Consider the following 56336-nt stretch of genomic DNA (forward strand, 5'->3'; position numbering starts at 1 on the left):
GGCGGGAGGGGTTAGGGGTGGGCGCGAGCGTAGCGAGCTTCTGACTTAGCCGTTGAAAATTCACGCTGATGTCGCGCCAGCCCACCCCCTAGCCCCCTCCCGCCTGCGGGAGGGGGAATGTCTGCAATCCACCCAAATCACTCAGTCCGGCGAGTCTGGAATTATCCACCCCGCCTGGGCAGGACAAACTCTAGGCTTCCCGCCGCACTTGCTCACCGAACAGCAGCAGCGACTGGTCCGTCGGCAACGCGGCCCAGATCTGGCGCGCCGCGGTGTCTATGTCCATGACGCCGATGCCCTGTTCCATCTGCCTGCGCATCTGCGAAGCGATCGGATAATTGTCGTCGGCCATCGCCGCGACATGCCGGGTGAGGGGGGTGTCGACAAAGCCGGGCCGCACCGCCGTGACCCAGACGCTGCGTCTATCCCGCATCGCCAGTTCCCGGCGCGCCACCCGCACCCACATTTCCAGGGCGGCCTTGCCGGCGCAATAGACGCTTTGTCCGATGGTGGGAGAGCGGGCGGAGGAAGAGGACATCATGACCAGCCCCGCCTCTCCGGCAAAGCCGCTCTCTCCGACCGCGCGCAGGAACATCTCTCCCAGCCGAAGCGGCGCAGCGACATTCGCAGTGATGTCGCGGGCATAATCGTCCGGCGGCACCTCTCCGACAAAGCCCGTCATCCCCTTCATATGCGCGTTCTGGATGAATATCGCGCGGGCACCCCGAAAATTGGCAAGGTTATCGGCAAAATGCGCGCCGACATTGTCCCAACTCTCGGGATCGGCCAGGTCGAGGAAGATGCTCTCATGATGGGGATGCGGCCGCCGCGACAAATTGATGATGCGCGCATCGCCATAGGGAACGTTGCGCGCTAGGCCCAGGCCGATGCCCTCGGTCGCGCCCGAAATCCATATCAGGCTGCCGCGTTCCGCACCCGCATCTTCTTTATCTGCATTTTGCATGTATGATTTTCATCATGACGACTATCTGCTGTCAAATCGTGCCGCCGCACCATCGCATGGATGATGCTGCTCCCCGCCCTGCTTGCACCCCTGGGGAGTGCAGGCCATGGAAATCGGGTATCACCCTATAGTCAGCCGGAGCCGATCCGATGGAATTGCGCCTCGATCCCGATCTTCAAACCTTCCGGACGGAAGTGCGCGCCTTTATCGACAGCGTCTTGCCCGCCGACATGAAGGAGCGCCAGCGTCGGAAGGTCGCCAACAACGCCGCCGTGCCCGACTTGCTGGAATGGATGCGCATCCTCAACGCCCATGGCCGATCCGTGCCGCACTGGCCGGTGGAGTTTGGCGGCTGCGGCTGGACTCCGATGCAGCTCTTCATCTTCAATGAGGAATTGTACAGGGCCGACGCGCCCGAATTCGACTGGGGCGGCACGCATATGCTGGGGCCGGTGCTCTACACCTATGGTTCCGATTATCTGAAGGACAGGTTCCTGCCCATGATCCGCGAAGGCGCGACCATGTGGGCGCAGGGCTTTTCCGAACCGGGGTCAGGCTCCGATCTCGCCTCGCTGCGCACCAGCGCCGAACTGGTCGGCGACAAATATATCGTCAACGGGCAGAAGATCTGGACCAGCGGCGCCGCACATGCGGACTGGGGCTTTTTCCTGGTCCGCACCGACAAGACTGTAAAGCCGCAGCGCGGCATCAGTTTCCTGATCATCAAGATGGACACGCCGGGCATCACCGTGCGCCAGATTCCGCAGATCAATGGCGAGGCGCATCTGTGCGAGGTGTTCCTGGACAATGTCGAAGTGCGCGCCGACCAGTTGATCGGGGAGCCGGGCATGGGCTGGACCTATGCCAAGTTCCTGCTGGAGCATGAGCGTACCACGTCCAGTTTCATTTACTGGAGCAAGCGTGAGCTTGCCCGCGCGAAGGACATCGCGCTTGGCGAAATCGTGGGCGGCCGCCGCGTCGCGGACGATCCCGCCTTCCGGGCCCGTTTCGCGAAGGCGGAGGCGGATCTGCTCGCGCTGGAATGGTCCGTGCTGCGCGTGCTGGCGCATGAGGAGTTGGACACGCCGGAGGCTGCCGCCGCCTCCGTGCTGAAGATCAGGGGCTCGGAACTCCAACAGGAAATCACCATGTTGCAGGTCGACGCCATGGGCGCCAAGTCGCTGCGCTTCTTCGACGCCGCGCCCGTGCCGCCGCCAGCGCCCACGGACGTGTGGCCCGACTATGCGCCCGGCCGGACCACCGTGGCGCTGATCAACCGGGCGGCGACCATCTATGGCGGCTCGAAGCAAATCCAAAAGAATATTCTGGCCAGGCTCGCCTTCGGCCTTTGAGGGGAAGACAGGGACAATGGATTTCGCGAAGTCGGACATTCAGGCGATGCTTCTGGACAGCGCCGATCGGCTGCTGTCCGAAAATGCCGACGTCGAATATTGGCGGCATCAGCGATCGAGCGCGCTGGGCTTTGACGAGGCGCGCTGGGCGCAGTTCGCGGAACTGGGCTGGCTCGCCCTGCCGGTGCCGGAGGCAGCGGGCGGTCTGGACGGCACGATGGAGGATATTGCGCTGCTCAACATCGCGCTTGGCAAGGCGCTGGCGACCGAACCCTATGTCAGCACGGTCGTCCTGGCCGATCATGTGTTCAAGCAGGCGGCGGACGAAGCGCGCGCATTGGAATTGCTGGGGGAGATCGCGGGCGGCACGCTGCGCGTCGCGCTCGCGCATCAGGAAAATGGCGCTCATCCGCTCGATGTCGAAGTGACGGGCACAAAGGCTCGTCCTTCGGGCGACGGTTATATTCTGTCGGGTGCTAAAATCATGGCGCTCGATGCACCGGGCGCGGGGCAGTTGATCGTCTCGGCTCGCATCGAGGGAGAGGAGGGCATCGGCCTGTTCCTCGTGCCCGCCGATGCATCCGGCCTTTCCGCCCGGTCCTATGCGTTGATCGACGGCACCCGCGCGTCCGACATCGTCCTTGCCGATGTAAAGTTGCCGTCCGCGGCTCTGCTGATCGGCGGCAATCGCGGCTCGGCGGTACTGCGCGAGGCGATCGACCGCGCTTCGATCGCGCTGATGGCCCAGGCGGTGGGCGCGATGGAGGCAGCGAACAAAATCTGCTGCGCCTATGTTCAGGAGCGGAAGCAATTCGGTGCCGCGATCGGTTCCTTCCAGGCAATCCAGCATATCATGGCCGATAATTTCGTCGCGGCCCATCAGGCGCGATCCATGCTCTACCATGCCTTGGCCAATGCCGATCAGGATGAGGCGAGGCGGTCCGCCGCGCTCTCCGCTGCGCGGCTCGTCGTCGGGGAGGCCGGGCAGACCGTCTCGCGCAACGGCATTCAGGTGCATGGCGGCTATGGCCTGACCGATGAATATGCGATCGGCCATTATTTCCGGCGCCTGATGTGCATCGAAAAGCAATATGGCGACCTGATCCAGCATGGCGAGCGGTTCGGGAACAGCATCTTCGGCTAAAGCCTGTCCCGATCAGGGCCGAGGCACAAGCTGTTCCCGCGCAGGCAGGAACGGGTTTTCCCGAAGCAGGAAAATTCGCCTGGGCGGGAATTTCGGTCCTTGGCCGGGCAGGCGGATCGCGCCCGCCCCTTGCGGATCGTATCGGCCTATGGCTTTGTGGGGCGATGACGGGAAGGGCCAGGACTGGGGAAGGGCGGCGGGACCTTGAGGCATGCCGCGCCGCGCTGGAGGCGCATTATGCGGTGCATCGCACCATTCCATCCATGGCGGGCCTTGCCCGGCTGTGGGACTATGCCAGCAAATCCTCGGCATCCCGGCGCGTCGATCAACTGATCGAGGCGGGCGTGCTGCTCTGGTCGACCGACCGGCGGCTGGCGCCCGGCCCGGCCTTTCGCATCCTGCCCGACCCGCAGGCGCAGGTCAGCGATGCTCCGCACCTGAACGATACGGGTCCGAACGATAATGGCCGACACAATCCCGATCCGCTTCAGGCCGCGCTGGCGGCCTGGGCGACCGACTATGATCCCGTGCTGGTCCGCGCCTATTCCGTCACCACGCGCCTGCTGCGCCTAGCCCGCAGCATGGAGCGGCATATGACGCAGTCCGCCGCAAGGGAGGGGCTGACCTCGGGCGACGTGCTCCTGCTCGATGCGTTGTACCGCGTGGGGCCGCCCCATCGCATCGCGCCGACTGCACTCAAACATTATTTCCTCATGTCGCTGGCGGGCGTCGCCAAGCGGGTCGACCGGCTGGAGGCGCTCGGCTTCATTCGCCGCGTTCCCAATCCCGACGACCGGCGCGGCCTGTTCATCGAATTGACCCATGCAGGTCGAGCCGCGCTCACCAGGCTGGTGGCGGTCGACCGCACCGCTCCGCACATCCTTTGGCCAACGATGCTCAGCGATCGGCAATATCAGGCCATGATAGAATCCCTGACGGTCGCGGAAGCGGTCGTGGCCGCTGCCGATCAGAACGATCGTTCCGAATTCCCTCCTCCAGATATGTGATGTTCTGCGAGTTCATTGACTTTTCTGCGCCAATCCGATCCAGTTTCCATATCTTGGTAAACTAAATAGGAGCGGATGATGCGGAGCAGGTCGGAAAAGGTTGGAAATGTCGCTACCCTTTCGACCGGCATAGACGCTTCGGCTCTCATTCGTAGCTCGCAGATGATCGCCGGCCATTTCGATACGCCCGATCCCGCGCTGGTCGGACGGGTCGAGCGGTTCATAGCCTGGCTGAACGACCAGCCCCCTCTGCGCGCGGAGCAGAAGGCCGACGTCGAACTGCAACTGCGCAAGCTGTTATCGACGCGCCTGCGCCTGGCCGCCGACCGCAAGCGCATTCCCGCCATTGCCGAGGAGAAGATCGAGCGACCCATTTTCGTCATCGGCTTCGGCCGTACCGGCACCACGCTCATCCATTCGCTACTGGCCGAGGATATTGGCGCCCGCGCACCGCTCTGGTGGCATAGCCATTCGCCCAGTCCACCGCCGGGCGAGGTGCCAGCGACGCCGGAACGGATCGAACTGGCCGCCCGGGAACTGGACGAGATGCTGATGCGCTCGCCCGGTCTGCTGACCCTGCACCCCTATTGGGACAAGCGCGGACATTGCCCGATCGAATGCGAGGAAATCTTCACCCTCGACTTCCAGAACGCCTATCCTTCGCTGCTGTACAAGCTGCCTGCGCTGGCGATGATCCTCGACGCCAGCAATATTGCCGATGCCTACCGCTTCCACCGCCAGTTCCTCCAGCAGTTGCAGTGGCGGCAGCCCACCAGTCATTGGGTGGTCAAGGGCATCTATCACCAGTTCGCTCTGGACGCGCTGTTCGAAGCCTATCCCGATGCGCTGTGCATCTGGCCGCACCGGGACCCGGTTCAGGTTCATCCGTCGATCATGGCGATCACGGCCGTGCTCTATGGCGGCATCACCAACTGGCAGATGGATTTCCAGGCTCTTGGCCCCGCCTTTGTCGAAAGCATCGCCGCATCGCTGTCCGAAACGATGGAAAATCCGCTGGTGGACGATCCGCGCATCTTCCATGTCGATTTCCACGACCTGACGCGCGATCCGGTGGACGTCATCCGCCGCGCCTATGGCCATTGGCAACTGGATTGCACACGGGAATTCGAAGCGCGGATGCGGGCCTGGCTGGCCGATCCCGGCAACGCCTCCAACCGCTATGGCCGCTACGATTATGCGCTGGAGCCTTTCGGCCTCACCCGCGAAATGATCGAGACGGCGTTCGAGGGCTATTCGCGCCGGTTCAGGCTGGGGCGCTTCGCCTGACGTTCGGCCTGATGCCGAATGCCGACATGAGAGAGGGCTGATGACCAATCCAATCGCCAATGCGGATCAGTTCGCCGCCGAAGCGGAAGTTCGCGCCATGTGGGACGATGCGGCAACCAGGGCGGCGCGCGACCATTGCGCGCAGCTCTGGCGCGTGGGTCATGGCGGCGACGTGCCGCCGGAGGTCGAGCCGCTTTTCGACGCGGCGATGGATGCGTGGATCGGCAATTACCTGTTCAAGGCGGCGGCCCGCGATCCGGTCCGGCCTCGCTTCGTGCGTAATTTCATGCCGGGCCATGGCTGGAACGGCGCGGTCGTGCCCGATGCGCGGATGGGCGGCGACAATCCCGACAATTGTTATCGCCTCGCGGGCATCGCACATGGCGGCCGTTATCGGATCACTGGCCGGGTGATCGACGCTTGCCCGGCGCATGTGTCCTTCACGCTCGTCGAGAATTGGGGCACATCGATGACCGTCCAGGCAGTCGAACTGCCCGGCATCGATATGACGCAGGACGGTCGCTTCACGATCACCATAGACGATCAGCCCGCCAATGGGCGGCGCAACCACATGACGACCAATCCACGCGTCAAATTCCTGTTCGTGCGCGATTCGATGATGGATTGGGAAAGAGAGACGCCACTGGCACTGGAGATCGAACGGATCGACGCGGCCGGCGCCCAGCATTTCTCCTTCGAGCAGCGGCTGGACGAAGCGCTGCGGCGGGCGCGGGAAGAGGTGCCGCTCTATTTCTGGTTTTTCCGCCTGTCGGCGGCACGTCCGGCCAACAGCATGCCGCAACCCGTGCGCACGGCCAGCGTCGGCGGCCTCGTCACCCAGGCAAGCAGCATTGGAAGGCTTCGTCTGGAGGAGGATCAGGCGGCGATCATCCGCTTCGACCCCGCCGGCGCGGCCTATAGCAGCCTGCAACTGGCGATGTGGTGGTACCGGTCCATCGACGCGCATCTTTTGCAGAGCGGCCTCTCCGCGGCACAATCGGCGCGCGATGCCGACGGGCTGATCACCGCGGTCGTTTCGGCGCGCGATCCGGGCGTCGCCAATTGGGTGCAGACGGACGGATTGCGCGACCTGTTGCCGATGATCCGCTGGCAGGGTCTTCCGGAAACGCAGCAGGGCGCTGGGCCGGTTCACTGGCTCGACATCCTGCCCTTCGACCGGCTGGACGCGCATTTGCCCGCCGGCATCGTGCGGACGAACCGGCAGCAGCGCGAGGATCAACTCCGCGCACGGCGCGCCGCCTGGTCGCGCAGGATCAGCGTTTGAGTGAAAATATCCGGGCGGCCGGACAAAAGCATCCGACGAAGATCTGGAGATTTGCTTTGGTCGGAATGTTGATGCCCATGTAACCGTCAGGATAGAAAGCGAAAAGCCGGCGGTCGAACTGTGGCCTGGAATCAACCATCCGCTCAAATCTTCATCCTCTTCCGCCGGCGATCAGAAGATCGTGTATCTGATGATGCATAACATGCGCTAATCAAGGGTTTGGCATGGCCGGAAATGAGGCTAGCTGGCTTTCATCCGTTCGCCGGCTTCAGAGCAGAGCCTATTGGCCGGTTCCATCCAGTCCTTGAGAGGATGCAATGACCTATCGACGCTATCTTGCCGCGACCTGTGCGGCCCTGTTCATATCCGCGCCTGCCTTCGCGCAGGATAATGCGCAGCCGCAGGCCGAAGGCGTATCGAGCGGCGACATCGTGGTCACGGCGCGCCGTCGCGACGAAGCGCTCCAGGATGTGCCGATTTCCGTCTCCGCCATTTCGGGCGAACAGCTTTCCCGCTCGGGCGTGACCGACGTTCAGGGTCTGCAATATCGCACCCCTTCGCTGTCGATCACGAGCGCGCAGAGCCAGCGCAACACCGTCGCCTTCTCGCTGCGCGGCCAGCGCACGCAGGAAACGCAGCTTTTCACCGACCCGCCGGTCGGCACCTATTTCGCTGAAGTGGTGCAGCCGCGCCCCTATGGTTTCGGCAACAGCCTTTACGATCTGGAATCGGTTCAGGTTCTGAAGGGCGTCCAGGGCACGCTCTTCGGCCGCAACATGACCGGCGGCGCGGTGCTGGTCGAGCCTGCTCATCCGAAGCTGGGCGAATTCGCCGGCGAAGTGCGCGGCCAATATGGCAATTACGACATGCACGACCTGTTCGGCATGGTGAATGTGCCCGTCGGGGATTCCGTCGCCCTTCGCTTCGCGGGCAAGACCCGCGAACGCGACGGCTGGGCGCGCGACATCGGCAGCGGCCTGCGCCTCGACAACCAGAATTACGACACGTTCCGCGTGTCGGCGCTGGTCTCGCCGGGCAACGGCATCGAATCGCTGACTATATTCGACTGGTTCAAGTCGCGGGAAAACGGCACGGCGTCTTTCCTGACATCCATCAACTATCCTTCGGCTCTCAACAACTATGCCAGACTCGCGGATATTCCGGGTCAGTTCGCGGAGGCGCAGCAGCTGTTCCGCTCGCGCCGCTTCACGCTCAATTCCGGGTCGGGCAATGGCAGCAATCTCGACGTGTTCGGCCTGCCGCGGGAGAGCATCAAGAACTGGGGCATCACCAACAAGACGACCTGGGATCTGGCCGACGGCCTGACGCTGAAGAATATCTTCGGTTATCGCAAGGAGCGTCGGGATACCGTTCAGGATTATGACGGCATTCCCGCCTTCCTGATCGCCCCTTATCAGTTTGCGCGTTCACGCAACATTTCCGAAGAACTGCAACTTCAGGCCAAGATGTTCGAAAACCGGCTCGACCTCATCGTCGGCGGTTATTATTTCGAGGAAAAGGGCATTGACGGTTCGCTCGCCAATACGCTGCCTCAACTGAATATCCTGGGGGCCGGCCTCAATCCTGCGACGACAGACGCGACGCTGTTCGTCACCAGCAATCCGGGCGAAGGCTATTCGCGCACCGCGGCCGCATTCGTCGCCGGCACCTTCAAGGTCACGGATCAGCTCAGCCTGTCCGGCGGTCTTCGCTATAATTATGACAAGCGCAAGATCACCGTTTCGCCTTCGCAGCCCAACTATCCCAATGCTGACGGCACCTTCGGCCGCTGCTCGTTCGACACCGATACCTCGACTGCCGGCGTTCAGCGGGTTCCACTCAGCCAATGTTCTTTCACCAACAGCAAGTCGTTCAAGGAATGGACCTACGACGCGACGGTGCAATATGAGCCGAGCCCGGAAGTCACCACCTATGCGTCCTATCGCCATGGTTTCCGCGCGGGCGGCTTTTCGACCCGGGCCACCGACGCGATCACGCTTCGGCCGTTCCTGCCCGAATTCGTCGATGAATATGAAATCGGCCTGAAGACCAACCACCGGCTGGGCGCGGGCCGCCTGACCACCAGCACCGCCCTGTTCCGTCAGGACGGCAGCGACGTGCAGAAGCAGCGCGCGACCTTCATCGACGGCAATGTCTTCACCATTGTCGACAACACCGCCAAGCAGCGCAATGTCGGCGGCGAGTTCGAGGCGAATTTCAGCACCGACAGCTTCTCGCTGGCGGCCTTCTATTCCTATACGAAGGTCGACATCCGGGCAGGCCGGGTCGTGCTGAACGGCCTGACCGAGTTCGAGCAGCGCGGCGTGCCCAAGCATCAGCTCGGCGCCACGGCAACCATTTCGCCGCCGGTCAGCGAAGATCTGGGCCAGCTCAACTTCGTCCTGAACTATACCTGGCGCAGCAAGATCTATCTCGACGACTTCGAGATACAGGGCGTGCAGCCCGCCTATTCGCTGATCAACCTGCGCGCCGAACTCAACAATGTCGGCGGTTCGGGCGCTTCGGTGGCGGCCTTCGTCAACAACGCGCTGAACGAGACCTACCGCATCGGCGTGCTGGGCCTCATCGCGGAAGGGCTGGGCTTCCAGAACAGCGTCTATGGCGAACCGCGCACCTATGGCGTGGAAGTCGGCTTCAAATTCTGATCCGGCCCGGGCCGTGAAGCATCAAGGGGGCGCAGAGTTCTGCGTCCCCTTTTTCTTGCACGCCGCCGTCTGGCATTCTGTGCGGAAACGACGCTGGAGAGAATGATGAGTGAGGCTTATCCCGCCGATGCGCTACCCCTGCCGTTGACGCCGCAGCAGATCGACAGCGCGTGGCTGACCCGCGCCTTGCGCCAGCGGCTGCCTCATATATCCGTTGTTGAATCGCAGGTGATCGATGTCATTCTCGGCACATCGACCAAGATTCGCGTTCGCCTCGCCGTGGAAGGGGAGGGCGCCGGGCAGATTGGCGAAACCCTGATCGTCAAGGGCGGCTTTGAGGAGCATAGCCCGAAGATGGCGGCGATGTACGCCAATGAAACGCGCTTCTACGCCGACATCCAGCCGCTCATCCCCATGCCGTCGCCGCGCGCCTATTTCGCGGGCACCGACCCCCATTCGCACCAGTCCATCGTCATCATGGAGGATCTGAAGCGCCCCGGCGTCGATTTCTGCGACGCCTTGCGCCCGCACCGGTTCGACCAGATCGCCCGCCGCATGGAGACCATGGCCGCCTATCATGCCGCGACCTGGGCTTCACCCCATTTCCGGCCCGGCGGCCGCTGGGCCGACATCGCCAGCCGGTTCGACGGCTGGGGGCTGGACTATATGCGCCGTTATCTCCTGCCCGATGTCTGGGCGCATTATAGGGCCTTGCCGCGTGGCGCGGCCGTCTCCACCCGGCTGCACGACCGCGACTGGATGGAACGGGCGCTGATGACCATAGGGGAGATTCAGCGCGCCCAGCCCCGCTGCCTGATCCATGGCGACACGCATCTGGGCAATCTCTACATATTGGAGGACGGCACGCCCGGCTATTTCGACGCACAGGTGGCGCAGACCGCCTGGCACCATGAAGTCTCCTATCATATCGTCTGCGCCTCCGACCTGGCCGACCGCGCCGCATGGGAAGGCGATCTGCTGCGTATCTATCTCGACGCGCTGGCGCGGGAGGGTGGTCCCGTTCTGGATTGGGAAGCGGCCTGGCTCGACTACAGGCGGTCTATCCTGTGGGGCCTGTTCATCTTCCTCACCAATGAGGTGCGGTTTCAGACCGAGGCCGTCAACACCGCCTATGCGGCCCGCTTCGGGCAGGCGGCGCTGGACCACGATCTGCGTCTCCTATTGCCTTAGGGCAAATAGGAGACGCAGCGCGCGTTCATATCGCCAGTTCATTCATGAACTTGTCGATTCTGGCGTTCAGCTTGTCGGCCAAAGCCCGGTCCGAAAGCTCCACATAATAACCAAGCTGCTCCACCGTATCGAGGTGGATCACCGCCGCATCGCCATTGGGCATTTTGGCGCCCCAACTTTCGAACACGCAATCGACGCCATCGGGCCGCTGCGACAGGTCGTCGACCGCATAGCCGAGATGGAAAATGCCTTCACCGCGCGTTTCCAGCCATTCCCTGGCGTTCCCCTGGCCGACCACCGGCTCGATCATTTCCAGATAGACGTCGCCCCATTTGGTGAAGGCGTTCTTATTGGCGAAGCGCCCGCGCCAGTCGCGATAGCGCCCTTCATAATCGGTATCGAGCCGCCAGAAAGGCCCAAGGCCCAGCAGATTGCGATAATGCGCCATGCCTGCATCGATGTCGCGCACGACGACGCCGATCTGATAGAAGTCGCCCTTGAACTTCATGGTCATGCTCGCTTCCATTCTGTGATCAGCCCGCGGCTTGGGCCTTCGCCTGGTCGCGCAGCAGGAATTTCTGGATTTTCCCCAAGGGCGTGCGCGGAAAGTCATCCACCAGGAACAAATGGCGAGGCACCTTGTAATTCGCCATCTGCTCGCGGCTCCAGGCCGTCAGTTCGGCCAGCGTCAGCGCCGCGCCTTCCTTGAGGATGACGCAGGCGGCGCAGACCTCGCCCATGCGATCGTCGGGCCAGCCGATAATGCACACATCAGCGATGGCGGGATGTTTGCGCAGGATATTCTCGATCTCCGCCGGATAGGCGTTGAATCCGCCGACGATGACGACATCCTTGAGGCGGTCGAGAATGCGGAGCGTGCCGTCCTCGCCAATGCACCCGACATCGCCGCTATGAAGCCAGCCATCCGCGTCGATCGTCGCCGCGGTCTGCTCCGGCTCCTCGAAATAGCCCTGCATGACCACAGGCCCGCGAATCAGCAGTTCGCCGCTTTCTCCGGGAGGCAGCGGATTGCCGTCCCCATCGACGATGCGCAGTTCGACGCCGGGCAGCGGCTTGCCGACAGTCTTTGCAATGGTTTCAAAGCTGGCGTCGGGATAGTTGACTGTGGCCAGCGCCGTACATTCGGTCTGGCCGAAGCTGGTCAGGAACAGGTCGAACCCGAATATCTCCCGCCCGGCGCGGATCAGCTCCACCGGAACATTGGATGCGCCCGTATGCCCAACCCGCAGGGATGAGATGTCGAACGCACCGAAATGCGGATGCTCCATCAGCGAGAAGAAGATGGTCGGCGGTCCCATCAGCACACTGATCTTCTCACGCTCGATCAGCCCCAGCAGCGCTTCCGCGTCGAATGTCGCCAGCGGATGGACGGTGATTCCCGCGACCAGCGCGGAAATCCAGCCCGACCGGTAACCGAAGCTGTGGAAGAAGGGATTGACGATGGCCATGCGGTCGCCCGCCCGCAGGTCGTTGGATTCGTTCCAGATGGCCGGCACCCATAGCGCCTGCCCATGATTGTGCATCGCGCCCTTCGGCTGCCCGGTGGTGCCGCTGGTGAAAAGAATGTCCGCGATGGTCTGCGGCGTCACGGCCGCGATCCGCGCCGCCAGCTCTGCCTCGTCCGCCTGTTCGCGCTGGAAGGCGGCGAAGGCAGGCCCGTCCAGCGCCACGATATGGCTCAACCCCGGCAGGTCGCGCACTGGCCCGGTTTCGCCTGCGCCGCCGCCCGCCTGAACCAGCATGGCGGCATAGTCATTGCCCAGAAATCCCGTCACGGTGAACAGGATCTTGGCGCGCGTCTTCGCCAATATGTAGAGCGCTTCCCCACCCTTGAAGCGGGTGTTGACCGGCACCATGATCGCGCCGATGCTTTCCGCCGCCGCCGCCGCGATCATCCATTCCGGGCTGTTGGGCGCCCAGATCGCCACCCGGTCGCCATGGGCGACGCCATGGGCGATCAGGGCGCGGGCAAGACCGTCCACACGGTCCTTATATTGCGCGAAGCTGATCCGCGCTCCGTCCTCGCCTATGATGAAGGGCGTGCTGCCATAGCGTGCCGCGACATGCGCGATGACTTCCGGCAATGTGTGTTCCAGCGTCTTCGGCAGGTCGGAAAAATGCGGATTCGCCATGGTCGTCGCGCCGGTCACAACAGCCCCTTTTCCTCCGCCGTCTGCACGTCCGGGGACACGCCCGCTTCCCGCATGGCCTCGATGACCGCCGTGGTGGCGGAGGCGATGCAGGGGAAGCCGACATAGGGCGTAAGCTGCACCAGCAATCCCTCCAGCTCTTGCGCCGTCAGTCCGTTGGCGATGCCGATCTTGACGTGGTTCTTCAGTTCTAGCGACTGTCGCATGGCGATGAGCGCCGATATGACGGCCATGCTCTTTTCCCTGGGCGCAAGGCCCTGATGCTGCCACGCGTCGTGAAAGGCCCAGCTTGCCGCCATGCGCGGAATGGGCGAGCCGAAACGGTCAGCGGTGCAGGCTTCCCGAAAGGCGTTGCCGAACCCTTCGCCCATGATGCCGCTGATGAAGTCGACGCCCGATTTCTGTTTCTCGTCCAGCTCAGCCATCCGTTGCCTCCATGCGTTTTGATTGTCTGGCCTATGGGTGGCGGCGTGCCCGCGTCAATAACGCCGCCACCGCCATCGGAGGGTAACACACACTGATCGGCCATCTGATGGCATCGGCATCCCATCGCCTATGTGATGGCAGGGCCGGGCCGATATTCGCGACATGCAGCCATGCCTATATAGATTTCGACACTTACAGGTTTCGACACTGGACGCCCGGGTTTGATGGCGGCGCGATCCAGATCATATCGAATAACGTCATGGTTTTGGGGAAGGAACATCATGTCTGCACAAATCGAGGCGGCGGAAACTTCGCCCGTTTATTCCGGTCCGATCTTCGATGCCGATACGCATTTCTGGGAAACGGATGAGGCATGGACGAAATATCTGCCCCAAGACGCCGCCGAACGTTATGGCGTCACGTTCAAGACAGGACCGGACGGCGACTTCGCCATGTATGTGGGGCCGCGCAAGGTGGAGATCAGCGCCGACCATCTGTTCGAGGATGGCCGCGTTCCCGCGCCCGGCAAGCTGCATGAATGGCTGCGCGCCATGAAGGAGGGCAAGGCCGAGATCGACATGCATGTGCCCAAGACCCCGGCCATGGTCGAGCCGGGGGAACGGGTGAAACTGCTCGATGCCTGGGATGTGCGTTCGTCCATCCTCTTCGTCGGCAACATGATCACGGCCATCAGTTTCCTGGACGACCCGCGCTATGCCTATCCGGTATTGAACGCCTATAATGGCTGGATGTACGACCAGTGGAAGTATAATTACAACGACCGCATCTTCTCATGCCCCATCATGACGCTCGACAATGTCGAGGAAGCCTGCAAGGCGCTGAAGGATGTCGTCGCCAAGGGCGCGAAGCTCATCCTGATGCCGATGGGCCCCTATAACGGCAAGGCGCCCGCGCATCCGGATCACGATCCCTTCTGGGCGATCGCCAATGAAGCCGGCATCCGCGTCGTCTTCCATGTTTCCGAAGCCATCTACATGAAGGACCATATGGCGCTGTGGGGGGAGGGGATGCAGCAATCGCGCATCCGGCAGTCCGCCTTCGTGTGGATGCACGGCTATTCGGAGCGGCCGGTGATCGAGACGCTGTCGAGCTTCATCTTCTGGAACTTCTTCGAACGCTATCCCAATATAAGGCTGCTGTCGGCCGAAAATGGCGCCGAATGGGTTCCGTCCATGCTGGTGAAGATGGACAAGTGCCGGGGCATCGCGAAGAACGGCCATTGGCCCGCCGGCCAGTTGAAGGACCGGCCGAGCGCCATTTTCGCCCGGCATGTGTCGGTCGTCGCCTATCCGGAGGATGATCTGAAATCCATCATCGATCAGGTCGGCAATGCCGATTGGGTCCTGATGGGATCGGACTATCCCCATGCGGAGGGCGTCGCAGAACCGCGCCTGTTCGCGGAGGAAGCGTGCAGAGACCTGTCGGCATCGGATGTCCGCAAGGTCATGTACGAAAACGGCATGCGCTTCATGGGCCTGCCGGTCTGAACCTGATCCGACCCGTCGCCGCGCGTCAGCTTCCCGCTGAGGCGTGGCGGCCCGCCTCCACCGTGGCATTCAGAAGCCGTTCGAAATTCTGCTTCATCCGGTCCAGCGGAGCCGCCAGCATGAGCGCCCCCAGCAGATCGCCGTCAGGGCCCATGACCGGCACCGCCAGGGCCGCGGTGTCGCTCAACATCTCCCCGAAGCTGGCGCAATAGCCCTGTTCGCGTATCGCCGCGAGGCCGGCGCGGATGACATCGGGGTCGGTCCGCGTGCTGTCCGTCAACTTCCTGAGATGGGCGCGGTCCAGATATTCCTCCACCTGTTCGGGGCTGGCAAAGGCCATGAGGACACGCCCGGCAGCGCTGGCGTAGAGCGGCGCACGCAGCCCCGCCTGCATGGCATATCGCACCGGCTGCGGGCTGTTGCTCGCCTCGGTGTAGATGGCCTGCCCGATTTCCCAATCGGCAATGGCGAACCCCACCGACTCGCGGGTTTCGGAGGCGAGCTGCTTGACCAGGGCGCGGATGAGTTCCGGCGCAGACCAATGGCGCACGATCCGGCTGGCGAAATGATAGGCCGCCGGACCCAGTCGGTATCGCCCCTCCTGACAGGACAGATAATGCATGTCGCACAGACCCCGCAGCGTGTCGATGAATGTGCTCTTGGGCACCGTCATGACCGCGCTGAGTTCGGCTAGGCTCATGCCGTCCTGCTTGCCTGCCAGCAGGGCCAGCAGATCGAGCACGCGGGTGATCGCCTTCGGTCCGCGGGCGCGGGTTTCCTCTGATTTGGCCTGCTGCATCGTCCCCTGTTCACCTTTCCGGTCTCAACTCGCATTGCATAGCTGTTCGAAAATTCGAACGCAATTCGAAAAACCGTTGGACATTATATTCATGATGCGGTACGAAAATCCGTGCAGCAGATGCAATTTCATGCATCCGCGGGAGGAAGAGGAAAGCCAATGGCCACCAGCGCATCCCGGACCATCAAATCCGCGCATCGAGTGCTGGAGATCCTGGAATATTTCGACCAGGATCGCCGCGTCGCCACCGTCATGGAAATGTCGCGCACGCTGAACTATCCGCAATCCAGCACATCCGAACTGCTCCGCTGCCTGACGCGGCTGGGCTATCTCCACTATAATCGCGTTCGCCGGACCTACAGTCCGACCGCGCGGGTCGCCCTGCTCGGCGCCTGGGTGAAGCCTTCGCTGTTCCGTGGCGGGCCGGTGCTGTCCGCAATCGACGAGATCGCCAAGCTGACGGGCGAAACGGTGCTGCTGTCGACCAGTTCCAACTATGTGCTGCAGCATCTGCATGTCATCCACGGCAATAATGAGGATGCGCTCGATGCTCATGCGGGCGATCAGCTGTCCATCCTGCACAGCACGCAGGGGCGGCTGCTGCTTTCGAGCTACCGCAATGAAGGCATCCGTTCCGCGGTCCACCGCCTGAACGCGGAGGAAACAGACCTGTCCCGGCATGTCCGCCTGGCCGAGCTTCTGTCCGAATTCGCCGTGCTGCGTGAAAAGGGCTGGGCCATCGAACAGGATCGGGACGGGGTCGGCTGCGTCGCTGTATTACTGCCTTTCGGCCGGAATATGGATCGGCTGACCGTCAGCGTCATCGCCCGGCCGTCCGTGATTGCGGAGCGCGGACAGGAAATACTGGACCTGCTGATCAGCCGCAAAGCCCGGATTGCCGAACTGCATCAGGAGGAAGACGGGCTGGAGCGGGACAGCAGCAATGTCGTGAAAATGCCCGAGACGATCAAGATCGCCAGCTACCGGCGGCATTTCGCCTGAGCGCAGGGCCGGTATCGGCGTGAACCGCGCGGTGCTGCCCTGCGGAAAGGGGCGTGTCCGCCTTGCGGAGGCGCCGGCGCCGTCCGTGCCCCGGAATGATGAAGTGCTGGTGCGCATGGCCTATGCGCCTGTCAATCCGGCTGACCTTCTGGCGATTGAAGGCGGATATTCCTTTGATCTGCCGCATGACCAACCGCTGGGAGCCGAGGGCGCGGGGCTGGTGGAGGCAGTGGGCGAAGCCGTTGCCGACCTTCGTCCGGGCGATCTGGTGATGGTGCTTGGTCGGGGCAACTGGTGTGCGATGCGCCTTTTGCCCCGCCGCCTTCTGATAGCTCTGCCGGCCGGATTCGATCCCGTGCAGGCGGCGATGCTGCGGATCAATCCTCCGACCGCTTATCTCCTCCTGCGCAACGCGGGCGTGCTTCCGGGTGACGCGCTGGTCCAGCATGGCGCGGGATCGGTCGTGGCGCATTGGGTTCGCACCTTTGCCGCGCGCATGGACGTCAAGGTTGTCGATGTCGTGCGAAGGCCGCATCCCGCGACACCCGATGCGCTGTTGGATGGCGACGGTCTGGCGGAGCGCGCATTGGCGGCGTCGGGCGGGCGGCCTGTCCGCGCCGCACTCGATTGCGTGGCGGGCGCGGCGACCGGCCGGCTTGCAAGCTGCCTGGCGCCGGGCGGCCGGCTGTTGCTGTTCGGCCATCTCTCCGGCGAGCCGATCCAGGTTCGTTCGCAATTGCTGACCGGCGGCGGTCTCTCGATCTTGGGCTTCAGCCTTCGCCCTGCGGAGGAAGCCATGGGTGTTGAGGGCGTGCACGCCATGTTCGGGGAACTGGCCGCGCTCCATGCCGCCGATCCGCCGTCCCTGCCGGTGCGCGCCATCGTTCCGCTGTCCCGTGCGGAGGAGGGGATTGCGCTTGCCCGGACGGGCGGGGGCGGGCGCGTGCTGTTCGATCTGACGCAATGATATCGGGCATGTGAAGGCCTTGGTCGCGCCGTTGACTTGGGAGCCTAATGCCTGCTGGGGAAGGGGTTCTTATATGGGAACAGCGCGATGAAACTGGATTTTACGCCCGAGGAAACGGCCTTCCGCGATGAGGTGCGGACCTTCCTCAAGGATGCCCTCCCAGAGGATCTGCGGCGCAAGATGATCAACCGCGATCATATGACCAAGGAGGATACGGTCCGGTGGCAACGCATCCTCAACGCGCGGGGATGGGCCGTGACGCATTGGCCCGTCGAATATGGCGGGCAGGCCTGGACCCCGGCTCAGCGCTATATCTTTCAGGAGGAAATGGCGTTGGCCCATGCCCCAGAAGGATCGCCGTTCAACGTCAACATGATCGGTCCGGTGCTGTGCAAGTTCGGCACGCCGGCGCAGAAGGACGGGTTCCTCGCCGCCACCGCCAATATCGACATCTGGTGGTGCCAGGGCTTTTCCGAACCCGGCGCCGGTTCCGACCTTGCCAGCCTCAAGACGACGGCGGTTCGAGACGGCGATCATTATGTCCTCAACGGACAGAAGATCTGGACGACACAGGCCCAGCATGCGGACTGGATGTTCGGCCTGTTCCGCACCGACAGCAGCGGCAAGAAGCAGCAGGGCATCACCTTCCTGCTGCTGGACATGAAGACGCCGGGCATCACCGTCCGCCCGATCGAGACGATCGATGGCGAGCATGACGCCAATGAAGTCTTCTTCGACGATGTGCGCGTGCCGGTGGAGAATGTCATTGGCGAGGAAGGCCGGGGCTGGGACGTCGCCAAGCATCTGCTGGGCAGCGAACGCAGCGGCATCGCCCGCATCGGTCTTTCCAAGGAAAGGCTTTCGCAACTGCGCGCGCTGGAGAGCCGCCTTGCCGCGGACGGCACCCTGACCGACGAAGAACAGCGCCGCCTTGCGCACAAGCTTGCGGAGGTGGAGGTGGAATTGCGGGCGCTGGAACTGACCCAGTTGCGCGTCGTCGCCGCCGATGCCCATGGCGGCGGCGCCAACGCGGCGGCGTCCATCCTGAAGGTCAAGGGCACGGAAATGCAGCAGCGCATGACCGAACTGGTCGCTGAGCTGGCAGGCCCGGCTGGCCTCGCCATGCCCGACCATGACCATGCGCCTAACGATCCGGACGATGGTTGGGTCAACGCCGCCGCTCCTTTCTATTTCACGATGCGCAAGGTGTCGATCTTCGGTGGGTCCAATGAGGTCCAGAAGAACATCATCGCCAAGACCATGCTGGGACTTTGACGCGCCATGGATTTCGACCTGAACGACGAACAGAAGATGCTGCAGGAAACCGTCACGCGGTTCGTGGCGGAAACCTACGACTTCCAGAAGCGCGAACATGCGCTCAGGACGCCCGATGGCTGGAGCCGGGATGCCTATGCAGGTCTTGCGGAGATGGGCCTGCTCGCGCTACCGTTCGCGGAAGAAGATGGCGGCTTCGGCGGCGGCGGCGTGGAGATGATGATCGTCATGGAGGCGCTGGGGCGCGGCCTGATGGTCGAACCCTATTTCGCAACCGTGGTGCTGGCGGGCGGCGTGCTGCGCCATGGCGCGTCAGCGCAGCAGCGCGGGGACATCGTTCCGGGCATTGCGGCTGGCGAGCGCATCCTGACGCTGGCGCATGGCGAGAAGGGCCTGCCGCGCCATACGCTGGCGGCGCGCACGACCGCGTCTGCGTCGGGCGATGGATGGACGCTCGATGGCCGCAAGATCGCGGTCCTGCATGGGCAGAGCGCCGATACGTTCATCGTGAGCGCGATGACGGGAGAGGTCCTTTCGCTCTTCCTCGTGGATGCGGCGGCGGCTGGCGTGACGGTCGAGGGGAAGCGCGGCTATGATGGCGTGCCGGTCGCCACGCTCGCCCTGTCGGGCGTCAATGTCCCGAAAGACGCGCTCATCGGCGCGGCGGGGCAGGGGGAGGGCATATTGGCCCGCGTGTTCGAGGAAGCGACCGCTGCACTGGTGGCGGAATCGGTCGGCGCCATGGCGGAGACCTTCGATGTCACCGTCGACTATCTCAAGACCCGCCAGCAATTCGGCGTCGCTATCGGCAGTTTCCAGGCGCTCCAGCATCGCGCTGTCGAAATGCTGATGCAGCTTGAACTGTCGCGCAGCATGGCGATCCTTGCGGCGCTGTCGCTCGACAGCGATGCCGATCAACGAAGCCGCAACATCTCCGCAGCCAAGGCGCAGATCGGCAAGTCAGGCCGCATCATCGGGCAGGAAGCGGTGCAGATGCATGGCGCCATCGGCATCACCGCCGAATATAAGGTCGGCCACGCCTTCAAGCGCCTGACCGCCATCGACGCGCTGTTGGGCGACCGGGACTGGCATCTCGCCCGTCTCGTGGAAAAGCGCGGCGTCTATCCCGCCTCTGCCTGAGGGTCGTTGCTGATGTCGCTGACGGGGATCGGCGCGTTTCCGTCAGCATAGGGCGCATGTTCCAGGCGGTTAGGCCGCGTGGAGAGTTTCGGAATGGCGGGAAATTGGCCAATCCAAGACATTCCCCTCCCGCAGGCGGGAGGGGTTAGGGGTGGGTGCGAGCGCAGCGAGCTTCTGACTTAGCCGTTGCAAAACAGCGCAGATGCCGCGCCAGCCCACCCCCTAGCCCCCTCCCGCCTGCGGGAGGGGGAATGTCCGCAATCCACCCAAATTACTCAATTCAGCGAGTCCTGAATTTGTCCACGCCGCCTGGAACGTTGAACCGGGGTTAGGCCTCTGCACGAAACCTGTCCTTCGATACGCCCCTTCGACAAGCTCAATGGCTGCTCAGGACGAACGGAAGCGGTGCGCAAATCCTCATCCGGCTGCAGCGGAACGGACTCGCCCCCAAAAGGCCTGCGCGGCGGCATCCAGCATGTCGGCGCCATAGGTGATCAGGCCTTGCTCCACGCGGTAGAGCATGGCCCATTCATAATGGATGTCCTCGCCATTCGCCGCGCTTTTGCGGTAGGCGCGGGCGTGGACGAAGGCGCATTGCCGGTCGACGCAGGTGATGGCGATGATCTCGTCCCGCCTTTCCGCCAGAGCCTCCGCGCAGGACGCCGCGAAGGCGAGAAAGGCGTCGCGCCCGACCAGCGTCTCCTTCGTGCCGCTGGGCCCGAACAAGCTGTGCACGACATCGGGATGGAAATAGTCCGCCGGCGACGGCCGGCTTTCGCCTCCGACAGGAAAGATGTCGGGATGGTGCCGGCCTTCTTCCGTGAAGCCGAACATGCGCGTCAACAGCTTCACGGCATCGTTCATCGCCTTGCCCTTATCCCTCCGCCGCCTTGCGCAGCATGACGGCGCGGTCGCCATCCCGCACCACGACCAGCCGCATGCCGGGCTTCATATAGGTGACGAAACCATCGAAGCTCTCGCGCACGCCCGGATCGATGGGCCGCAAATAGCTGTCCTTGTCGATATTCAGCGTGATCTCCCCGACGCGATCCGCATCCACGGTGACGGTCGTGGGCGTGAAGGACTTGACGGTGGCCGCGATGGCGCTGGGGTTGGCGGCGGACTGCACCCGCGAGTCGAAGGAGACGCGCAGCCGGTCGCTATTATTGGGAAGGCCGCAATGCGGCGTGCACGGATGCACGACCAGCACGTCTCCCGGCATATAGTCGGTCGTCGCCCAGCTTTCCGCCGGGATCGCGTCGCGCGGGATCGGGAAGGGATTGGGCTTGCCGACATTGTGGAAATAGCCGCGCTTGTTCTGGCCCACCGCCAGCGCCAGCCCGCCCATGTCGCGGGTGCAGGGGGTCAGCGACACCCAGACCGGGCGATAATCCTGAATGCCGGGGCTGTAGAAGCCGTCCTGATGCACGGTGCCCAGCTTGCTGTGCGGCGGATAGGTCCGATATTGCACGATCGGGACGGAGCAGGCCGGTTCACCCAGCACCTTTTCCATCACTGCCTGATTGGCCGGGTCCTCGATCAGACGGGCAGCGATCCCGGCATAGAGATCGCTTTCCTCCATGCCGCCGACCGAAGGCTTGCCCGTCCACTTGCCAGTGGGATCGCCCGGCTCGACCAGCCCCATCTGAGCAGCGACCGCGAGCATTTCATCCCGCGCGCGCGACACCGTATCCCTATCGAACACGCCGCGCAGCAGGATATAGCCCTTCTCCTCGTAGAAGCGGTTGAGCGCTTCCGGGTCGTCCAGCAGATGGTTGCAGCTTTCCAGTTCGCCCGCCGCGACGACATCCTGCACATGCAGGTCTTCGGCTTCCGGGCGATTGATCACATCGACGGTCATCTCTTCCTTCCTCTCCACTCGGACCGGCCAACCTTTGGAGGCGCCGGGACGGGACCATATTATCATGGCCGGGATCGGTAGGGTGGGATGATTTTCGTCTACTTTCGGCTATTATTGCTCATTGTCCGGCGCCAGCAGCTTCAGCATCTGCATCAGCTTCTCGTCCTGCCGGGCGGCGATTTCCGCCACGCTTCGCCCGGCAGCGGCTTCCTCCATCTGCTCGACCAGCATCGCCTGCAAGGCCGGGTCGGCCAGCGGCGGATCGGCCATGCTTTCCCAGCGCCTGACGATGCCCGGCCCGAATTTGGGAAGGAATTCGGCCAGACCGCCCGCGCCGCCCGATGTGTGGAAGGTGGTGAACTGCCCTTGGATCGCCCATTTGAGCGCGAAGCTGTGTTTCATCGCCTTGTCGATGTCACCGACGCTGGCATAACCCTCCGCCACCAGCCGCACCGCCTCCCGGAACATGGAGGCGGTCAGCCGGTTGCCGATATGGCCGAATATCTCGCGCTTCAGCCGGATCGGCTGCTTGCCCATGGCGGCATAGAGCGCGAAGGCGATGTCGACCGCTTCTTCTGCGGTCCGTTCGCCGCCGCCCACTTCGACCAGCGGGATCAGGTGCACGGGATTGAACGGATGGCCCAACACGAAGCGATCGGCGGTCGCAAGGCCGGCCTGCAACTCGGTGACGGGCAGGCTCGACGTGCTGCTCGCGATCAGCACATCCGCGGGCGCCAGCCGGTCAAGATCAGCGAACAGCGCCTGCTTGATCTCGGTGCGTTCGGGGGTGCTTTCCTGCACGAAATCCGCGCCCGCAAGCGCGTCGGCCACCGTGTCGTGGACCGAAAGGCGCGCAGACCAGTCGTCGTCGGCCTGGGCCAACCCAAGTTCGACCATCTGGTCCCATGCGCCCGCAACATGGGCGCGGGTGCGTTCGCCCGCGCCGGGCATCGGATCGTAAAGGCGCACGGCCCGGCCGCTGCCCAGAAAGGCAGCGACCCAGCCATTGCCGATCACGCCGCCGCCGATCGCGGCGACGGTGCTTATGCTGTCCGCGTCGCGATAGGCGGCCATGGCGATCAATATCCCTTGAAGACCGGCTTTTCCTTGTTGGCGAAGGCGGTGGTCGCTTCCTTGTAATCCTGCGTCAGCATCGTCATCGCTTCATAGGCGATGGACAATTCGCCCGTCAGGTTCACCTGATCGCGGATGCACTTGTTGACCGCCGCCTTGGACCAGCGGACCGCCCACATCGGCTGTCCGGCGATCTCGCGCGCGATCTTCAGAGCTTCCTCCAGCACCTGCTCCTTGGGGAAGGCATAGTTGACCAGGCCGATCTCCTCGGCCTTCCTGCCGTTCAGCAGCTTGCCGCGCATCAGATATTCCTTGGCCTTCTGCGGACCGACCAGCAGCGGCCACATCACCGATCCGCCGTCGCCGGTCACCAGGCCGACGCGCACATGGGTGTCGCCCAGCTTGGCGTCCTCCGCGACGATGCTCATGTCGCAAAAGGCGAACAGCGACGTGCCAAGGCCGATGGCGTCGCCATTGACCGCCGCGATGATCGGCTGGGGCGTCATCAATATCTGATCCCAGATGCGCAGCGTGTTGATCGGCACGCGCAGGGCATATTTCAGGCCATATTCGGTCTGGGCGCGTTCGGCCATCAGCTTGATGTCCCCGCCAGCGGAAAAGGCCTTGCCCGCACCGGTCAGCACGATGACCTTGACGCGCTCGTCGCGCGCCAGCTTCAGCCAGATGTCCTCCAACTGCCAATGATTATGCGGCCCCACCGCATTCAGCTTGTCGGGATCGTTCATCGTGACGGTGGTGACGCCGTCCTCGGCGATTTCGACCTTGAAGAAGTCGAACTCGCTATAGTCGATGTCGCGCTGAAACTCGTTGTCGCTCATAATCGTCTCCGAAAAATCCCTGTAATATTCTCTGTCTCGTTCAGGCCTCGGCGCGGCTTTTCTGCCAGTCTGCGAAACTCTGATCCTTTTCCGCCAGCTCTACCAGAAGCGCGGCGGGTTGCAGCGACGGATCGCCAGGCGTCTCGGCGGCCATCTCGCGCAACTTGGCGACGATCGTCGCCAGGCCGGTTTCGTCCGCATAGAACATGGGCCCGCCCAGATGCCGGGGCCAGCCATATCCGTTGATCCACACGAGATCGACGTCGGACGCCCGCAACGCGATCCCTTCTTCCAGAATGCGCGCCCCTTCGTTGATGAGCGGGAACAGCAGCCGCTGCACCATTTCCTCCTCCGCTATGTCGCGGCGGGCGATGCCCAGCTTTTCCGATGTCGCGATGATGAGCGCCTCCGTCTCCGGACTGGGATGGGGCGTGCGGTCGCCCGGTTCGTAGCGATAATAGCCTGCGCCGGTCTTCTGCCCCAGCCGCCCGCTCTCGACGATGGCGTCGGCAATAGGGAAGGGGGTGCCGCGGCGCTTGCGGATCGAATAACCGATGTCCAGGCCGGACATGTCGTTCGTGGTCAGCGGCCCCATCGGGAAGCCCAGATTGGTGAGGGCGGCGTCGACCTGTTGCGGGAAGGCCCCCTGCTGCAACAGCCGTTCGGCCTGTGCGGAGCGCTTGGCGACCATGCGGTTGCCGATGAAGCCGTCGCAATTGCCCGACCAGACCGGCACCTTGCCGATCGTCTTGCCCACCGCCATCGCGGTCAGGATCGCCTCGGGGCTGCTGTGCCGGGCCACCACGACCTCCAGCAGCTTCATGACATTGGCGGGCGAGAAGAAATGCATGCCGACGAAATCCTGCGGACGCTCCAGCACCGACGCGATCTCATCCACGTCGAGCGCCGAGGTGTTGGAGGCAAGGATGGTGCCGGGCTTCACCCGCTTTTCCAGATCGGTGAAAATCTCCTTCTTGACGTCCATATCCTCGAACACCGCCTCGATCACGATGTCGGCGTCGGCTGCCGCCGCGCGGTCGGTGGCGCCCGCGATCAGCGCAAGCCGTTCATCCATCTGCGCCTGACCGATGGACCCGCGCTTGACCGAGGTGGCGTAATTGCCCTTCACCCGCTCCAGACCACGATGCAGCGCTTCCTGAGTCGTGTCGATCACGGTGACGGGCACCCCGGCCCCGGCAAAGCACATGGCGATGCCGCCGCCCATGGTGCCCGCGCCGATGATCGCGGCTTTCTGCACGGGCCGCGCCTTTGCGGTCTCTGGCAGGCCGGGGATGCGGGCGGCTTCCCGTTCGGCAAAGAAAAGGTGACGCAGAGCGCGCGACTGGCTGCCCGCCATCAGTTCCCGGTTGGCGGCGGCGTCGATCGCCAGCGCCTCGTCCAGGCTCATGGTGAAGGAGCGGCGGATCGAATCGATATTGGCCTGCGGCGCGGCCTGGCCCTTGCTGCGCGCCGTCAGCTTCTTCGCCAGCGTGTCGAAGGCCGACGGATCGGCGCGGGTCGCCGCCAGCTTCTCATCGCGGTCGCGCACCGGCACGGCGGGGATGTTTTCGTCGATCACCCGGCGGGCGAAGGCGGCGCCGATGACGGCGGGATCGCCTTCCTCCACGGCATCGACAATGCCCAGCTCCAATGCCTGCCTGGCGCCGACCGGCTTGCCGGACAGCACATGCTCCAGCGCTTTTTCCGGACCGATCAGGCGCGGCAGCCGCTGCGTGCCGCCGCCGCCGGCGAACAGGCCCAGGTTGATTTCGGGCAGGCCCATCCTGGCGGAAGGGATCGCAACGCGGAAGGCGCAGCCCAGCGCCGTCTCCAGCCCGCCGCCCAGCGCGGTGCCGTGGATCGCGGCGACCACCGGCCTGGCCGAGCTTTCCAGCGCGGCGATGACGTCCTGCAGGGTGGGCGACTGGCGCGGCTTGCCGAATTCGGTGATGTCGGCGCCCGCGAAGAAGGTCCGTCCCGCGCAATAAAGCACGATAGCCTTCACGCCCGGGTCGGCGTTCAGTTCTTCCAGCGCGCCGATCAGTCCCTGCCGGACGCCGATGCCCAGCGCGTTCACAGGCGGATTGTCGCTGACGATGAAACCTATATCGCCTTCGATGCGGGTGGAGATCTTGTCGTTGATCTGGGTCATGGCTGGATCGAGGGGCCCTGTCTTGAAAATGCGTCTGAAACCTGTCCCCACAAGCTATTTGCCGGTCATAACTGTCAAGCTGGGGCGGCGGGCGGCGGCGATGCATCGTGAATGTGAAGGATCGTAGCGGTAATCTTCGCATCGCGATCATCCCCGATTAGGTCGAGGATAGCAGTTTATCCGCGGCATATGAGCCGCCCTATGGGAAGCGATCGAATGCAGTTCGACCTGAATGAAGAGCAGACCATGTTCCGCGACGCGGTAGCCGCCTTCGCGCAGCGCCATCTGGCCGCCGGAGCGCTGGAGCGCGCGCACAGCGACGATTATCCGTGGGATGTGGCCAGGATGATGGCCGAACAGGGCCTGATCGGCATCACCGTGCCGGAGGACAAGGGCGGTCTGGGCGGAAGCCTGATGGACGCGGTCATCGCGATCGAGACGATCGCGTCGGTGTGCCCCCGGTCTGCGGATGTCGTGCAGGCGGGCAATTTCGGGGCGATCCGCACTTTCGCCCAGTTCGCCACCGACGCGCAGAAGGAACAATATCTGGCCCCCCTGCTACGCGGCGAGGGGCTGATTTCGGTCGCCATGACGGAGCCGAATGCCGGTTCCGCCGTGACGGAGCTGACCACCACGGCAGTGGAGGATGGCGATGGCTACCGCATCACCGGGCAGAAGATCTTCACGACCCACGGCACCCATGCCACCGTGTTCCTGGTCTATGTCCGCTATGGGCCGGGCACCGGCAATATCGGATCGGTGCTGATCGAGCGCGGCCAGGAAGGCTTCAGCTTCGGCAAGCCGATCCGTTTCCTGTCGGGCGAGGAATGGAACCCGCTGTTCTTCGACAATGTCTATGTGCCCAAGGACAAGGTGCTGCTGGGGCCGGGCGGCTTCAAGAAGCAGATGTCGGGCTTCAACGTCGAACGCATCGGCAACACGGCGCGCAGCCTTGCGCTCGGCCGCTACGCCTTCAACGCGGCGGTCGAGCATGCCAAGACGCGCAGGCAGTTCGGCAAGGCGCTGTGCGAATTTCAGGGGTTGCAGTGGAAGTTCGCGGAAATGAAGCTGAAACTCGATGCGGCCCAGTTGCTGCTGTATCGTGCGGCGACCAATGCCGACGCGGGCCTGCCTTCGCCGGAAGAGACCGCCATTGCCAAGGTCGCGTGCAACCGCGCCGGTTTCGAATGCGCCAATGAGGCGATCCAGATCATGGGCGGCGCGGGCTACAGCCAGGACAGCCTGGTCGAATATTGCCTGCGCCGCACGCGGGGGTGGATGATTGCAGGCGGCGCGATAGAAGTGCTGCTCAACCGTATTGCGGAAGGCGTATTCGACATGCGTTTCCCCCAGGGCCCCGCAAAAGGCTGAAAGGCTGAAGCGTCCCGCCAAGGAGAGGATCGGACAATGAACGAAATGATCAGCGTTTCCAGGCAGAAAGTCGCGGTGACGGCCGATCGCATCCCGGTCGACGCCTATATTTCGCGCGACTATGTGCGGCTGGAAAAGGAACGGCTCTGGCCCAAGATATGGCAGGTCGCCTGCCGCGCCGAAGAGATTCCCAATCCCGGCGATTTCTACACCTACGACATCGCGGATGAATCGATCGCGGTCGTCCGCCAGAAGGACGGGACCATCGCCGCCTATTTCAACGTCTGCCCCCACCGGGGCCGCCGCCTGACGGAAGGCTGCGGCCGGATGGGCAAGTTCCACTGCAAATATCATGGCTGGCAGTGGAGCCTGGACGGCAAACCGACAGAGATTGTCGACCGCCACGACTGGGGCGATGCCCTGCCGGACGAGGACGTCGCCCTGCAAGGGGTGAAAGTCGGGCAATGGGGCGGCTGGGTCTTCATCAACATGGACCCGGACAGCGAAAGCCTGGAGGATTTCCTGGGCGAGGCCAAGACGATCCTCGACCCGTTCGAGATCGAGCATATGCGCTATGCCTGGCGCAAGCGCATCGTCATGCCCTGCAACTGGAAGACCGCGCAGGAGGCCTTCATGGAGGGCTATCATGTGCAGACGACGCACCGCCAGCTGCTCGCCTACCAGGACGATTACACCTATTCCAAGGCCTATGGGAAACATGCGATGTTCGGCTATGCTCCGACCGCGCTGTTCGGCCTGCCCAGCCCGCGCGTCAGCGACCAGAGCGGCGACATCCGCAAGGGTTTCTACGAGTTCAACAAGGAAATCTGGGACACGCTCCAGGCGACCACCACGCAGGAAATGCTGGCGGCGGGCAAGCGCCTGATGGAATTGCCCGAGGGCATCGATCCCTTCGCGCTCTACGGCGCCTTCGCCCAGTTCCATGCGGAGGAATCGGCCAGGAGCGGCCGTCCCTTCCCGGCGATCAGCGGGGAGCAGTTGATGAAGGCGGGGACCGACTGGAACATCTTCCCCAACCTCGTCTTCCTGCAACAGGCGACCAATGTGCTCTTCTATCGCGCCCGCCCCTATGGCGACGACCCGGACAAGTGCATCTTCGAGGTCAATGTGCTGGAGCGTTACGCGCCGGGCGCCGAGCCCAAGGTCGAGGTGGAAGACGGCGGCGACGGCAGCGACGGCCAATGGCGCGCCCTCAATTGGGGCCTCATCCTGGAGCAGGACTTCCAGAATATGGAGGAAGTGCAGAAGGGCATGAAGTCGCAGGCCTTCAGGACCGCCCGGACCAATCCCGTGCAGGAGGTGGAGATCAGCAATTTCCACCGCGTCTATCATGACTATATGGGGAAGGCGGACTGAATGGACGAGACGAAGTTCGACGAGGTGGCCGACTTCGTCATCATCGGTTCGGGCGGCGGGTCGATGGCGGCGGGGCTGTACCTGAAGTCCATCGGCAAAACGCCGCTGATCCTGGAGAAGACCGACAGGCTGGGTGGTTCCACCGCCATGTCCGGGGGCGTGCTGTGGGTGCCCAACAATCACATCATCAGGGCCAAGGGCATCAAGGACAGCCATGAGATGGCCCGCACCTATATGGATGCGACCGTCGGCAACGATGGCGGGCCGGGCGCCACGCCGGAGCGCAAGGAGGCCTATCTGCGCAACGGGCCGGTCATGCTGAAATGGCTGGAAGATCAGGGCATGAAGTGGCTGCACACCGAAGGCTGGTCGGACTATTATGACGACCGGCCCGGCGGCGTGACGCGCAGCCGCTCCATCGGCGCGCCGATGCTGGATGCGCGGGAGATGGGGCCGCTGTTCGACAAGCTGCGGCTCGGGCCGATGGTGATGCCGCTGCCGACGGACAAGGCGGGCATTATCGGCCTCGCCACGCGGACCCCCCGCGGCATGTGGGAGGGGCTGAAGCTGCTATGGCGCATGCGTGTCGTCGCCAGGCGCGGAAAACCGATACTCAGCTTCGGCGGCGCATTGCAGGGGCGTCTGTTGATGCTGGCGGACAAGGCCGGCGTCGACATGCGCACGGAGCATGGCGTCACCGAGCTGATCGAGGAAGACGGCAGGATCGTCGGCGTCATCGCGGAGCATGGCGGCAGGACATTGCGCATCGGCGCCCGCGATGGCGTGCTGATCAATGCGGGCGGTTTTTCCCGCAATGCGGAGATGCGCAAGCAATATGGTCCTCAACCCAGTTCGGTGGAATGGACCAACGCCAATCCCGGCGACACCGGAGAGCTGATCCAGATTGCCGAAAGACATGGCGCCGCACTGGACCTGATGGACCAGGCCTGGTGGGTTCCCGGCACGGTCGTGCCCGAAGGCGGACCGGCGAACATGCATAATACGGATATTTCCAAGCCGCATTGCATCATCGTCAACCGCCATGGCCGCCGCATCCTGAACGAAAGCGGCTCCTATATGGAGAATGGCCAGCGGCTGTACCGCAATGACGTGCCTGCCTATGTCATCCTGGATAGCCGCCACCGCAAGCGCTACGCCTGGGGCTATTATCCGCCGGGCAAGACGCCGCAGTCCTGGCTGGACAGCGGCATGATGAAGAAGGCGGATTCGATCGAGGAACTGGCGCGCATCACCGGCATCGATCCCGCCGGGCTGAAGGCGGAGATCGAGAAGTTCAACGGTTATTGCGAGACCGGCAAGGATCTGGACTTCAACCGGGGCGGGCGCGGCTATGACAATTGCTTTGGCGATCCGACGGTCAAGCCGAACCCCAATCTGGGCAAGATCGACAAGCCGCCCTTCTACGTCATGGAGATCGTGCCGGGCGACGTCGGCACGTCGGGCGGTATCGTGACCGACGAGAATGCCCGTGTCCTGCGCGCTGACGGATCGGTGATCGAGGGTCTCTACGCCACCGGCAATTCCACGGCTTCGGTGATGGGCCGCTGCTACCCGGCGGCGGGCGCCAGCATCGGCGCGTCCTTCATTTTCGGATGGATCGCCGCCCACCATGCCGTAGGCGGCAATGGCTGATCGGGGTCAGGCCCCTCCCGAACAGGGCGGGGCCTGTCAGTCAGGCTTCATTTTCGCCGCGGTTTCGCCCGCCATTCGCTAGCGGTCATGCCGGCATGCTGGCGGAACATCGCCCGGAACAGGCGGCTGTCCGAATAGCCGACCAGTTGCGCGATGCGGTCTACCGATCGCGTGGATTTTTCGAGCATGCGCACCGCCGCCTGAAAGCGAAGCTGCCCGACATAGGCCTTGGGCGACAGGCCCAGCGCCTTGTGAAAGCGGCGGTTGAGCGTCGCGGGGCTGGTCGACAGATGCCTCGCCAGTTCGGCCATGTTGATCGGCCCGGTGAAACGCTGCTCGATCCACAATTGCGCGCGGGCGACCAAAGGGTCGGGTGCCAGCAGTTCCTTCTCCTCATAGTCCTGCCCCACGATCGAGGAGAGCCATCGGGCGACGTCGGGGGAGATCATCCGCTCCAGCACCCGGATGATCAGTTGCAGGTCGTTGCCCATGCCGTTGCCGATCAGCAGATGGCCGTGATCCACCAACCCAAACCGCTCCTCGAACGGCTGGCGGGGGAAAAGCATGCGGGTCAGCGGCTGCATCGCCCGCGCCACCGGAACCGCAAGATCGGCGGTGAAACCGCCCGCCATCAACAGGGTGGAAGCCGCTCCGCTGGCGCCGATCACCGCGCCCATCGCCGATTGGCGGCGGAGCCAGTCGAGCAGCGGACCTGCCTCCGCCAGGCGGCGTTCCAATGGCTCGCGCCCCCCGGCGCGGAAGGCGGGCAGCCAGATGAAAGCCATCGGTTCATCCCGGTTCGCGGGGCCGTCGACCGGAAAGGATCGGCCGTCGCCCAGCACGACCGGCCCGCCGTCGGCGGAGAGGATATGCAGCTTCGTTTCCATGCGCATCTGGTCTTCGCCGGCGAAAACATGCTCCACCCGGTCGCGGGCGATCAGGAAGCTGTCCACGAGCGCGCCGATGCTGCTGAAATAGGCGCCAGGCAGCGCGACAAGGGCGAAATCAAAGGCCATGACTGAGAGAAAATAGCCGGTATATGCGCAAATACTCCCTGTCAATCTGCCTCGCCCTGCGCGAACAGCAGGGCTTGCACGCTGGACGGATCACGCGCTTGGGTCCATCTGCGCGACCGACGAGGAGAGAGCCCGCATGCCCGAACCGATCCGCCATTATGACCGCCTTGCCGGAAAGGTGGCGATCGTCACCGGCGCTGGAGCGGAAGGGGATGATGTCGGTATCGGTCGTTCCATCGCCCTGCTCATGGCAGCGGAAGGCGCACGACTTGTTTGCGCCGATCTGGACCCGGCGCGGGCGCAGACAACGGTGGAACGGATCAAAGCCGATGGTGGGTGCGCCGTTGCGGCTGGAGGCGATGTCGGTGACCCGGACGTCTGCGGAAAGCTGGTCGATGCGGCCGTTGCGGCATTCGGCAGGCTCGACATATTGGTCAACAATGTCGGCATTTCGGGACCGGCCACGCTCGAAACCATGACGCTGGACCAGTGGAACCGGACGCTGACCACCAATCTGACCAGCGTGATGCTGATGAGCCAGGCGGCCATTCCCCCTATGGTGCGCGGCGGCGGGGGATCGATCGTCAACATCTCCTCGCTGGCGGGCATAAGGGCGATGGGGGCGATCGCCTATGGCCCGTCCAAGGCGGCGATGGCGCAGCTTTCCCGCGAGATCGGCGTGCTGCATGGCCGCGACGGCATCCGGGTGAACACCGTGGCGCCCGGCCATGTCATGACGCCCCATGCAGCGCGTTACATGTCAGAGGATATGCGCGAGATGCGGCGGAAGGTCAGCCCCCTCGGCATTGAGGGCGACGCCTGGGACGTGGCGCAGGCGGTGCTGTTCCTCGCCAGCGACGAGGCCCGCTTCGTCAACGGCGTCGAACTGGCGGTCGATGGCGGCGTCGTGGGGATCGGACCGCTCGCAGGCCATGGCTTCATCGCGGAAAGCTGACGGGGTCGCGGGCAAATATCATGACTGCGATCAATCTCGTCCCGACGCTCGGGACGATTGAGTAAAAATATCCTTTCGACATGATCGTTCCCCAGAGCCGCAACAGCGGCCAGACCGGCGCCAGTGCCGGACGATCAGGAGAGGAAGGATGACCATGTTCCGGTCCGCATTGCTTGCCGCCACATCGCTCTTCGCCACCGCAGCCGCCGCGCAGGACGCCGCACCGCAGGACTCGGGCATGGCCCAGGCGTCCGACATCATCGTGACCGCCCGCCGGCGCGAGGAAGCGTTGCAGGACGTGCCGATTTCGATCACCGCCGTCAGCGGCGACTCTCTTGCGCGAAGCGGCGTCAGCGACGCGCTGGGGCTGCAAAGCCGCGTGCCCTCGCTCAGCCTCACCAACCAGGGCACCAGCCGGAACGAGCTGGGCTTCGCCATTCGCGGTCAGCGCACCCAGGAATCGCAACTGCTCACCGATCCGCCGGTCGGCACCTATTTCGCTGAAGTGGTCCAGGCCCGCAGCGTCGGCTTCGCCTACGCGCTCTACGACCTGCAATCGACCCAGGTGCTGAAGGGCGTGCAGGGCACGTTGTTCGGCCGCAACATGACCGGCGGCGCGGTGCTGATCGAACCCAACAAGCCGGTGGACAATTTTCATGCCGAATTGCGCGGCCAGATCGGCAATTACGACATGCGCGACATTTACGGCATGGTGAACCTGCCCCTTACGGAAGGTCTGGGCGTGCGTTTCGCGGGCAAGATCAGGAAGCGAGACGGCTTCACCAGGGATGTTCTGACCGGTCGCGACTATGACGATCAGGATTACCAGACTTTCAGAACCTCGATCCGCTTCGCGCCGACGCCTGAATTCGAATCCAATACGATCGTCGATTATATCAAGACGAACGAACATGGCACGGCGCTGGTCGGCACCGCCGCCAATCCCGCGGCGCCCGCCATCGCCGGATATGCGACGTTGCGCGGCTTCGGCATTCCGGTATCGGACGTCGTCGGCCAGTTCGCGGCACAACAGGCGCGGCCGCATTATCGCTTCGCATCGGGATCGGGAACGGGCGGCACGCTCGACGCCTATCAGACCCAGCCTTTTGAACGGCTGAAGAACCGGGGCGTCACGAACCGCACCACCTACAGCCTTGATACCATCACCTTCAAGAATGTCGTCGGCTATCGCAAGCTGGACTTCGACCAGGTCATGGACCTGGACGGCGTGCCCGCCTATCTCATCAATTCCAATCGCTATCGCAGCATCGAACAGTTCAGCGAGGAATTCCAGATCCAGGGCAAGGCGATCGAGAACCGGCTCGATTATGTATTGGGCGCCTATTATTTCGTCGAGAAGGGGAAGGACGGTTCCACGTCCAGCCAGTTCCCGGAACTGGCGATAGCCGGCTCGGGATTGCCGCTCAACACTCCGGCCGCGACTTTCCTCAATGCCTATGCGGGCAGCGGCAAGGCGAAGACTTTCGCGCTGTTCGCGGCGGGCACCTATGCCTTCACCGACCAGTTCAAGGTTTCGGCGGGCATCCGCTACACGACCGACAAGCGCAATGCGCGGATTTTCGCCTATTACCCCAATCTGGGCACATGCCTGTTCCGCGTGGACACCGGCACGACCTCCTTCGTTCCCGCGACGCTGGCCGACTGCCCGCAGACCAACAGCAAGAAATGGGACGCCTTCACCTGGGACGTCACGCTGCAATATGAACCCAACGCGAATCTGACGACCTATATCTCAACCCGGCGCGGCTTCCGTTCGGGCGGTTTCTCGCTGCGGGCGGCGTCGACCGAAGAATTGCAGCCCTTCGATCCGGAAACCGTGCAGGAATATGAGGTGGGGCTCAAGACGCGCCATCCGCTGGGCGGCGCCACGCTGACCAGCAGTCTCGCCATCTTCTATCAGGACTATAAGAACGTCCAGAAGCAGACATCGTCCATCGACAGCGCGGGCAATGTCAACACGATCATCGACAACACCGCCCGGCAGAAAAATTATGGCGGCGAGCTGGAACTGGGCCTCATCGCGGGTCCGCTCAACATCAGCGCCTTCTATTCCTATGTCGGCGTGGAGATCAGCCAAGGCCGCCAGCCGGGCGAATTCGCGCTGGTCGGGTCGCCCCATCATCAGATGGGCGCGAATGTCAGCTATGAGATCCCCCTGTCGGGCGATGCGGGCGCGATCAACCTCAACGCCAATGTCAGCTATCGCACCAAACAGCATCTCGACAAGAATGACGTGCTGGCGACCGAACCGGGATATGAACTGGTCAACCTGCGCGCGGGTTGGGACAATATCTTCGGTACGGGACTGGGCGCGGCGGCCTTCGTCAACAACCTGACCAAAAGCTATTATCGTGTGGGCGTGATCGGCATCTACAATGAGGCCGGCTACATCTCCTCCGTCTATGGCGAACCGCGCACCTATGGGATGGAATTGTCCTACAAATTCTGATCGAAGCGTCACCGGCGCCGGACCTTCGAGTCCGGCGCCGATGATTGAGGGCGGGCATGGCCAAGCCGCTTCGACATCCAATCCCGGTACATCAGCACATCGCCAATCACCGGACCGATACTTGCCGAATAATCTATCCTCCCGTCCCGAGTGCGTCTAACGGGGCGGGATGAACGGTGGCGGACAAGGGTATCACGACAATGCGCGCGGGGCGCTGTGGATGCTGGCCTCCGGCTTTGCCTACAGCATCGCCATGGCGCTGGTGAAGCTGCTGGGCGACGACTATTCGTCGGCAACGCAGAATTTCGTGCGGCAGGGCGTCGCCCTGATCGCATTGGCGCCCTTCATCCTGCGGCGGCCCCGCAGCGCTTTCATGCTGCGCCGGCCGATGCTGATGATCCTGCGCTGTGCGGCCACCAGCCTGTCGATCATCCTTGCCTTCAACAGCTTTCACTTGTTGGGACTGGCGGAAGCGAACGCCCTGTCCTTCACCCGCACCCTGTTCCTCGTGCCGCTTGCCGCCCTGCTGCTGGGCGAAAAGCTGGATCGGCAAAGGCTCTTCGCCACGCTGGCGGGCTTTGCCGGGGTGCTGATCATCATCGCGCCCGGCTCCGCCCATTCGCTGATCGGCTGGCCAGCGGCCCAGGGGCTGCTGGCCGCGCTGCTCGTCTCCTGGTCGGTGATCAGCGTGAAGCAGATGACGCGCGATCATAGCGACCTGTCGCTTCTCACCTGGTCGACATTGCTGGGTCTCATCTTCACCGCACCGCTGGCCTGGAGCAGCTGGCGCATGCCCACGGCCGGGGATGCGCTGCTGCTGGCCGCCATGGGCGTGCTCGGCGTCGTGTCCCAGGCCTGCTACATTCGCGGCATGACCTTGGGAGAAGCGAGCCTGATGGGGCCGCTCGACTATGTCCGCATCCTCTTCACCACGGCGCTGGGATATATGCTGTTCAGCGAATGGCCGCAGCCCGGCACCTATGTGGGATCGGCGCTGATCATCGGCACCGCCATCTACATCACCCTGCACGGGCGGCGGCGCGCTTGATCCTTGCTCAGCCTCTTTCCACGTCCGGGCCGAAATCGGGCGTCTCGGCGGCCGTCCAGGGCAGATGGCGGAAATAGCGCGCGCCTGCTTCCGCCTGATTGTGCACGGGCGTGAGCAGGCTTTCGTCCCCGATCTCCCCGATCCTTTGGGCGACCCGCTCGGCGCTGATCTCGGCGTCGAAAATCTCCCCTGTTTCCGCGAAGATCAGGCTCGACAGGCGACCGCCGCCCGTCAGCAGGATGCGGCCGGTCTCGGTGCAATCGCGGCTCAGGAACCAGGCCATTGCCGCCGCCACCTTCTCGGGCGGCAGGTTGTCGCGGAACCAGGCGACCGTGGAGGGATCGGGTATCTGCTCGATCAGCCGGGAATAGGATGTCGGCATCACGGCATTCACCGATATGCCCAGCGGCTTGCCCTCGATCGCGGCGTCCAGCGTCAGGCCCAGCATGCCCGCCTTGGCCGCGGCATAAGGGGCATTGCCGCCGACGCCAAGCGCGCCGTTGGAACTGACGTTGAGGATGCGGCCATGGCGCTGCGCCGCCATATGCGGCCAGGCGGCGCGCATCAGATGATGGCCCCCGATCAGGTTCGTTGCATAATGGCGCTCGATCGCCTCGTCATCATGGGCGGCGAAGGGTCCGGCAATGCCCGTGCCGGCATTGTTGACCAGAACATCGATCCGTCCAAAGGAGGTCAGTGCCGCCTGGACGATGGCGCGCGCATTCGCCGCCGTGCCGACCGCCAGACCATTGGCGATCGCCTGCCCACCCGCCGCCGTGATTTCCGCGACCACCGCTTCGGCTGGAGCGGAACTGCCATTCTGTTCGCCCAGAACGCCGCCGCCATAGTCGTTGACGACCACGGCGGCGCCGCGCCGCGCCAGTTCCAGCGCATAGGCGCGCCCCATGCCACCGCCTGCTCCCGTCACGATGGCCGTCTGGCCGGAAAAATCGATGGTCATGCTGTCATCGCCTTCACCAGTTCCGGCATGATCTCCGCGCCGGACGCAAAAGAGCTGGTCCATTCGGGCTGCGCGGTCAGGCCCCGCATCACGCTGTCGATGTCGCCTTCCGACAATTGGCGAACCGGCCCTTCCAATATCTGGACGCGGCGGACATGGCCTGCGCCCGCATGATAGATGCCGCCCGAGGTCGAACATCTGTCGCTGCATAGCCAGCCAACGACCGGCGCGACATGATCGGGCGAGGCATAGTCGGCCCATTCCGCCGGAATGCTGCCCGAGGACATAGGCGTATAGGCGGCGGGAGCGACGACATTGACGCACAGGTCCGCGCCAGCCGGGACATCGATCGCCAGGGAACGCGCGATGCCCACCATCGCCGCCTTGGAGGCCGCATAATCGGCCGATCCGACCTGTCCCCACAGTCCGGCGCTGGAGCCGGTCAGCACGATCCGCCCATAGCCCGCTTTCACCATGGCGGGCCACACGGCCTTCAGCCCCACCAGCACGCCGCGCAGGTTGATGTCGAGCAACGCATCCATTTCCTCCGGCGTCACCGTGCCGAAATCGCGGAACGCCTGAACACCCGCATTGCTGACGAAAATGTCGGGCGCGCCGAAATGCCGCCCGGCGATCCGCACCATTTCGGCAGCGGCCTCCGGCATCTGCACAGGCCCGTCATGCGCGACCGCCCGACCGCCTGCCGCCACGATCTCCTCCACGACGGCCCGCGCCGAGGATGAGCCGTCCGGCGCCGGACGGTTGCTCACGACCACGGCGCAACCATGGGCGGCGAGCCAATGCGCATAGGCGCGGCCCAGCCCCTTGGCGGCGCCGGTGACGATGGCGGTGCGGCCCGAAAGGTCGAGCATCCCGCTCACAACATCATCTGCCCGCCGTCGACATTGATCGTCTGGCCCGTCACATAACGGCTGTCCTCGCTCGCCAGGAACAGCACGGCAGGGCCGATGTCCTCTGCGCAATCGCCCAGATAGCCGAGCGCGATCAGCTTCATGACCTTCTCCGCTTCTTCCGGGAAGTCCTTCACCCATTGTTCGGCAATGGGGCTGAGCGCGGCCGGGCAGATCACATTGACGCGGACCTTATATTTGCCCAGTTCCCGCGCGGCGGTGCGGGACAGGCCGCGAATGGCCTCCTTGGTCGCGGCATAGGCGGCGAATCCGACGCCGCCATGAATGCCCTCATAGGAACCGAAATTGATGATCGATCCGCCCTTTTCCTTCATATGCGGGACAGCCGCCTGCATATGCTGGAACGTTCCATAGAGACCGGATTCGATCGTCAGCGCGAACAGCGCGTCGTCCGTATCCTCGAACATGGTGCCGGGTTTGGACGTCTGGGCGTTGTTGACCAATATGTCGAGCCCGCCGAACAGTTGGACCGCCCTGGCGACGGCGGCCTCCGCATCGGCGCGCACGCCGGCGGTCCCCGCGATCCACGCCGCTTCGCCGCCCTCCGCCTTCAAGCCGGCGACCGCCGCTTCCAGCTTGTCGGGCGTGCGGCCGGTGATCAGCACCTTCGCGCCTTCCCGCAGGAAAACCTGCGCGATGCCCAGACCCACGCCCTGGCCGCCGCCGGTGACGATCGCGACCTTGCCGCTCAATCTGCCAGCCATATTCTCTCCTTTTGAATCTTTTAGGGTCAGGCGCCGATGAACTCGCGCAGCGCCCGGTGGAAATTCGACACGCTCCGTTCCTGCACGGGATTAGTGCGCGATCCGGTGAAGCCCGTGGAGCGCATGCCCCGCTGCACTTCGGTCATATTCTCGAAATCCTGCGTCAGGATCAGGCCCCAGGCGTCATGATCGCGCCAATCCTTGAATTCCTGCCGTTCCAGCGGCGGCTCCTGTCCTTCGGGATAGAGGACCAGCGAATAGACTTCGAAGATGCACCGTTCCGGATCATTGCGGTCGGGACGCGCGCGATAGGCCAGCATCGCATCGGGCGCGGGCAGGAAGACCATGTTCGGGAACAGGTGCCAGTCCGCCCCGGCCCGCCCGATCTCCTCGGGCGTCAGCGACGGGAAGGGGATGCCGCGCTCCTGCGCCGCCTCGAAGGCGATCTGGCCATATTTCATCAGCACGTCGAGCAGGGATGCGTCTTCGGGCAGTTCATCGACAAGCCGGTCCGCCAGTTCCGCCATGTGCGGCGGGATCGAGGCTTTCAGATCCTCCTCCAGCATCAGGACGAAGTCGCGGACGTTGCGGCGATAGTCGACCTGCGTGCTGGCAAGCCGGGGGGAGCGCTCGCCCAGCGAAATGCGCCCCGGCGCGAGCTGGTAGCTGCCATGGCGTCCCTCGGCAAAGGACAGGGCCTCGTCATCGTGGACCGGCAGCAATTGGGTATGGGTCGTCTGGACGTGATAGCCTTCGTTGAAGGCTTCCAGCGCGGTCTTCCAGTTGCAGTCGATGCCCGTGCGCTTGTACCAGCGATAGCGCATCTTCTCGAACGGATAATTGCGGAAAACATCCGGAATGGGCGACAGGAAGTCGAGCAGCGGTTCGGCATCCCCGTCCATGCAGATGAAGACGAATCCGCCCCAGCGATCGACCCGGACTTGCGGCAGGGCGATGTCCTCGTCCTTCAGGCTGCCGTCCCAATTATCGCGGTCGACCACATGGGCGATGGTGCCGTCCAGCTTCCAGGACCAGCCATGAAAACGACAGTACAGGCGGGCGGCATGACCGCACCCTTCCGTCAGGCGGCGGCCGCGATGCTGGCACGCATTATGATAGGCCGCGATCCGGTCCGCCGCGACACGCACGACGATGATGGATTCGTCCAGCACGTCATAGGTCACATAATCCCCGACGCGGGGAATCTCCTCCTCGCGGCAGGCCATCTGCCAGGTGCGGGGCCAGAGCCGCCGTTGTTCCAGCCGCGCGAAATCGCGGCTGACATAATCTTCCTTCGGGATGAAATCCTCTGGCCCTGCCTTTTTCCTGCGGGCGATCTTCGGCTGTAGCGCGGCGGCTGGCTGGTTCACGATTCCTGCCCTCTCCTGAGACCTTGCCATCAGCTTCCCGCGCCCACATGGCGCAAGTCAATGTCGCGGGTCCACGCGGCCCGGATCATCGCCAGTCTGATCCCTGCCCGCCCGATCGGATGGATTTACCGTCAACCGTTCGGCTGCGAGAAGCGGATCATGGCAGGCTCACATCTGCGGCGACGCGCCGTCATGGGCGGCGATGGAGGCCATGATCTCCTCCGTGGTGGGATTGCGGCGCAGCGTCAGCCCGCCCGTCACATGGAAGGTCTGGCCTGTCATGAAACATTCGTCGCTAGCCATGAACAGCGCCGCATTGGCGATGTCTTCCACCGTGGTGATCCGGCCCAGCGGATATTCCTTCGCATAGGCCTCCACCATGCCGGGCACGTTGAACCCGCCCAGCATCGGCGTGATGGTGAGGCCCGGCGCCAGGATGTTCGCGCGGATGCCATGCCTGCCATATTCATAGGCGACAAAGCGCGTCATCTGGTTGAGCGCGGCCTTGGCGCCCATATAGCTGCAATGATCGTCGGACATGATGTCGGCCACGGCGGAAGAGATGTTGACGATCGCGCCGCTCCTTCCGTCCGGCCGTTCCCGCTTCATCGCGCCGACCATCACCTGCATGAAGAACAGCCCGCCCTTGAAGATGACGGAGAGGATCGAATCGATCTGCTCCTCCGTCTCCTCCTCGAAGGGCGCGAGGAAGCCGATGGCCGCCGCATTGACGGCGATGTCGATCGCGCCATGCCGCGCCAGCACCGCGTCCGCCAGCGACTGGATCTGGTCGCGGCTGCGGATGTCGCACGGAATGGCGGTGGCTCCGGTCGCGGCGGCGAACGCGTCCAGCCCTTTCTGGCCGCGACCGGACACGACGACATGCGCGCCTTCCTCCAGGAAGCGATGGGCGATCGCTTGTCCCATATTGCCTTCCCGCGTTGCGCCCATGATCACAGCGACCTTGCCTGACAGACGGCCCATGATGCTCTCCTTATCCATTCTGTTCCGACGACCGCGCGATCAGCGATTCAAAGTCGCGATGGGGCGGGAATTTGCGGCGGAAGACCGCATTGGCGCGCAGCGCTACCTCGCCGTCCGCGCTGAAGCGGCATTGCGCGAAGCCAAGGTTGGGCGTCCAGCGCAGAACCTCCGCCCGTCCTTCCACCCATTGGCCTTCCGCCGCCGCGCCCAGGAAGTCGATGCTCATCGAAATGGTGGGCCCGCTCAGTCCTGTCACGAAGCCGACATTCACGCCCATGACCACATCGGCCATCGTGGCCCAGGTGCCGCCATGACAATGGCCGCGCGGGTTGCAGTGCTGCTGTCCGACATGAAAGCCCAGCGTCACATGGCCGTCCGCTTCCCGGCGGATGTAAACCGGGTCGAAGCCGCCCATCACATCATCCATCCGGTCGAGCCGGTGAAAGCCCGCCGGCACGTCCGCCATCCTCGCCTTTGCATTTTGCATAAGCGGCAGGACTGCCCCCTCCACCCGGACGGGGCAAGACGGAGAGGGTGCAAGGATCACATGGCCGATAGGCGGCGGGGCCAGCCTCGCCAGCGCGGCACGGGGCGCGCTATGCTGGCGCGATAGGGATTTGGAGAGCGGAACATGGGCATGAAATGGCTGAAATCGACGGACTGCATCAGCTTCGCGGTGCGCGACAATGTGGCCCGCATCACCCTGAACCGCCCCGAAAAGCGCAACGCCCTGTCGGGCCAGATGCTGAAGGAATTGCATCAGGCGCTGCTGGAAGCGGACGACCGGCGGGACGCCAATGTCATCCTGCTTTCGGGCGAGGGCAGGGATTTCTGCGCTGGCTACGACCTGACGGACAGCTATGGCGGCGCGGCCGACGCGGCGACGGACTATGATCCCGCCGCCTATCGCAGCCGCGCGGGGACCATCGACGACGACATCTGGAATCTGGAGCGGCAGCAGGAGCTGACCTCCATCATGCTGGACCTGCACAAGCCGATCGTGGCGAAGGTGCACGGCAATTGTCTGGCGGGCGGCACCGACCTCGCTTTCTCCTGCGACATCGTGCTTGCCGCCGACGACGCGAAGATCGGCTTCCCCGCCGCCCGCGCCAACGGCACGCCGCCGACGAACCTGTGGTTCTATCATTGCGGTCCGCAGTGGACCAAGCGCATGCTGTTCACCGGCGACACGATCAGCGGCATCGACGCGGCGCGCATCGGCATGGTGCTGGACGCCTATCCGGCCGAGGAACTGGATTTCGAGGCGGATGAGATGGTGCGCCGCATCGGCAGCGTCGACGCGGAAATACTCGCCACGCACAAGCGCGTCGTCAATGCGCAGATGGAGCTGGCGGGGGCGAAACAATCCCTGCGCTATGCCGCCGAACTCGACGCCCGCGCCCATCTCAGCACCGGCCCGCGCCGCAGCCGGTTCCGCAAGGACATGGCGGAAAAGGGATTGAAGGAAGCGCTTGCCAATCGCGACGCGCCGTTCGGCAAGGGGCGGATAGAGCTTCGCGCCCGCCGTCCCCGGCCGGAATAGGGACGCCGCCTCATCCTTCACAATTGCGATATGGCAGGGGCGGGGCTTTCCTGCCCGCCAAAACATGGCAGATGCTGGACGGCGTATAGCGAAAATCCGGCCTTTCGAAAGGACGTCTGAAATGAGCAACAGGGCAACCCCCGATGCGGCGACCCAGTTAGAGATCTACCGCCGCATGGCGCTGATCAAGGCGAATGACGAACGGTCGCGCAAGGTCATCATGAACGGGCGGCTGGTCATGCCCTATTACAGCCCGCGCGGTCAGGAGGTGATCCCCAGCGCCATTTCGGTCAATCTGACGGATGAGGATTATATCTGCACCATCTATCGCGGCAGCCACGACCAGCTAGCCAAGGGCCTGCCGCTCAGAGATCTGTGGGCGGAGGTCGCCGGCCGCACCACCGGCACCTGCAAGGGGAAGGGCGGGCCGATGCACGTCACCTATCCCGCCAAGGGCATCATGGTGACGACCGGCATCGTCGGGTCGACCATGCCCATCGCCAACGGCCTTGCCTGGGGATCGCAGCTGCGCGGCGATGGGCGCGTGACGGTCGCCTCCTTCGGGGACGGTGCCGCCAATATCGGCGCCTTCCATGAATCGCTCAATCTGGCCGCCGTCTGGAAGCTGCCGGTGATCTTCGTATGCCAGAACAATGAATGGGGCGAGCACACCGCCTATGACAAGACCAGCAACGTCAAGGTCGCGGATCGCGCCGCCGCTTATGGCATGCCGGGCGTGCGGGTGGACGGCAACGATCCCTTCGAAATGTACGCCGTGGCGCAGGAGGCGATCGCCCGCGCCCGCGCCGGAGAGGGGCCGACGTTGATCGAGGCGATGACCTATCGCTTCTTCGGCCACGTCTTCGGCGATGCCGACGCCTATATGGACAAGGCGCGCAAGGCCGATGCGATGGCGAACGATCCCGTCCCGCGCTTCCGCGCGCAGCTCATCGAAACCGGCGTCGCGACGGAGGAGCAATTGGCCGAAATGGAAGCCGCCATAGAGAAGGAGATCGACGAAGCGGTCGAATTCGCGCTGGCAAGCGACTTCCCCGGCGTGGAGGAACTGAAGCGCGACGTGTTCGCGGAGGAGATGGCCTGATGAACGCCGAGACCCCGATGACCCCCGCAAATATTGTGAAGGCCGCCAAGGCGAATATCCTCCAGGGCATCAACGCCGCCATCGCGGACGCCATGGAGGAGGATGAGAATGTCATCGCGCTGGGCGAAGACCTGGCCGATCCGGAGGAAGGCGGCGTCTGCGGCGTCACCAAGGGGCTGTCGTCGCGCTTTGGCGAGCATCGCGTGCGCTCCACGCCCATTTCCGAACAGGCGATCATCGGCGCGGCCATCGGCGCCAGTCTGGTGGGCTTCAAGCCCATTGCCGAGATCATGCTGATGAACTTCACGACCGTGGCGATGGACATGATCGTCAACCATGCGGCGAAGCTGCGCTTCATGTCGGGCGGGCAGACCCATGTGCCCATCGTCATCCGCACCATGACCGGGACGGGTTTCGCCAGCGGCGGGCAGCATTGCGACTATCTGGAAGCCTGGTTCGCGCATACGGCGGGGATCAAGGTGGTCGCGCCCTCCAGCCCGAAGGACGCCTATGGCCTGATGCGCAGCGCCATCGACGATCCCGATCCGGTGCTGTTCATCGAGAATCTGCCCACCTACTGGTCGCCCGCCGAAGCGCCGGAAAAGGGCCATCGCGTGCCCATCGGCAAGGCGAATGTGCTGAGCGAGGGCAGCGACGTCACCATCATCGCCTACGCCCGCATGATCCAGGAGGCGATGCCCGCCGTCGCCAAGCTGAAGGAAGCGGGCATCTCCGCCGAACTCATCGACCTGCGCACCATCGCGCCGTGGGACAGGGAAACGGTGGTGAAGTCGGTCGCCAGGACCGGCCGCGCCATCATCGTGCATGAGGCGGTGACGCCCTTCGGCGCCGGCGCGGAGATCGCGGCGGTGCTGAACGAGGAACTGTTCGGCAGGCTCAAGGCCCCGGTCCGGCGGCTGGGCGGCGCTTTCTGCCCGGTTCCCTTCTCCAAACCGCTGGAAACCGCCTTCGCCCCGCAAACCGCCGACATCGTCGCGGCGGCAGAGGCCCTCGTCAAATCCTAATATCGCTCAGGGAGTTCCCAATGGCTGTTGAAGTATTGCTGCCCAAGATCGGCTTTTCCATGAATGAAGGCACGCTGGCCGAATGGCTGGTGGAAGATGGCGGCCAGGCCGTCGAAGGCCAGCCGCTCTATGCGCTGGAATCGGAAAAATCGACGCAGGAAGTGGAAAGCCCCGCCAGCGGCACCCTCAGGATCATCGCCCAGATCGGGGAAACCTATGAGGTCGGCACCCTTCTGGCGACCATCGGCTAAGCCCGATGCGCTACATCCTGCATGTCACCTCGCGCGCGGTGGCCGGGCGCGAGGCCGAATATGACCGCTGGTATGATGAGGTCCACTCGGTAGAGATGTGCCGGTTGCCGGGCATCCTGTCCTGTACCCGCTACAGGGAACTGGACATGACCGGAACCGAAACCGGCCTGTTCGTTGCCGATTATGAGGTTGAGACGAACGATCCCGCAGCCCTGCTGAATAGCGTGTTCGCGGCGGCGCCGGCCATGCGGCTGACGGATTCCATCGACATGGAAAGCCCGCGCTTCACATTCCTCAAGCCAACGGGGCCTGAGCGCATATGAGCGATCTCCTGGCAGGTCTGGCCCCCTGGCCCACGGGCGACTTCTCAGTCTTTGGAGAGGTCGAGCAACGGCCCCTCAGCAAGATCCAGAAATTCGTCGCGGCCTTTCTGGGCCGCAACTGGGTCGCCATTCCGCACGTCACCCATCAGGACGATGCGGACATCACGCAATTGGAGGAACGGCGCAAGGCGCATAACGCGGCGGGCGGCACGAAGCTGACCGCCGTGCCGCTGCTGGTGAAGGCGCTGGCCGACGGCCTGGCCGCCTTTCCGCAATTCAACGCCTCGCTCGATCCGGCGAGCGGCATGCTGACGCTCAAGAAATATGTGCATGTCGGCGTGGCGGTGGACACGCCGGGCGGCCTGCTGGTGCCGGTCATCCGGGACTGCGACCGCAAATCCGCGACGCAGATCGCGGAGGAGGTTGCCGCCCTTTCGGACAAGGCGCGGACCAAGGGCCTGTCGATGGCGGAAATGTCCGGCGGCTGCATCACCCTGACATCATTGGGCCATATCGGCGGGACCGGCTTCACGCCAATCGTCAACGCGCCCGAAGTCGCCATTCTGGGCGTCACGCGCGCCCGGCCGGTGCCGGTCCCGGGGGATGACGGCGGGATTGCGTGGCGGCAGATGCTGCCTCTGTCGCTCAGCTATGATCATCGCGTGATCAATGGTGCGGATGCAGCGCGTTTTTCCCGCTTCATCGCCGACCGGCTGGCGGCGGCCGACCTCTTCACCTGAGAGCCGAAATGCGGTTCTGGGGACGTCTCGTCTTTCGGCGGATCATTTTCCCGCTCTCATGGCCGCGAGCGCGTCCGCCGTCTCCGTCCAGATCGCGCCCATGTCCGGATGCCGGCGCGCTTTCGCCCGATAGCCCGCCAGATTGGGGCAGTCCGCGAGAGGATCGTCGAGGCCGAAGATTTGGGCCACCACCTCGCACAGCAACAGGCTGGGCAGCAATATGCAGTCCGCCTTGCTGATGGCGCCGCCCGCTGCGAAAGGGGCGTCTGCCGTGAACCGGTCGGTGAGCGCCAGCCCGTTGCGCCAATTGGCGATCTCGGCCGCGACCGTCGCCTCGTCGCGGGTCACAGGGTCCATCTGCTTGAACAAACGCGACATGGCAGGCGTGGCATAGAGTTCGAAACTACGGATGATGTTGCGCATCCGCACCCGTTCGCCCGTATCGGCGGGCAATAGGGATGGAGCAGGGAAGCGCTCGTCCAGATAGTCGATGATGGTCTCCGATTCGGCAATCGCCAGCCCGTCGTCCGTCACCAGCACCGGCAATTTCCCGATCGGATTGATCGCCAGAAATTCGGGCGACCGCGTGCCGCCGCCCGGCGGAGGCTGCATGGCATAGTCCAGCGTCTTGACGCGCAGCGCCAGCCGCACGCGGGCGGCGAAGGGCGAAAGGGTGACGGCATAGAGGATCATGCCTCATCTCCATCGCGGTAGAGGCGCGCCAGCGTGCCTGCGAGCGGCGTCGGCACGAAACCGTCGCCAAAGGGCCAGTCCAGCATGCCCGCCGCCGCCATGGTGCCGCCGTCGACATGCAGCGTCATGCCCGACACGAAGGTGGACAGGTCCGAACCCAGGAACAGCACGGCATCGGCCAGCGCATCGACCGGCGGCTGCTCGCCCCTTGGGATGTACATTTCCAGGCCCTTGCCCTGGGCGTGAGCGGGCAGCCTGGCAAAACCCTCCGCGAAGGAGGGGGGCATGGCGGCCATATTGCCCCGGCTCAATGTCGTGTCCGGCGCGATGCAACTGACGCGGATCCTGTCCTTGCCCAGTTCCACCGCCATCGAACGGGTGAAGTTCGTCGTCGCCGCCTTGGCGCCCGCATAGACCGAAAAGCTGGCGGCGCCGCGATGCGCCTCTATGGTGGTGAAATTGACGATGCTGCCGCCATCGCCGGAACGCTTGATCAGCGGCACGGCGCGCTGCACCGACTGGACGACATAGCCATAGTTGCGATGGATGTCCCGGGCGATGTCGGCCCGGCTGGCTTCGGACAGCAATTGCCGCTTCGTTCCGCCTGCCACGTTCACCACTATGTCGAGACGTGGGCAAGCGCGTTCGACCTCGTCGTAAAAGGCGTCGAGCGCGGCTTCGTCGGTGGCATCGACGACCATGGCCGTGACCTGGCGGCCCATGGACCTGACCGCTTCCTCCGTCCCCGCCAGCGCAGCCGCATCGATGTCGCAGATCGCAAGGTCCACCCCCGCCTTGGCCAGCGCCAGCGATATGCCTGCCCCAATGCCGCCCCCGCCGCCGATGACGGCCGCCACTTTGCCGGCCAGATTGGCGCGTTCGTCCAGAAAACCGCTCATCCAGGACTCCTCTCCGGATCATGTTGTTGCAGGGTTGCATGCAATGCGGCAAGGACGCCGCGGCAGACATCAAAAGGCCGATGAGATGGGGAGGAAGCCTATGCCGCGCGGCATTCCGATGTAGGATGCACGGCTCGACCATCCGGAACTTCCACAGCCTTGCCGAACGCTTCCTTGCATTTCCCTATTCCGGTCCGCCTGCGGCTCTGGATCGTCGCTGACCGCGGCAGGAGCAGAAGATGGATCGACTGACCGCGATGGAGGCCTTCGTCGCCGTGGCTGAGGCCGGTTCCTTCACCCGCGCCGCGCTGCGCCTCAACATCTCGACGCCCATGGTCACCCTGCATGTCAGGCGGCTGGAGGAACATCTGGGCGTGCGGCTGTTCAACCGCTCGACGCGCCGCGTCGACCTGACCGCCGAAGGGGGTCATTATCTGACCTATGCACAGGCTGCGCTGGACGCCGTGGCCACGGCCGACATGGCGGTGCGGCCGGGGGCAGGCATAGCGGGGCGCGTGCGGCTGGATGCCCCGGCCTCCATGGGGCAGGCGTTCATCATGCCAGCACTGGCCGAATTCCAACGGGCCCATCCGCAGCTGATCCTCGACCTGACGCTAGGCGATCGAGGGACTTTCTTTCGCGTCGACGGCTTCGACCTGGTCATCCGCGCAGGCGAAGCGCCGCCCACGGGATGGAAGACCATGACGCTCGGCACGACAAGGCTGATCTGCCTGGCATCGCCTGACTATATCGCACAGCACGGCCAGCCGTCGGAAGCCGATGACCTGACGCAGCATCGCGCCATACTCTATGCCAGCGTGGAAATGCCGGGCGGCAATCCGCTTCAATTGCGGCACGGCGACCGCACCGTCCGCGTGCGGCCGCCGACGGCCTTCACCTTCAACGACGGCGCGGCGATATTGTCCGCAACCCTCGCCGGTCTGGGCGTCGGCCAGACGCTGGAAATGCTGGCCCGCGACCATATCCGCGCCGGTCGCCTGATCCCGCTGCTGCCGGAGGCGAACTGGCCCCGGCTGCCTGTCGTGCTGATGGGCGCGCCGGATCGTGTCGCCCTGCCGCATGTGCAGGCCGCGCTCGCCTTCCTGACCGATCGGATCGACTGGCGCCTCGACCCCAGCTGAGCTATCAGGCCGCCAGATCGGCCGGCCTGCACAGCGCGGGCGTGCCCTTGGTGCTGATCCGGTAGAGCAGCCGCCGCTTGCCGGGTTCGTCGGAATATTCGATCGGCGTGGCGCTGTGCAGCACCTGGAAATTGTCCCACAGGAAGATGTCGCCGGCCTCGACCTTGTAGCGCGTGACGAACCGGGGCTGGGTGCAATGGGCGCGCAACCGGTCGATCAGCGCGCGCCCCTCGTCAACGTCCAGCCCCTCCGCGCCGAAGGCCGAACCGGACAGATAGAGCGCCTTTCGTCCCGTCACCGGATGACGCATCACCAACGGATGCGAAACAATGCCGTGCTGTGCGGTATTTTCCGGAATGAAGGGAATCTTCTCGCCCGGCAGGGCCGGGGACCCGCCCAGGCAATGCAATCCGGTGAGCCCGTCGATCCTGGCCTTCATGTCCTCGTCCAGCGCATCATAGGCCATGACCGTGCTGGCGATCAGCGTTTCGCCGCCTTCATCGGGCGTTTCCACACCATAGAGCATGGTCACGCTGGCGGGCACCGCTTCATAGCTGCTGTCCTGATGCCAGAATTTGGCACCGTCGCGATAGCGCTCGGGCGTGGCGGCGGCATTGGTGATCCGGATCATCTCCGGAAAATCATCCTTCCTGTGCGACGGCAGGTGGAACATCAGCGGGTCGCCCCATTGATGGCCAAAGGCGACATAATCGGCATCCGACAGCCGCTGCCCGCGTATCGCGAGAATTTGATGTTCGTGCAGCGCCGCGATCAAGGCGCGCAAGGTCTCGTCGCTCTGGGGGACGGAAAGGTCGACGCCTTCGACGGTGGCGCCGAAGGGAGCGGGCATGGCGCTGATGATCATGGGGGAATCCTCTCAATTTCCTGGGAGGCATCATAAGCTCCGACAAAAATAAAGCAAATGCTTTAATATGAGGTCTGGCCATCCTTTGCGGGCCAGCTACAAGCATCGCCATGGCCTCCACTTCCCGCAGCGAAACCACCCGCCGGCAGCTTTGCCTCGCGGCAGAGACATTGGTGGCTCAATCGGGGATCGGCGTGGCGACGCTGCGCGCCGTCGCGATTGCCGCCGGGCAGAAGAACACCGCCGCCGTCAGCTATCATTTCGGCAGCGTGGAGGAACTGCTGCGCGCCGTCATCGACATGCGGCTTCGCGATACGGAGGCGGAGCGCGCACGGATGATCCGGGAAAGCGGCCCCTCGCTGGAGGATGTTGACGCCTTCACCGCCTGGCGCTGCATGATGCGGCCCTATTTCCTCCTCGATGATGAACAGACGCCGCACGCCCATATCCGGTTCATGATGCACATGAGCGCGGCGGGTCTGCTCAGCGATCCGTTCGATGCGCGCATCCCGCGGCCCGGCGCACCCAGCATCGCGGCCCTGCTGGAGCGGTTACACGCCGCGCTGGCCTGGCTGCCGCCGCAACTGGGCCGGGCCCGCATTGCGCTGGCGGGGGCGATGATGTGGAATGCGGTGGCGCTGTTCGACAAGCATGGCTTTGGCGAGGAGCAGCCCGCGCTTGAGATGGAGACACTGCTCACCGATGTCGAGAAACTGGCGCGGCTGGTGTTGAGCGCACCCGCCTGAAGGAGGGCAGGGCGCGCCGATTCCGCCCTGCTATACGGTTTCGGCGGTTCCCAGCACGACCGTCGCTTCGCTTGACAACACGCCGCCATTGCCATGCGCCACGGCAAGACGGGCATCCTGGACCTGCCGTTCGCCGCATTCGCCGCGAAGCTGACGCGTGGCTTCCACCAGCAGGAACAGGCCATACATGCCCGGATGCACGCAGGACAGGCCGCCGCCATTAGTGTTGAGCGCCAACCCGCCGCCCGGCGCGACATGGCCGCCTGAGACGAAGCGTCCGCCTTCCCCCTTGGGGCAGAAACCCAGATCCTCCAGGAACAGGATGGGCGTGATGGTGAACGCATCATAGAGCATCGCCACGTCCATGTCGGCGGGCTTGACCCCGGCCTGCGCAAAGGCCTGCGAACCGGAAATCGCCGCCCCCGTCACGGTGAGGTCGGGCATGGAGCTGATTTCGCGATGGGTGACGGCATGGGCCGCGCCCAGCACATGGACCGGCGCCCTGGCGCAATCCTTCGCCCGGTCGGCGCGCACCATCACCACGGCGGCCGCGCCGTCGTTGAACAGGCAGCAATCGCGCACGGTCAGCGGATCGGACACCATCCGCGCCTTCAGCACATCCTCGATGCTCAGCGGATCGCGCACCGCCGCTTCCGGATTCAATTGAGCCCATTGCCGCGCCGCCACCGCCACTTCGGCCAGTTGCTCGCGGGTAGTGCCGTAGAGATGCATGTGCCGGCTCGCCGCCAGCGCATAGGAGGAGAGGGGAGCGAGCGGCTTGTACGGCGCTTCCCACGGGCTCTGGCGCGTCATGCCGACGCCGGGCGGCGGGTTGCTCGCCGGGTTGGAGCCATAGGCGATCAGCGCGCAGTCGATCAGCCCCGCCTCCAGCGCGAGCGCCGCCTGCTGCACATAGACCTCGAAAGCCGAACCTCCGGTGCGGTTGCAGTCAGTGACCTTCGGCGTCAGGCCCAGATATTCGGCCAGTTCCATGCCGCCCAGCGCCTCATAGGGCGCGGAGGTGTAGAGCGCATCCACTTCCGACAGGGCAATGCCCGCATCGGCCAGCGCCAGCAGCGCGGCCTTCGCCGCCATGTCCACGGCGGACAGGCCGGGGCATTGGCCGATGCCATAGGTCGACGCGCCCACGATCGCGGCGCGCCCGCGCGGAAATCCATTGCCCATGCTCATGCGGGCACGAAGACGAGCAAAGGCTTGTCCCCCTCCTGGATGATGCTGGCCCTGACGGCCATGCCGATATGGATGTCATCGACCGGCACGCCATCGACGCGGCTCATGAGGCGCGGTCCTTCGGCCAGGTCGACCAGAACGACGCTGTAGCTGTCGGCCGGGTCCTTCTTGCGCACGATGGTGACGGCATGCACCGTTCCAGCCCCGGATGCGCTCACCCATTCCAGATCCTCCGCGCCCGTGCCCGGCTCCATGACGCGGGGGTAGAAAACATGGCCGCCGGTCGACCGGCTGCGCTGGATCATGAAACGACCCTCGGCCAGATGCGCGCGCCATTCCGCTTCGGGCTGGAGCATCCGCGTCACTCGCCCCGGAACAGCGGCTTGCGCTTTTCGCGGAAGGCGGCCAGGCCTTCCTCATGGTCTTCGGTGCGGCTCATCAGCGGCTGGATCGCGGCCTCCAGCTCCAGATATTGCTCGAACCCGTTGTTCCAGCTCAGATCGAACTGGCGCTTTGCCATGCCCATGGCGATGCTGGGGCCGGACGCGAAGCTTTCCGCCAGTTCCATCGCCCGGTCCATCAATGCATCCTGGGCGACCTTCTCATAAGCGATGCCCATGGCCACCGCTTCGTCGGCACGGATGATGCGGCCCGAATAGACCAGTTCCTTGGCCTTCTGCACGCCCAGCGACTGGCGCAGGTGCCAGACAAGGCCGCCATCGGGCGCCAATGCGATGTTGCGGAATATCGCGGCAAAGCGGGCCTGTTCGCCCGCCAGCACGATGTCGCAGGCCAGCGCGTAGGAAAAGCCCACACCCACGCATATGCCCGGCACGGCTGCAATGGTCGGCTTCTTGAGCGAATATATGGCCTTCGCGATGCGGTTGAGCGTGTACATCCGGTCCATCGATCCGGTGACGCCGCCCTTGCGCATGCCCGATACGTCCATGCCCGAACAGAAGTCGCCACCTGCTCCGGTCAGGATGACCGCGCGCACGTCCTGATCCATCGCGATGTCCTCGAACGCGCCATATAGCTGGCCGCGCATCTCCTGGGTGATCGCATTCTTGGTCTGCGGGCGGTCAAGCTTCACGATCGCGACCGGACCCTGCTTTTCGACGATGATGGTCATGGGGAGCGCTCCCTGTTTCTTGTCAAACCTGCTTTGTGGACCGGCATGGTCCGGGTCAAGAATGGCGCGCGGCTTCATCAAAGACGTGATGAGGCAAGCGCCTTTATGGAAAGCCGCGCCATCAGCCCCTATCTGCGCCCCAGCTTCTGACGGGAGATTTCGAAGCATGAAGGATGCGGCCATCGTCGCCACCGCGCGCACGCCGATCGGAAAGGCGCACCGGGGCGCTCTCAACAATATCCATGGCGCGACGCTGGCGGCGCACTCCATCCGCGCCGCCGTGGAACGTGCCGGAATCGATCCGGCGGAGATCGATGACGTCCTGCTGGGATCGGCGCGGTGCGAAGGCGCTGTGGGTTCCAACGTCGCGCGCCAGGCTGCGTTGCGCGCGGGCCTGCCGATCAGCGTGTGCGGCATGACGCTGGATCGAAAATGCTCCTCCGGCCTCCAGACCATCGCCATCGCCGCGCAGCGCATCCGCAGCGGGGAGGGGGGCGTCTATGTGGCCGGCGGCGTGGAAACCGTCAGCCTGGTCGACCCGCATCGCAACCTATTTCGCAGCAAGGACGAATGGCTGCTGGACCATAAGCCCGAAATCTACATGGCGATGAACCTGACCGGCGACATCGTGGCCCGCCGCTACGGCATCAGCCGCGAAGCGCAGGATGCATTCGCCGTGACGAGCCAGTCTCGCACCGCGAAAGCCCAGGACAAAGGCTGGTTCGACGAGGAGATCGTGCCGGTCGCCACGACGAAGAATGTCGTGGACAAGGCGCTGGCCGTCACGGGTCAGGAAAAGGTCACGCTGACGCAGGACGAATGCAACCGGCCCGGCACGGACATGGAGGGGCTCGCCAAGCTGAAGCCCTTGTTCGAAGGTGGTTCGGTGACGGCGGGCAATTGCAGCCAGTTGTCGGACGGCTCCAGCGCCTGCGTCATCATGGACGCGGACGAAGCGGCACGCCGCGGTCTGCCGATCCTGGGTCTCTACAAGGGCATGCAGGTGGCTGGATGCGAGCCGGACGAAATGGGCATCGGGCCGGTCTTCGCCGTGCCGAAGCTGCTCGACCGGGCCGGGCTTTCGGTATCCGACATCGACATTTGGGAACTGAACGAGGCTTATGCCAGCCAGGCGCTCTACTGCATCGACCGGCTGGGCATCGACCGGGCCAGGGTCAATGTCGACGGCGGCGCCATTTCGATCGGACACCCGTTCGGCATGACCGGATCGCGCATGACCGGCCATGCCCTGCTGGCCGGCAAGCGGCTGGGCGCGAAGAACGCCGTCGTCACCATGTGCATCGGCGGCGGCATGGGCGCCGCCGCGCTGTTCGAAATCATTTGACGGCCAAGCGGGCGATCGCGCCCGCTTGCCGCTTCCTTTGCGGCAGGGCGGGGACGTTCAACCGCCCTTCGTCACCGGAATCAACGCTCCACTGACGGCGCGTGCCGCCGGCGAGGCAAGGAACTGGATGACCTCGGCAATCGCGGCCGGTTGCACCCATTGGCTGAAGTCGGCATCCGGCATGTCGGCGCGATTGGTCGGCGTGTCGATAATGCTGGGCAGGATCGCGTTCACCGTGATGTCCTTGCCCGCCAGTTCGGCCGCCAGGCTCTCGGTCAATTTATGCACGGCCATTTTCGATGCGGCATAGCCGCCCATGCCCGCGGCGGCGACGACGGCGCCCCCCGCGCCGATGTTGACGATGCGGGCTTGCGCCGCCTTCTCCAGTTCCGGCAGGACCGCCTTCGTCATGTTGACGCATGTGGTCGCATTCATCGCGAACATGCGGTTCCATGTGGCGCTGCCTCCATCGGCCAGCGTCTCCCATATGAAGCCGCCCGCGACATTGACCAGCACGTCGATCGATCCCAGCGCTTCCACGATGTCCGCCACCAGCTTCTGCGTTGCGGAGAAGTCGGTCAGATCGACGCCGCCCATGTCGAAGCAGCCCGCCGGAGTCTCCGCCGGGGCAGGGGCGTAATCGACCCGCGCCACCCTGTCTCCTGCTGCCGCGAAGGCAGAAGCGACGGCGCCGCCCAATATCCCGAAAGCGCCGGTGACGACGACAGTTCGTGCGGTCATGCAATATCCTCTGGTCAGATGTTGAACCTGTCATATCCATATATTCGGCAAGTGGAGCGGGCAAATCAGCCCGCCGCGGCCTTGCGCACCAGCGGCCGGACATAGGAGATGTCGCTCTTGTCGCGCCGGTTGGGGCCTGTGCTGAAGATGCGCGCCTTCCATTCGTCGGGAATTTCGGCCGCCGTCAGCGTCGCCGTCATTTCATTGACGCAGACCCTGTCGGCAATGCGCCACTCGCCGTTGCGCCTTTCGAACCGGTCCACATAGCGGCCGAAGCTGAGCTGGGGCGGTGCGCCCTTATTCTCGCCCCAGAAAGTATAATAGGTTTCCCCATGCGCCGTGTCGCCGTCGATCTCGACCGTGTGGTTGCTGATCGCGTGATGATGCCTGGTCTGGAATTCGCCATGCCATCCGATCGCCCAGTCGACGAAATCGGCGGCATAGCCTTCCGCAACGCCGTGATCGTCGAAAGCGTCGGGCCAATAGGCCGACAGCATCAGTTCGCGGTCGTGCCGGTCGACGCCGCGCGTATAGCGCAGCAGGCAGTCGTGGATGGCGGTGCGGTCCTTCATCTCCTGAAGGAAGGCGATGAGGTCGGGCGTGAGTTCGGTCATGGCAATCCCTCTGCGCTGTCGGTGCATGGGCGAACGAAGCGGCGGTCCGCTTCGCCCGCCCTGATCCCTCAGGCCGGTTGCAGGCTCTTTTCGGGCGCGGTTTCCGGCGCTTCCTTGCCCCCGCGCACGAGGCGGCCGGGCAGGGCGCCCGTGGAGCGGCCGTTGCGATAGGTGACCACCCCGCTCACGATCGTCGCGTCATAGCCGTCCGCGCGCTGTTGCAGGCGGCGGCCGCCCGTTGGCAGATTGTAGACGACATGCGGGGCGTAGAGGTGCAGCCTCTCCATGTCGATGATGTTGAGGTCCGCCTTGTACCCCGGCCTGATCAGGCCGCGGTCGTGCAGACCGACGGCATGGGCCGGCTCATAGGTCAGCTTGCGCACGGCGTAGGGCAGGTCGACCTTCCTGTCGCCCTTGGCGTCGCGCACCCAATAGGTCAGGAAGTAGGTGGTATAGGCTGCGTCGCAGATCATGCTGTAATGCGCGCCGCCATCCCCCAGCGCCGGGAAGGTCCTGTCGTTCTTCACCAGGTTGCGGCCGGAGCTTTCGAACTTCTCGCCTTCCGAATTGCCGAGAGGACGATAAAGCACTTCCCGCCCGTCGCGCTGAAGCAGCGCGTCATAGATCAATTCCTTGGGATCGACGCCCATGGCGCGGGCGCGGGCGCCGATGCTTTCGTCGCTGCGGGGATTGTAGTTCGGCGGATTGCCGAGCACGAACATGGCGTCGAGATCGGAGATGACATAGATGAAGAAGGCCTGCGGATCGTCCGGCTCCTCCGCGATCAGCTTCTTGCGGAAGGCCGGCTCGCGCATCCGTTCCACCTTCTCCTCCAGCGGCAGATGGTCGATAGCGCGGAAGCTGGGGTTGAAGGAGAAGGGATGCATGGACAGTTCAAGGCCCAGCAGCGCGCCGGTCGGACGCGGGATGATCTGGCCGCGCACTTCCAGGCCTTTATGTTTGGAGGCCTCCAGCCGGGCGACCATTTCCTGCCAGTCGCCTTCGCCCTTGGGCGTCTGCATGAAGGTGAAGG

The 56336-nt window shown here is 64.1% G+C and carries 53 protein-coding genes (1 of these 53 running past the window's edge); 27 read left to right on the top strand and 26 right to left on the bottom strand.

The features are described 5' to 3' along the window. Window positions 1-190 precede the first annotated feature (190 nt). Window positions 191-964 carry an SDR family oxidoreductase gene (locus tag A8G00_RS02765; protein ID WP_102999913.1) on the bottom strand — a complete coding sequence of 258 codons (774 nt, stop codon included), beginning with the start codon at window positions 962-964 and terminating at the stop codon, window positions 191-193. A gap of 149 nt (window positions 965-1113) precedes the next feature. Here A8G00_RS02765 and A8G00_RS02770 point away from each other — a divergent pair, with 149 nt between their 5' ends. From A8G00_RS02770 to A8G00_RS02800, 7 genes are all read left to right on the top strand, one after another. Further along, entirely contained in the window at window positions 1114-2316 is a 1203-nt protein-coding gene (locus A8G00_RS02770) for an acyl-CoA dehydrogenase family protein (protein ID WP_102999914.1), read from the top strand. Window positions 2317-2332: 16 nt separating this feature from the next. Further along, complete coding sequence (locus tag A8G00_RS02775; protein ID WP_102999915.1) at window positions 2333-3460, top strand: acyl-CoA dehydrogenase family protein; 1128 nt, start codon at window positions 2333-2335, stop codon at window positions 3458-3460. 164 nt (window positions 3461-3624) lie between these two features. Further along, window positions 3625-4467 (top strand): MarR family winged helix-turn-helix transcriptional regulator, encoded by an 843-nt coding sequence (locus tag A8G00_RS02780; RefSeq protein WP_102999916.1) that lies wholly within the window; start codon window positions 3625-3627, stop codon window positions 4465-4467. A 162-nt stretch (window positions 4468-4629) separates the two neighbouring features. After that, entirely contained in the window at window positions 4630-5754 is a 1125-nt protein-coding gene (locus tag A8G00_RS02785) for a sulfotransferase (RefSeq protein WP_253257892.1), read from the top strand. Window positions 5755-5794: 40 nt separating this feature from the next. Beyond that, window positions 5795-7039, top strand: a complete 1245-nt coding sequence (locus A8G00_RS02790; RefSeq protein ID WP_102999917.1) for a hypothetical protein — start codon at window positions 5795-5797, stop codon at window positions 7037-7039. 317 nt (window positions 7040-7356) lie between these two features. Further along, complete coding sequence (locus A8G00_RS02795) at window positions 7357-9705, top strand: TonB-dependent receptor (RefSeq protein WP_025550532.1); 2349 nt, start codon at window positions 7357-7359, stop codon at window positions 9703-9705. Between the two features lie 105 nt (window positions 9706-9810). Next, window positions 9811-10896: a phosphotransferase gene (locus tag A8G00_RS02800; RefSeq protein ID WP_102999985.1), complete on the top strand. Its 1086-nt coding sequence runs from the start codon at window positions 9811-9813 to the stop codon at window positions 10894-10896. Window positions 10897-10921: 25 nt separating this feature from the next. Here A8G00_RS02800 and A8G00_RS02805 read toward each other — a convergent pair whose 3' ends face one another. From A8G00_RS02805 to A8G00_RS02815, 3 genes are read right to left on the bottom strand one after another with little or no spacing between them, the layout of a single operon-like run. Further along, window positions 10922-11410: a VOC family protein gene (locus tag A8G00_RS02805; RefSeq protein ID WP_244309803.1), complete on the bottom strand. Its 489-nt coding sequence runs from the start codon at window positions 11408-11410 to the stop codon at window positions 10922-10924. A gap of 19 nt (window positions 11411-11429) precedes the next feature. Further along, entirely contained in the window at window positions 11430-13067 is a 1638-nt protein-coding gene (locus A8G00_RS02810; protein ID WP_102999918.1) for an AMP-binding protein, read from the bottom strand. Further along, on the bottom strand, window positions 13064-13492 hold the full coding sequence (locus A8G00_RS02815; RefSeq protein ID WP_025550538.1) for a carboxymuconolactone decarboxylase family protein: 429 nt from the start codon (window positions 13490-13492) through the stop codon (window positions 13064-13066). The genes A8G00_RS02810 and A8G00_RS02815 overlap by 4 nt, the downstream gene beginning before the upstream one ends. 282 nt (window positions 13493-13774) lie before the next feature. Here A8G00_RS02815 and A8G00_RS02820 point away from each other — a divergent pair, with 282 nt between their 5' ends. Beyond that, the gene (locus A8G00_RS02820; protein WP_102999919.1) at window positions 13775-15001 is read left to right on the top strand and encodes an amidohydrolase family protein; all 1227 of its coding nucleotides are present in this window, start codon (window positions 13775-13777) and stop codon (window positions 14999-15001) included. 25 nt (window positions 15002-15026) lie between these two features. Here the strand turns inward: A8G00_RS02820 and A8G00_RS02825 are convergent, their stop codons facing one another. Continuing rightward, the gene (locus tag A8G00_RS02825) at window positions 15027-15800 is read right to left on the bottom strand and encodes an IclR family transcriptional regulator (RefSeq protein WP_102999920.1); all 774 of its coding nucleotides are present in this window, start codon (window positions 15798-15800) and stop codon (window positions 15027-15029) included. 159 nt (window positions 15801-15959) lie between these two features. Between A8G00_RS02825 and A8G00_RS02830 the strand changes: the two genes are divergently transcribed. From A8G00_RS02830 to A8G00_RS02845, 4 genes are all read left to right on the top strand, one after another. Further along, window positions 15960-16802 (top strand): IclR family transcriptional regulator, encoded by an 843-nt coding sequence (locus A8G00_RS02830; RefSeq protein ID WP_102999921.1) that lies wholly within the window; start codon window positions 15960-15962, stop codon window positions 16800-16802. Window positions 16803-16821: 19 nt separating this feature from the next. After that, a complete protein-coding gene (locus tag A8G00_RS02835; RefSeq protein ID WP_102999922.1) occupies window positions 16822-17769 on the top strand; it encodes an alcohol dehydrogenase catalytic domain-containing protein in 948 nt (315 codons plus the stop codon). 87 nt (window positions 17770-17856) lie between these two features. Further along, window positions 17857-19044: an acyl-CoA dehydrogenase family protein gene (locus A8G00_RS02840; protein WP_102999923.1), complete on the top strand. Its 1188-nt coding sequence runs from the start codon at window positions 17857-17859 to the stop codon at window positions 19042-19044. 6 nt (window positions 19045-19050) lie between these two features. Continuing rightward, entirely contained in the window at window positions 19051-20184 is a 1134-nt protein-coding gene (locus A8G00_RS02845) for an acyl-CoA dehydrogenase family protein (protein WP_102999924.1), read from the top strand. Between the two features lie 417 nt (window positions 20185-20601). Here the strand turns inward: A8G00_RS02845 and A8G00_RS02850 are convergent, their stop codons facing one another. The 5 genes from A8G00_RS02850 to A8G00_RS02870 all read right to left on the bottom strand — a co-directional run bounded on the left by A8G00_RS02850 (window position 20602) and on the right by A8G00_RS02870 (window position 26110). Next, window positions 20602-21048 carry a nuclear transport factor 2 family protein gene (locus A8G00_RS02850; RefSeq protein WP_167706840.1) on the bottom strand — a complete coding sequence of 149 codons (447 nt, stop codon included), beginning with the start codon at window positions 21046-21048 and terminating at the stop codon, window positions 20602-20604. A 10-nt stretch (window positions 21049-21058) separates the two neighbouring features. Continuing rightward, a complete protein-coding gene (locus A8G00_RS02855) occupies window positions 21059-22045 on the bottom strand; it encodes a phytanoyl-CoA dioxygenase family protein (protein WP_102999926.1) in 987 nt (328 codons plus the stop codon). A 111-nt stretch (window positions 22046-22156) separates the two neighbouring features. Continuing rightward, window positions 22157-23119, bottom strand: coding sequence for a 3-hydroxyacyl-CoA dehydrogenase NAD-binding domain-containing protein (locus A8G00_RS02860; protein ID WP_102999987.1), 963 nt, complete (start codon window positions 23117-23119; stop codon window positions 22157-22159). Between the two features lie 5 nt (window positions 23120-23124). Then, window positions 23125-23958, bottom strand: coding sequence for an enoyl-CoA hydratase/isomerase family protein (locus A8G00_RS02865; RefSeq protein WP_025551473.1), 834 nt, complete (start codon window positions 23956-23958; stop codon window positions 23125-23127). Between the two features lie 40 nt (window positions 23959-23998). Then, window positions 23999-26110: a 3-hydroxyacyl-CoA dehydrogenase NAD-binding domain-containing protein gene (locus A8G00_RS02870; RefSeq protein ID WP_102999927.1), complete on the bottom strand. Its 2112-nt coding sequence runs from the start codon at window positions 26108-26110 to the stop codon at window positions 23999-24001. A 216-nt stretch (window positions 26111-26326) separates the two neighbouring features. Here A8G00_RS02870 and A8G00_RS02875 point away from each other — a divergent pair, with 216 nt between their 5' ends. The 3 genes from A8G00_RS02875 to A8G00_RS02885 are packed head-to-tail and all read left to right on the top strand — an operon-like array spanning window position 26327 to window position 30511. Then, complete coding sequence (locus A8G00_RS02875) at window positions 26327-27481, top strand: acyl-CoA dehydrogenase family protein (protein ID WP_025551471.1); 1155 nt, start codon at window positions 26327-26329, stop codon at window positions 27479-27481. A gap of 36 nt (window positions 27482-27517) precedes the next feature. Then, a complete protein-coding gene (locus A8G00_RS02880; RefSeq protein WP_102999928.1) occupies window positions 27518-28858 on the top strand; it encodes an SRPBCC family protein in 1341 nt (446 codons plus the stop codon). Continuing rightward, the gene (locus tag A8G00_RS02885) at window positions 28859-30511 is read left to right on the top strand and encodes an FAD-binding protein (RefSeq protein WP_102999929.1); all 1653 of its coding nucleotides are present in this window, start codon (window positions 28859-28861) and stop codon (window positions 30509-30511) included. 47 nt (window positions 30512-30558) lie between these two features. Here A8G00_RS02885 and A8G00_RS02890 read toward each other — a convergent pair whose 3' ends face one another. Then, on the bottom strand, window positions 30559-31527 hold the full coding sequence (locus tag A8G00_RS02890; protein ID WP_102999930.1) for a GlxA family transcriptional regulator: 969 nt from the start codon (window positions 31525-31527) through the stop codon (window positions 30559-30561). 136 nt (window positions 31528-31663) lie between these two features. On the opposite strand from A8G00_RS02890, the gene A8G00_RS02895 reads away from it, so the two are divergent. From A8G00_RS02895 to A8G00_RS02905, 3 genes are all read left to right on the top strand, one after another. Further along, complete coding sequence (locus tag A8G00_RS02895; protein WP_102999931.1) at window positions 31664-32482, top strand: SDR family NAD(P)-dependent oxidoreductase; 819 nt, start codon at window positions 31664-31666, stop codon at window positions 32480-32482. Window positions 32483-32630: 148 nt separating this feature from the next. Then, a complete protein-coding gene (locus tag A8G00_RS02900; protein WP_102999932.1) occupies window positions 32631-34952 on the top strand; it encodes a TonB-dependent receptor in 2322 nt (773 codons plus the stop codon). 169 nt (window positions 34953-35121) lie between these two features. Continuing rightward, on the top strand, window positions 35122-36000 hold the full coding sequence (locus A8G00_RS02905; RefSeq protein WP_102999933.1) for a DMT family transporter: 879 nt from the start codon (window positions 35122-35124) through the stop codon (window positions 35998-36000). Window positions 36001-36007: 7 nt separating this feature from the next. Here the strand turns inward: A8G00_RS02905 and A8G00_RS02910 are convergent, their stop codons facing one another. The 6 genes from A8G00_RS02910 to A8G00_RS02935 form a co-directional block, all read right to left on the bottom strand. Continuing rightward, complete coding sequence (locus A8G00_RS02910) at window positions 36008-36961, bottom strand: SDR family NAD(P)-dependent oxidoreductase (RefSeq protein WP_102999934.1); 954 nt, start codon at window positions 36959-36961, stop codon at window positions 36008-36010. Next, window positions 36958-37833 (bottom strand): SDR family NAD(P)-dependent oxidoreductase, encoded by an 876-nt coding sequence (locus A8G00_RS02915; protein WP_244309882.1) that lies wholly within the window; start codon window positions 37831-37833, stop codon window positions 36958-36960. Before A8G00_RS02915 ends, A8G00_RS02910 begins: the two co-directional genes overlap by 4 nt. A gap of 5 nt (window positions 37834-37838) precedes the next feature. Further along, window positions 37839-38597 carry an SDR family NAD(P)-dependent oxidoreductase gene (locus A8G00_RS02920; RefSeq protein ID WP_025550250.1) on the bottom strand — a complete coding sequence of 253 codons (759 nt, stop codon included), beginning with the start codon at window positions 38595-38597 and terminating at the stop codon, window positions 37839-37841. Window positions 38598-38623: 26 nt separating this feature from the next. Further along, window positions 38624-39967 (bottom strand): aromatic ring-hydroxylating dioxygenase subunit alpha, encoded by a 1344-nt coding sequence (locus tag A8G00_RS02925; RefSeq protein WP_102999936.1) that lies wholly within the window; start codon window positions 39965-39967, stop codon window positions 38624-38626. Window positions 39968-40135: 168 nt separating this feature from the next. Further along, a complete protein-coding gene (locus tag A8G00_RS02930) occupies window positions 40136-40951 on the bottom strand; it encodes an SDR family NAD(P)-dependent oxidoreductase (RefSeq protein WP_102999937.1) in 816 nt (271 codons plus the stop codon). Between the two features lie 10 nt (window positions 40952-40961). After that, a complete protein-coding gene (locus tag A8G00_RS02935) occupies window positions 40962-41417 on the bottom strand; it encodes a PaaI family thioesterase (protein WP_167706838.1) in 456 nt (151 codons plus the stop codon). A 171-nt stretch (window positions 41418-41588) separates the two neighbouring features. On the opposite strand from A8G00_RS02935, the gene A8G00_RS02940 reads away from it, so the two are divergent. The 6 genes from A8G00_RS02940 to A8G00_RS02965 all read left to right on the top strand — a co-directional run bounded on the left by A8G00_RS02940 (window position 41589) and on the right by A8G00_RS02965 (window position 45935). Continuing rightward, window positions 41589-42494 (top strand): crotonase/enoyl-CoA hydratase family protein, encoded by a 906-nt coding sequence (locus A8G00_RS02940; RefSeq protein WP_253257893.1) that lies wholly within the window; start codon window positions 41589-41591, stop codon window positions 42492-42494. 121 nt (window positions 42495-42615) lie between these two features. Next, window positions 42616-43596 (top strand): thiamine pyrophosphate-dependent dehydrogenase E1 component subunit alpha, encoded by a 981-nt coding sequence (locus A8G00_RS02945; protein ID WP_102999940.1) that lies wholly within the window; start codon window positions 42616-42618, stop codon window positions 43594-43596. Beyond that, the gene (locus A8G00_RS02950; RefSeq protein ID WP_172451734.1) at window positions 43596-44621 is read left to right on the top strand and encodes an alpha-ketoacid dehydrogenase subunit beta; all 1026 of its coding nucleotides are present in this window, start codon (window positions 43596-43598) and stop codon (window positions 44619-44621) included. The genes A8G00_RS02945 and A8G00_RS02950 overlap by 1 nt, the downstream gene beginning before the upstream one ends. Before the next feature lie 20 nt (window positions 44622-44641). After that, window positions 44642-44872, top strand: coding sequence for a biotin/lipoyl-containing protein (locus A8G00_RS02955; RefSeq protein WP_025550263.1), 231 nt, complete (start codon window positions 44642-44644; stop codon window positions 44870-44872). A 5-nt stretch (window positions 44873-44877) separates the two neighbouring features. Beyond that, window positions 44878-45195 (top strand): DUF4286 family protein, encoded by a 318-nt coding sequence (locus A8G00_RS02960; protein WP_102999941.1) that lies wholly within the window; start codon window positions 44878-44880, stop codon window positions 45193-45195. Next, on the top strand, window positions 45192-45935 hold the full coding sequence (locus tag A8G00_RS02965; protein WP_102999942.1) for a 2-oxo acid dehydrogenase subunit E2: 744 nt from the start codon (window positions 45192-45194) through the stop codon (window positions 45933-45935). The genes A8G00_RS02960 and A8G00_RS02965 overlap by 4 nt, the downstream gene beginning before the upstream one ends. Before the next feature lie 42 nt (window positions 45936-45977). Here the strand turns inward: A8G00_RS02965 and A8G00_RS02970 are convergent, their stop codons facing one another. Together A8G00_RS02970 and A8G00_RS02975 are read right to left on the bottom strand one after the other, a co-directional pair. Further along, entirely contained in the window at window positions 45978-46628 is a 651-nt protein-coding gene (locus A8G00_RS02970; RefSeq protein ID WP_025550269.1) for a glutathione S-transferase family protein, read from the bottom strand. Continuing rightward, window positions 46625-47527 (bottom strand): SDR family NAD(P)-dependent oxidoreductase, encoded by a 903-nt coding sequence (locus A8G00_RS02975; protein WP_025550271.1) that lies wholly within the window; start codon window positions 47525-47527, stop codon window positions 46625-46627. The genes A8G00_RS02970 and A8G00_RS02975 overlap by 4 nt, the downstream gene beginning before the upstream one ends. Window positions 47528-47766: 239 nt before the next feature. Here A8G00_RS02975 and A8G00_RS02980 point away from each other — a divergent pair, with 239 nt between their 5' ends. Then, window positions 47767-48669 (top strand): LysR family transcriptional regulator, encoded by a 903-nt coding sequence (locus tag A8G00_RS02980; RefSeq protein ID WP_102999943.1) that lies wholly within the window; start codon window positions 47767-47769, stop codon window positions 48667-48669. A gap of 4 nt (window positions 48670-48673) precedes the next feature. Here the strand turns inward: A8G00_RS02980 and A8G00_RS02985 are convergent, their stop codons facing one another. Further along, window positions 48674-49534: a TauD/TfdA family dioxygenase gene (locus A8G00_RS02985; protein WP_102999944.1), complete on the bottom strand. Its 861-nt coding sequence runs from the start codon at window positions 49532-49534 to the stop codon at window positions 48674-48676. Between the two features lie 110 nt (window positions 49535-49644). On the opposite strand from A8G00_RS02985, the gene A8G00_RS02990 reads away from it, so the two are divergent. After that, window positions 49645-50280 (top strand): TetR/AcrR family transcriptional regulator, encoded by a 636-nt coding sequence (locus A8G00_RS02990; RefSeq protein WP_061934455.1) that lies wholly within the window; start codon window positions 49645-49647, stop codon window positions 50278-50280. Between the two features lie 30 nt (window positions 50281-50310). On the opposite strand, the gene A8G00_RS02995 is transcribed toward A8G00_RS02990, so the two are convergent. Genes A8G00_RS02995 through A8G00_RS03005 form a run of 3 tightly spaced genes read right to left on the bottom strand, consistent with a single transcriptional unit; the run spans window position 50311 to window position 52603 of the window. After that, the gene (locus A8G00_RS02995; RefSeq protein ID WP_102999945.1) at window positions 50311-51471 is read right to left on the bottom strand and encodes a thiolase; all 1161 of its coding nucleotides are present in this window, start codon (window positions 51469-51471) and stop codon (window positions 50311-50313) included. Beyond that, entirely contained in the window at window positions 51468-51827 is a 360-nt protein-coding gene (locus A8G00_RS03000; protein WP_025550280.1) for a Zn-ribbon domain-containing OB-fold protein, read from the bottom strand. Before A8G00_RS03000 ends, A8G00_RS02995 begins: the two co-directional genes overlap by 4 nt. A 5-nt stretch (window positions 51828-51832) precedes the next feature. Beyond that, window positions 51833-52603, bottom strand: coding sequence for an enoyl-CoA hydratase/isomerase family protein (locus A8G00_RS03005; protein ID WP_102999946.1), 771 nt, complete (start codon window positions 52601-52603; stop codon window positions 51833-51835). Between the two features lie 166 nt (window positions 52604-52769). Here A8G00_RS03005 and A8G00_RS03010 point away from each other — a divergent pair, with 166 nt between their 5' ends. Next, window positions 52770-53948 carry an acetyl-CoA C-acyltransferase gene (locus tag A8G00_RS03010; protein WP_102999947.1) on the top strand — a complete coding sequence of 393 codons (1179 nt, stop codon included), beginning with the start codon at window positions 52770-52772 and terminating at the stop codon, window positions 53946-53948. Between the two features lie 57 nt (window positions 53949-54005). Here the strand turns inward: A8G00_RS03010 and A8G00_RS03015 are convergent, their stop codons facing one another. From A8G00_RS03015 to A8G00_RS03025, 3 genes are all read right to left on the bottom strand, one after another. After that, on the bottom strand, window positions 54006-54689 hold the full coding sequence (locus A8G00_RS03015) for an SDR family NAD(P)-dependent oxidoreductase (protein ID WP_102999948.1): 684 nt from the start codon (window positions 54687-54689) through the stop codon (window positions 54006-54008). Between the two features lie 65 nt (window positions 54690-54754). Beyond that, window positions 54755-55303: a nuclear transport factor 2 family protein gene (locus A8G00_RS03020; RefSeq protein WP_171009950.1), complete on the bottom strand. Its 549-nt coding sequence runs from the start codon at window positions 55301-55303 to the stop codon at window positions 54755-54757. A gap of 68 nt (window positions 55304-55371) precedes the next feature. Then, on the bottom strand, window positions 55372-56336 hold the 3' portion of the coding sequence (locus tag A8G00_RS03025) for an amidohydrolase family protein (RefSeq protein WP_102999949.1). 793 nt of this gene lie beyond the right edge of the window; only the last 965 of its 1758 coding nucleotides appear in the window; its start codon lies off the right edge, out of view — the gene reads right to left on this strand; the stop codon is at window positions 55372-55374.

The organism is Sphingobium sp. SA916 (genome assembly GCF_002894065.1).
Classification (GTDB): domain Bacteria; phylum Pseudomonadota; class Alphaproteobacteria; order Sphingomonadales; family Sphingomonadaceae; genus Sphingobium; species Sphingobium fuliginis.

Coding starts and splice junctions, on each gene's coding strand:
- A8G00_RS02765 (WP_102999913.1), bottom strand. CDS start 964: ATGCAAAATGCAGATAAAGAAGATGCGGGTGCGGAACGCGGCAGCCTG.
- A8G00_RS02770 (WP_102999914.1), top strand. CDS start 1,114: ATGGAATTGCGCCTCGATCCCGATCTTCAAACCTTCCGGACGGAAGTG.
- A8G00_RS02775 (WP_102999915.1), top strand. CDS start 2,333: ATGGATTTCGCGAAGTCGGACATTCAGGCGATGCTTCTGGACAGCGCC.
- A8G00_RS02780 (WP_102999916.1), top strand. CDS start 3,625: ATGACGGGAAGGGCCAGGACTGGGGAAGGGCGGCGGGACCTTGAGGCA.
- A8G00_RS02785 (WP_253257892.1), top strand. CDS start 4,630: ATGATCGCCGGCCATTTCGATACGCCCGATCCCGCGCTGGTCGGACGG.
- A8G00_RS02790 (WP_102999917.1), top strand. CDS start 5,795: ATGACCAATCCAATCGCCAATGCGGATCAGTTCGCCGCCGAAGCGGAA.
- A8G00_RS02795 (WP_025550532.1), top strand. CDS start 7,357: ATGACCTATCGACGCTATCTTGCCGCGACCTGTGCGGCCCTGTTCATA.
- A8G00_RS02800 (WP_102999985.1), top strand. CDS start 9,811: ATGAGTGAGGCTTATCCCGCCGATGCGCTACCCCTGCCGTTGACGCCG.
- A8G00_RS02805 (WP_244309803.1), bottom strand. CDS start 11,410: ATGACCATGAAGTTCAAGGGCGACTTCTATCAGATCGGCGTCGTCGTG.
- A8G00_RS02815 (WP_025550538.1), bottom strand. CDS start 13,492: ATGGCTGAGCTGGACGAGAAACAGAAATCGGGCGTCGACTTCATCAGC.
- A8G00_RS02820 (WP_102999919.1), top strand. CDS start 13,775: ATGTCTGCACAAATCGAGGCGGCGGAAACTTCGCCCGTTTATTCCGGT.
- A8G00_RS02825 (WP_102999920.1), bottom strand. CDS start 15,800: ATGCAGCAGGCCAAATCAGAGGAAACCCGCGCCCGCGGACCGAAGGCG.
- A8G00_RS02830 (WP_102999921.1), top strand. CDS start 15,960: ATGGCCACCAGCGCATCCCGGACCATCAAATCCGCGCATCGAGTGCTG.
- A8G00_RS02840 (WP_102999923.1), top strand. CDS start 17,857: ATGAAACTGGATTTTACGCCCGAGGAAACGGCCTTCCGCGATGAGGTG.
- A8G00_RS02845 (WP_102999924.1), top strand. CDS start 19,051: ATGGATTTCGACCTGAACGACGAACAGAAGATGCTGCAGGAAACCGTC.
- A8G00_RS02850 (WP_167706840.1), bottom strand. CDS start 21,048: ATGAACGATGCCGTGAAGCTGTTGACGCGCATGTTCGGCTTCACGGAA.
- A8G00_RS02855 (WP_102999926.1), bottom strand. CDS start 22,045: ATGACCGTCGATGTGATCAATCGCCCGGAAGCCGAAGACCTGCATGTG.
- A8G00_RS02860 (WP_102999987.1), bottom strand. CDS start 23,119: ATGGCCGCCTATCGCGACGCGGACAGCATAAGCACCGTCGCCGCGATC.
- A8G00_RS02865 (WP_025551473.1), bottom strand. CDS start 23,958: ATGAGCGACAACGAGTTTCAGCGCGACATCGACTATAGCGAGTTCGAC.
- A8G00_RS02870 (WP_102999927.1), bottom strand. CDS start 26,110: ATGACCCAGATCAACGACAAGATCTCCACCCGCATCGAAGGCGATATA.
- A8G00_RS02875 (WP_025551471.1), top strand. CDS start 26,327: ATGCAGTTCGACCTGAATGAAGAGCAGACCATGTTCCGCGACGCGGTA.
- A8G00_RS02880 (WP_102999928.1), top strand. CDS start 27,518: ATGAACGAAATGATCAGCGTTTCCAGGCAGAAAGTCGCGGTGACGGCC.
- A8G00_RS02885 (WP_102999929.1), top strand. CDS start 28,859: ATGGACGAGACGAAGTTCGACGAGGTGGCCGACTTCGTCATCATCGGT.
- A8G00_RS02890 (WP_102999930.1), bottom strand. CDS start 31,527: ATGGCCTTTGATTTCGCCCTTGTCGCGCTGCCTGGCGCCTATTTCAGC.
- A8G00_RS02895 (WP_102999931.1), top strand. CDS start 31,664: ATGCCCGAACCGATCCGCCATTATGACCGCCTTGCCGGAAAGGTGGCG.
- A8G00_RS02900 (WP_102999932.1), top strand. CDS start 32,631: ATGACCATGTTCCGGTCCGCATTGCTTGCCGCCACATCGCTCTTCGCC.
- A8G00_RS02905 (WP_102999933.1), top strand. CDS start 35,122: ATGAACGGTGGCGGACAAGGGTATCACGACAATGCGCGCGGGGCGCTG.
- A8G00_RS02910 (WP_102999934.1), bottom strand. CDS start 36,961: ATGACCATCGATTTTTCCGGCCAGACGGCCATCGTGACGGGAGCAGGC.
- A8G00_RS02915 (WP_244309882.1), bottom strand. CDS start 37,833: ATGCTCGACCTTTCGGGCCGCACCGCCATCGTCACCGGCGCCGCCAAG.
- A8G00_RS02920 (WP_025550250.1), bottom strand. CDS start 38,597: ATGGCTGGCAGATTGAGCGGCAAGGTCGCGATCGTCACCGGCGGCGGC.
- A8G00_RS02930 (WP_102999937.1), bottom strand. CDS start 40,951: ATGGGCCGTCTGTCAGGCAAGGTCGCTGTGATCATGGGCGCAACGCGG.
- A8G00_RS02935 (WP_167706838.1), bottom strand. CDS start 41,417: ATGGCGGACGTGCCGGCGGGCTTTCACCGGCTCGACCGGATGGATGAT.
- A8G00_RS02940 (WP_253257893.1), top strand. CDS start 41,589: ATGAAATGGCTGAAATCGACGGACTGCATCAGCTTCGCGGTGCGCGAC.
- A8G00_RS02945 (WP_102999940.1), top strand. CDS start 42,616: ATGAGCAACAGGGCAACCCCCGATGCGGCGACCCAGTTAGAGATCTAC.
- A8G00_RS02950 (WP_172451734.1), top strand. CDS start 43,596: ATGAACGCCGAGACCCCGATGACCCCCGCAAATATTGTGAAGGCCGCC.
- A8G00_RS02955 (WP_025550263.1), top strand. CDS start 44,642: ATGGCTGTTGAAGTATTGCTGCCCAAGATCGGCTTTTCCATGAATGAA.
- A8G00_RS02960 (WP_102999941.1), top strand. CDS start 44,878: ATGCGCTACATCCTGCATGTCACCTCGCGCGCGGTGGCCGGGCGCGAG.
- A8G00_RS02965 (WP_102999942.1), top strand. CDS start 45,192: ATGAGCGATCTCCTGGCAGGTCTGGCCCCCTGGCCCACGGGCGACTTC.
- A8G00_RS02970 (WP_025550269.1), bottom strand. CDS start 46,628: ATGATCCTCTATGCCGTCACCCTTTCGCCCTTCGCCGCCCGCGTGCGG.
- A8G00_RS02975 (WP_025550271.1), bottom strand. CDS start 47,527: ATGAGCGGTTTTCTGGACGAACGCGCCAATCTGGCCGGCAAAGTGGCG.
- A8G00_RS02980 (WP_102999943.1), top strand. CDS start 47,767: ATGGATCGACTGACCGCGATGGAGGCCTTCGTCGCCGTGGCTGAGGCC.
- A8G00_RS02985 (WP_102999944.1), bottom strand. CDS start 49,534: ATGATCATCAGCGCCATGCCCGCTCCCTTCGGCGCCACCGTCGAAGGC.
- A8G00_RS02990 (WP_061934455.1), top strand. CDS start 49,645: ATGGCCTCCACTTCCCGCAGCGAAACCACCCGCCGGCAGCTTTGCCTC.
- A8G00_RS02995 (WP_102999945.1), bottom strand. CDS start 51,471: ATGAGCATGGGCAATGGATTTCCGCGCGGGCGCGCCGCGATCGTGGGC.
- A8G00_RS03000 (WP_025550280.1), bottom strand. CDS start 51,827: ATGCTCCAGCCCGAAGCGGAATGGCGCGCGCATCTGGCCGAGGGTCGT.
- A8G00_RS03005 (WP_102999946.1), bottom strand. CDS start 52,603: ATGACCATCATCGTCGAAAAGCAGGGTCCGGTCGCGATCGTGAAGCTT.
- A8G00_RS03010 (WP_102999947.1), top strand. CDS start 52,770: ATGAAGGATGCGGCCATCGTCGCCACCGCGCGCACGCCGATCGGAAAG.
- A8G00_RS03015 (WP_102999948.1), bottom strand. CDS start 54,689: ATGACCGCACGAACTGTCGTCGTCACCGGCGCTTTCGGGATATTGGGC.
- A8G00_RS03020 (WP_171009950.1), bottom strand. CDS start 55,303: ATGACCGAACTCACGCCCGACCTCATCGCCTTCCTTCAGGAGATGAAG.